Source organism: Mucilaginibacter endophyticus, assembly GCF_003351025.1.
Classification (GTDB): Bacteria; Bacteroidota; Bacteroidia; order Sphingobacteriales; family Sphingobacteriaceae; genus Mucilaginibacter; species Mucilaginibacter endophyticus.
Map to the genome: position 1 here is coordinate 55,275 of NZ_QPCG01000011.1, position 53,862 is coordinate 109,136.

The window sequence follows — 53,862 nt, forward strand, 5'->3', positions numbered from 1 at the left end:
AAGTGAGGATGCCACTGCGGTTCAGCCGCTGGTAGCCCTCCGGGAATTCTTCTTCCAGTAGTTCGCGCATCCAGCTGAAGCGGGAGGGGCGGAGGTCGCGGGTAAGTTCTTCGAGACAAAGCGCTTCGATCACATAGGCCGGTCGGTTATCCTGTTGCAGCTCTTCGATCAGTCCGCTGATGGAATTGACCTTGGTGCTTAGGTAATGGCTCAAACGGTGGTCTTCCTGCAAAGCGATGAGCAGGTCGGTATGGTGTTGCACCATATAGCTGTGCAGCTTGCCGATGAGTAATGTTTTCATTTTTCTGTTCTTGTGTTAATCCCCCTTGAGGGTTCGGGCTACAGGCCGAAGAATGATTTGATGATGGTGGCTACGACGACCAAAAAAATGCAGGAACCGAACCAGGCGGCGGCGACTTTGGAGGTGTCCTGGTCCCCGCTGTTCCATTTCTGGTAGACTTTGACGGCCCCGATAAGGCCGACAATGGCCCCGATACCGTACATCAGGCTGGTGCCGCTTTCAAAATAGCTCCTGACCTGGGTGTTGGCTTGCTGGATGCCTGCGTTACCGTCCTGAGCCTGGGTCGTTAAATAAGCCAGGGTGATGAATACCGCGCATACGGCGGCTTTGGGTAGGGTTTTGCCCCACGATTTTCTCTTGCACTTTTCCATTTCACTATCGTTTTGTTCTTATTGAATTCTGAGGCTTTTTTGCTTTTCGCTTTCGGCCTTTTGCTTTTTTCGGGGCATGGGTTTCCCATACCCGCTCCCGGTGTTCCCGGGAGGGGCGGGAAAAAGCCGCTACCGTAACCCATTTCTATCCGGTCCTGGCTCTACAGCACGGGGCCGGTGCAGCTTTTTGGGGTTGTCTCAATGTTTCCCCTTAATGGCCCCGCGGGTTGCGAGGCCGGGGAATGGCACGGCGTGCTAAGCGCTCCACCACAGATCCACTTCACTTTCACTCAGCAGCGCCGTGCCGGTATTTTCGCATTCCCTGACGACGAGGGCGTTGATCTTTTCGCGGTCTTTCGTCGCGGCGACATCAGGGTAATCGTTGAGTATTTTCTGGAGTTTGGGAATGAGCTCAGCGGGGGCGAAAGGTTCGTCGCTTGCCTCACCGATACATTGTCGTAATTGCCAGGCCAGATCTCCGGCAGTTCCGCTGAAAGCTGGCTGTTGTGCATAGGCCATAGTTTCCTTTACCATCGTTTCGAACGTTTCGCCAGATTGGATAACAGGTGCTTCCTGGTATTCCAATGCTGAAGGCAGTTCCAGCGTATTTTTACTTTTGCCGGTTACCCGGTTGATCACCTTCCTGATCTCTGAACGATAATGCTTCCAGGAGATAAAGGCATAGTAAATAACCATAGCAGCAATTGAGGTGCTGATGTATTGTTTCCAGGAGATATTGTTTAAAAGCTGTTCCATTTTCGTATTGCTTAAGTGATAATCCGGCGGTTATGTGCCGTTTGATGATACAAAGCAAGCGGATTTGGAGACGCGCATAAACTTCAACTTTGAGTTGAAGCTGTATTGAATTACTTGAAGCCAGTATGAAAAGGGGGGCGCTTTTTCTTCAGGTTGGGTTGTTTGCAGGAAAATATGAGCAGACTGGGTGTGTCTTGGAGCGGCATGTTTGGTTCTCATGGTGGGGCGTCTATAGCTCCCAAAGATGTTATTTTATCCGAAGGAATGCCTCCTGTAGAAAGCGAAGGTGATGCTATAGAGGTGAAAATAAAGGAAGGGTGGACATTAGAACAAAGAAATGCAGCGGTACCTAAAGTTGAAAAAATTAATTCTTTAGAACCCACAGTTACAACTGGTATTAAAAGACTTGGAAATAATAGAGGTAGCTTTGAAAAAGCTGGTGGTAGTGCTACTCTTCTGAAGATGTCGATCATATGTTAGATTTGCTGTTAAGGGGACTTGGCGACGTGTCAAATATGTGGGGGTTGGATAAGAGCTTTAACAGGTTATTTGGAAAGCAAATAAATAATCAAATAATAGGGGCCGGCACTAAAGTAAAAATAGTAATACGACAATGAAACTAGAAGATTTTGAAAACCAATACAAGTTATTGGGCATTGATAATTTATATTGCAACACGTATTCGAATATGGGACGGAAAGTTCTTGAAACGAACCCAAAAATCAAAGCCTTGTTGGAAAGGCACGAGGGCGCTACTTTCGAAAATGGATTGATCAGAATACATAACGCAGGGTCCTTTTATTTTTGGACAGGTCTGCCGTTTGAATTTTTTAAGCGATACAGAGGAAAGGCGTATGTTTTTGCATATGACTGGATGGGGCGACAGTATGCCGTTTTGGGCGAAAATATTATTTTGATGCTCGATCCAGCAACTGCTGAAGTCTTTGAGCTAAAAGTCTCTTTGGAAGAGTTTTTTAATGTTGATCTTTCCCAGGGAAAGGAAGATCTTTTAGAACAATCCAAATTTCTAGAATCATTAACTTATTATCTGGTGAGTTAAGCTACAAGGATTGCATCGGTTTCATAAAACCACTGTTTTTAGGCGGTAAAGATGAAGTTGCTAATCTAGAAATCACACAAATGGAAATTTATTGGGAACTATCTTATCAAATATATAATAAAACCAAGAATCTACCTCCCGGAACTTTGGTCAACTTTAAAATCAAATAAATTACTGATCAAATGCCCGCTTAACTGTTTTGCTTTAAAAACGGGAAAACAAAATTGCCCGAACTTATCCGGAAAAGCTCGCTAAGAAAGGAGGGAGAAGTAGCAATTATCAAATGTAATGACAGACCTTGGCATAACCGGCATTTGCGATTGTAATCCATCGAGATAATTGTTTAAAGCGCGGACATCTTCTTTCGTTCCTGTAAGTCTTCCTGCTTTATTATTCCAGCGGGACGGCTCACAGGTTCTCCCGGTAGTGGCTTCTGATCGTTTACCGTCAACAGTAAACCGGAGATAAACGGGTATTGGGCCTGATTGATAGTTCTTTGGCTTTTTCAAATAGAAAAGCAGATTGACGTTTGTTCTCATGGAAATGAGGATTAATAATGAAACAAAATTAATTTTCTCATCACTTGAGCGCAAGATGTTCATATTTTGAACCGCTTGCATATCAAACAGTTGCAAAAGAATTGGCGAGTCATTGAGCTACTTTGATTGACTCACCGCATTACTCACCAGAATTATGATTTCAGATGAATAATTTGGTGAGCCCCGAAAGCAAAAAACCCTTCAAATGATATCATTTGAAGGGTTTTGCTCAATTTTAATATTGATGTAGCGGAATTAATGTATATGGACCTGAACCTGAAAAGCACCTACTTCTCCGTAAAAAAAGCATTGCCCTATCTGAATGACGGCGCATCGATCATACTGATCGGTTCAACCGCCGCGCACCGCGCAGCGCCGGGCATGACCATTTACGCCGCCGCCAAAGCTGCCGTGATCTCGCTGGCGAAAGGCCTGTCACTGGATCTGCTGTCCAGGAGGATCAGGGTGAATACCTTATCGCCCGGCTCAATCGATACACCCGTGTTCGGCAAGATCGTACCCCAAGAACACGTGGCGAGTGTTAAACAGCTATGGGTTGACCTGATCCCCGTTGGCAGAATGAGCTCTCCTGCTGATATGGGCAAAGCGGCGGCTTTCCTGGCTTCAAAGGATTCGGCCTTTATTGTGGGCACAGAACTGATCGCCGACGGTGGTATGACCAATATCAGCCTGATGAAATGATCAATAACGGGAGCGTCATTTCTGCACCCTGCCAGCAACCTGATCTTTGAATGTGGCGGGATTTGAATAGCTTTGTTAAAAAGCCGTTTGAATGTCGCCAACGTTTATAAACTATCTTCAGGAAAAAGGTACGCTCACGCCGGAGGACCTGGAATTGATCGCCAATGCTTCGATAGCAAAACGCGCACGAAAGGGTCAATATCTGCTGGAGGAAGGCGAGGTTAGCGACTTTCTCGGATTCGTCGTCAAGGGGGCTTTCCGGTTATTCCGTATCGGGGATGATCGGCAGGAGCATGTGATGCGGTTCGCTATCGAGGACTGGTGGATATCGGATTTCACCAGCTTTATGTCCGGCCTGCCCTCCCATTGTTACATCGAAGCGCTGGAGGACAGTGAGATGATCCGCTTTTCCAAAAAGAGCTGGGAGGAACTGCTCGCTGCCTCGCCAAATTTTAAACGCATCATTGATGCACTGACGACACGGAATTTTGAAGCCCACCAAAACAGGATCTTCAGCAACATCAGCGATCCGGCGGAAGTGCGTTATGAAAAATTCGTGCAGCAATACCCGACGCTTTACAACCGCATCCCATTGTATATGATCGCCTCTTTCCTGGGTCTCACCCGCGAAACCCTGAGCCGTGTCAGGAGGCAAGCCGTTACCAAATAACTATCGCTTATCCAGGAAATCCGCCGGGTACAATACCTGCCCATGCGACCGGGCGATATTCTGGATTCGCTTGAGCGATTCTGCATACATCGGAGGCGGCGGCAAAAACTGGCCCGCCGCAACCGGCTCGCCAATCTCTTCAAAAAAATCTTCCAGGCCCGCCGGAGCAACGGTGCACAGGAGTTGAGCCATTTGATCGCTGATATTTTTAAAGTAATGCACCACGCCGCCCTTGGGTATCAGGACGAATGCGCCTTTTCTGGCGGTATAGGTTCCCGCTTCTGAATGTACTTCCACTTCGCCGTCCACCACGTAAAACGATTCAAAAAAGTCGGCATGGGAATGCGGACTGGGGCCATTTTGCGGCGGCACCCGCATCTCGATGGTCGAAAAGGCGCCGCCGGTTTGCTGCCCTGACACCAGTACGCGGTAATTACCGCCTATAACTGCTAATATTTTACCGCCAACAGGATCGACTATGGATGGCATTGATTTGATGTTTTCCATGATGTGATTTTACTTAGATTTTTTGATCAATAACAAAAGGCCAAACACCGCACAGATCAAGATAGCGATGATATGTGGCATGGCCTGCAAGATACTGTTATAAGGTTTGCTCAGCACCACCAGCATATCGTTTACCGGTATGATGGTTCCGGCCAGCAAGGTGACGCCCACGGTTTGCCTTTGTTTCAGCAATACAAAGCCGCAGAGCAGTATGCCCGAAAAAATATCGCGGATACCTTTGATGTAGTGAAATGAATAATCGCCGCCCGCATTGTAATGAATGCCGAAGCCGGCAGTAGCCGCTTCAGGGGCGAAAAAGAAACGGGTCCCTAAAAAGATCATGCCCAAACCCAGCAGGCATGCCATTGCATAAGAAATTTTTGTTGTCATGATTTTAAGTATTAAATGATGACACAAAATTCCCTAAATCAGGTTTGGCATTCATGCACCTGGGTTAACAAATCATTTTGAACTAAAAATTCTTTTGCGAATACGGCTGAGCGATTGCGGCTTTACGCCGACATAGGAAGCGATATGGTATTGCGAAACCCTTTGCAGCAGGTCAGGATGTTCGCTCAGCAACTTTTGATACCGGTTTTCCGGGCTATCGGTGTACAAAGAAGTCAGAGCTTTCAGCAATTGAACAAACACCTGTTCGATCACCATTCTGCCAAACCGTTCGCCGCCGCTAACGGACTGATAGAAAACCTGCAGGTCGGCGTGGGAGATCTGCCATAGCGCACAATCTTCCAGCGCCTGGATGATCTTGGTAGACGGCGTCTGCGGCAGGAAGCTTTCATAGTTGCAGACGAAGTTATGCTCCTGCCCGAACTCATAGGTCTTTTCCTCGCCGTCAGCATTTATATAATAGCGTACCAAGCCCTTTTCGATAAAGCCGGCGTATTTACATACCTGTCCGTCCGCAAGAAAAAATTCACTCTTTTTAAGGTCCCTTTTTTTGAACAATCTGCCGATCACATCCACCTCGTCCTCGCTGAGGCTGATCAAAGATCGTATGCTGCTGATCAAAGCTTCCGGTATCATTTCATCTTTTTGGTGAAGTTAAACTTTTTTGATCATATCCTTTTGGCTACAAGCTTCCGACTTTTGAACACATTGCCTTGCTGGAAAGGGTACAATTTTGCTTTCAACAAAAACAGCAAACATGGAACTACAACATAACACGATCCTGATCACCGGCGGAACCAGTGGCTTCGGCTTCGAGTTCGCCTCGCGGCTACTCGCGCTTGGCAATACTGTGATCATCACGGGTCGGAATATTCAGAAATTGCAGGAAACAAAACAACAATTGCCGGCTATCCATACCATCCAAAGTGATGTCAGCAAAGCCGAAGATATCATCAGTCTATTCGAACAGGTCAGCTCGGAATTTCCCAGGCTGAACATCCTCATCAACAACGCCGGCGAGATGCGGCCTATCATTGTTCATAAAGACCACGGGCTCGAAGACTTAACCCGCGAAATTAGCATTAACCTCATGGGGCCCATCCGTATGGTGCAGCAATTTCTGCCGCTGCTGAAAAAGCAACAAAATGCAGCCATCCTCAACGTCACCTCGGGTATCGCATTAATGGCTTTTCCATTGACGCCGATATACAGCGCCAGCAAATCGGGTCTGCGCGCCTTTACGCAGTCGCTGCGTGTCCAGCTCAAACATACCGGCATCAAGGTTTTTGAACTGGTTGCGCCCGGCTCGCCTACGCCGCTAAACGAAAAGTTTAAGGGCGTGGATGGTTTTAGCAATAATGGTTTTTTACCCGCCGAAAAGATCGTTGCCGAAGCCATAGCCGGCTTAAAAAGCAATAAGTATGAGATATATCCCGGCCCGTTGAAAGTACTGCGTTTCCTCATAAGGCTGTTTCCGGGTACTATACTTAGGTTTGCCAGCAGGATCGGCGCCAAAGCGATGGAGGGAACATCGAAATGAAGACCATAACGATCGTGCTGATGGCCATATCAGCCATCCTGAGCTTTAAACATGGCTGGGATGCTTTCCGTCCGGCGACATCCGAGCAGCTTAAAATGATGACGATGTTGGGGACCAGCCCAAATCTGATGCCTTACTTAGGTGCATTATCTATCAGCATTGGTCTATTGTTACTGTTTCCGCAGACTTTCTTCATCAGTAACGTATTGAATGCCTGTACGATTTTGCTGATCATGGCACTGGCTTTGAGGGCCGGTGATGTAAAAACTGCGCTCATCGAAATTCCTTTCTTAGCGTTGCCCTTATTATTGATCTGGATCAAATCCAATTTTCAATTAAATTTGTGGTCATGGTCATGAAGACACCTTACCGGATCAGGTCGATCACTGAAGTGCACCGCCTGATGGGGCTGCCCAAGCCGCAGCACCCGCTGATCGGGGTCATTGACCTTCAAGGGCTGAAAGATGAGCGGGATATCGAAGCGGTCACCTTTGACTTTTATGTCGTCTCGCTTAAACGGGGCTGCGATAAACTGCTGTACGGCCAGCAGAAATATGATTTCGACGAAGGCCTGATGGCCTTTATGGCTCCCGGGCAAGTCCTGCGTGGTGAACCTAACGGCGTACCCGAACAATTGGAAGGCTGGATGCTGTTTATTCATCCTGATTTCTTATGGAACACGACACTTGCCAAAAAGATTCGGCATTATGAATACTTTCATTATGCCGCTAACGAAGCCCTGTTTTTATCGGATAAAGAAGAGACGATTATCAACGGTATCGTAGACCTCATCAAAAACGAGTACCACGCCAATATAGATAAGTTCAGCCAGGACGTGATCATCGCTCAACTGGAACTGCTGTTTACCTATGCCCAGCGCTTTTACGAGCGGCAGTTCATTACCCGTAAGATCAGCGGCAGCCAATTGCTGAACCGGCTGGAAGACCTGCTGACCAATTATTTCGACAATGAAGCGCTGCTGGCTAAGGGCTTGCCATCAGTACAGTACATCGCTAGTCAGCTGAATATTTCCATTAAATACCTGGGGAGTTTACTCAAACAAGTCACCGGGCAGACCACGCAGCAGCACATCCACGCCAAACTGATTGAAAAGGCCAAGGTAAAACTATCGACCACCGAACTGTCGGTTAGCGAGATCGCCTACAGCCTCGGCTTTGAGCATTCCCAGTCCTTCAGTAAACTCTTCAAAAGGAAGACCCGGCAATCGCCGCTGGAGTTCAGGCAGGCATTCCATTAAGACCATTAATAAGCCATGTGCGCACGGTTAACTATGGAATTTGAGTTTGCCAACTGCTTTATCTACTTTCCTGTTTTCGCCATAAATGATGATCCCAACGAGATCGAGTTCATCATCACCGTTTTTGGCGATTTCCGCCAGGTTACCTTCTTCATTCTTGGTAGCGAATAATTCACGCGTATATACCCCGATCTTTAATTCCCTTTTGCTCGCCCGCGCAAAGGCGCGTTTGAGTTGGTCTTCACTATCGGCACCATACACCAGAATAGGATGTTTAATAAAAGGCAAATAAGGTTCCGGATGCACTGACCTATGGGGCGCCATGGGGCTCCGGTAGTGCAATGGCTATGGAGCTGGCCAAAAAAACGGTCACGTTCAGTTTCTCCCAGTTTTCAAGGGTGTTAAGAATTACGACGGTGATCTTGTTATCGTACATATCAGTTCTTTTCAATATTATCGGTCGCGGCGAACCAATGGCATCACTTGCTCACCGATGAGCCGGATGGAGTTCATGAGCTGTTCATGGGTCAGCCCCGCGTTGTCCATCTGGAAAGTAAAGCGGTCGACGCCGCCGAGTGCTTCGCCGTGGCGGAGCAGTTTTTCGGCTACCCGTTCCGGTCCGCCGACGACCAACACTCCCTGAGGACCGACCAGTTGATCGAACTGTGGCCGGGTGACCGGTGGCCAGCCGCGCTCACGGCCGAGCCGGGTCCATAGTTCCGAATAACCGGGATAATATTCACTGATGGCCTTGTCATCGGTTTCGGCTACATAGCCGGGCGAATGCAAACCCACTTTCAACTGTTCGGGTTTGTAGCCTGCCCGGGCGCCTGCTTCCCTGTACAAGTCGACCAGCGGACGGAACCGGCTGGTATGGCCGCCGATAATTGCCACCATCAGGGGCAAACCCAAAGTGCCGGCACGTGCAAAAGACTCGGGCGTGCCGCCTACGCCTAACCAAACGGGCATTTTCTCCTGTAACGGACGTGGGTAGACGGGCAGGTTCGGGATCGCCGGCCGGAAGCGGCCTGACCATTCCACAAACTCTTGATCACGGATCTTCAACAGCAGGTCCAGCTTCTCCCGGAACAAGGCATCGTAATCGTTCAGATCAAAACCAAACAAGGGATAAGCCTCTACCGACGAGCCGCGGCCGACCACCATTTCGGCCCGTCCTTTAGAGATCAGGTCCAGCGTGGCAAAGCTTTGGAATATACGAACGGGGTCTGCTGCGCTCAATACCGTGACCGCGCTGGTGAGGCGGATACGTGTCGTCCGTGCCGCTGCCGCAGCCAAAATGACGGCAGTTGCTGAATCCAAAAACTCTTTTCTGTGGTGCTCGCCAATCCCAAATACGTCGAGGCCCGAATGGTCTGCCTGTACGATCCGGTCCAGCAATTGTTCCATGGCCTCGACGCCAGTGAGCGAAGTGGAACCGTACATGGCCGAGGCAAAACTATCAATCCCGATTTCCATATCGCAATTTCAGGATATCAGGCGCTGCCGTTGCAATGCAAGCGTCATTTTTTTAATTACCGGTTTGCGATACCGCTTTGCTGCCATCTGCAGCAACATAAGCCAGTGCCGCATCGATATCTTCCAAAGCAAATAGTTGATCGGCTTTAAATTTAAAGAATGGCAGGTGGATCAGCCGGCTGATCTCATCCAGCGCTTCGGCTAACTGTTCAGGGTTTTGCACAGCCTCTGTTTGAAAATTGCTAAAGCCTTTAATTGTAATACCTTTGGTCAGCATGCTGTTGTGAAAAGCTGCTGGAGCCGGGCCGCCAAGGAAACCGTAAGCAAAGATCGTCGAGCCGGAAGGTGATACCGGGATCAACTGGCTCAGCAAATCACCGCCGACGCCATCGAATACTGCTGTCGTTTTAAGCGCTGTGGCTAAAGCGGCATTTTGCTCGCTCCGTTTATTCCGTATCGGGGATGATAAGCAGGAGCACGAGATGAGGTTCGCTATTGAAAATTGGTGGATATCTGATTTTACCAGCTTTATGTCGAGTCAGCCTTCCATTTATTATATCGAAGCATTGGAAGGCAGTGAGCTGATCCGCTTCTATAAGGAAAAATGGGATCAGTTACTTGCCGCCTCGCCGAATTTCAAACGCATCATCGAGGAGCTGACCGCGAAAGACTTCGAGGCACATCAGAACCGGATCTTCAGTAACATCAGTGAGCCGGCGGCAGTGCGTTATGAAAAGTTTGTTCGCCAGTACCCAACCTTGTACAACCGCATCCCCTTATACATGGCCGCATCTTTCCTCGGGCTAACGACGGAAACGTTAAGCCGTGTCGAGGCAGGTCGTTAAAAAGAGTACCGACCCTTCGCAGGCACCACCGGTGGATGATGCCTGATTGATCATCGCTAAGACAGATCGAACTCTTTTCACAAAATAAGCCCTACAAAAAAGAACAGGCAGCGTTATACATTGCGGCCTGTTCGTTTAAAGATTAATTCCGAAGGATGGTAACAGAGATATCTGTGATACTACTGAAAGCCCAACCCTCATTTTGCCTTATCAGAAACTTCAAAAGAATCTTCGAGCAGATGGTATCGGGTAAGCAGTCCGTTCTTTACAACGATATCGATACTGAACTCCGACTTCATCTGTTTGTTGTTCTTCTTCATGCGTGATTCAAGATAGCCCAGGATAACGACCCTGTCACCTTTGGCGAGTATATCCGTGAAGATCAGCTTTTCTGGTTTGATGTTTTCTCTGAGCAGGCGGAAACTCTCCTTAATCGCGGCTCGGCCGATTCGATGCCCGATCCAGGACACGTGCTTGGTATCACCCGGAATTAAATAATCGGCGTTAACATCAAACTTTGCCGCAAGTTCATCAGGCGTAGCGCCTTTTTTAAAGCTGTCAAAAAACTCGTTTACTACTTTTAACGCAGTGGAATCTCGCTCTTTAAATTGATGATTAAAGCCTTTCGCAATATTTAATTCACCTATGCCTGCAGGTTCATCCGTCGCGGGAGTACCTTTTACCTGAGTAGTGGAGGTAGCCATGGCCATGATGGCTAAACCTGAGATCAATACTAACTTTTTCATACAATCATTTTTTATGACGTCAAAAGTAAACAGGCACGCCGCCGGCCCGGGAGGACATTTGTTAAGTTATTGACGTGACAATTGTCAATTAATTCGACCGGTTTGCCTCGCCGTTATTAATTAATCTGGGTGAATGAACAGCAAACTCAGCCATGCGACATTTGCTTAACAAAATTTAAAGCAAATGAACACGCAAAAAATTAGTTTCTGGGGACCGCGTTCGGCCTCATACTGGCTTACCGCCCTGGCAGCATCAGGCATTATATTTTTAGGTATCAGGTTTATATTGGCACCAAACACCGGAGCTGAGGGGTTCGGCATTCCGCTGGCGCATACCAAGGAGGCGCTGGCCTATGGATGGATCAAGGGGATCCGGGATATATTCGCGGATATTGTAGTGCTTACATTTCTTATCTCCCGCCAGTACCGTGCTATGGCGTTCGCATTTGGCTCAGCGATCATCGTTCCGGTATCCGATTGTCTGACCGTGCAGGCCGTTAAGGGCACACAGGACCTGGCACATTTAATGATCCATGGCGGCACGGCTATTTACATGGCGATCACCACGATCTTTTTGTTCAAAGCGAGATCAAACAAATAATATCATGAATATCCAACTGATGAATATGATCAATGGCGTAGCGATAGTCGCTACAGCCGTTGTTTTTGGAACCGACATGTTCTTCGCCCTGCTTGGCAAAAAAGCCATCTCCAAAAGCAAAGATCAATCCATTGCCGACGTGATGGGGTACCTGCATGAAGTGGCCGATGCCCGGATGCCTGTTTTCGGGATAGTTGCCATTGCAAACGCTTTAGGGCAATTGGTATGGCATGGTTTGCATGCCGCAGAAGGTCAGTTAGCCGCGCTGGCATTAATAGCACTACTTGTACACCTCACGGTTTATTTCAGCGTTTCCAGGCCCGTAAATAATATGATGAAAGCTGCGGGAAAATATGGCGGGATCATACCTGATGTAAAGCAGTAGCAGCAACGCTGGGACAGCGTGATCTATCTTCGGGCGGTACTCTTGCTGGTGGCTGTTACAGCCCTGATCCTGATCAATTATGTTTAGAGCGGAACGATGGGTTGAAGTTTGATTTTGTTAACTTCGCCGTATGTCAAACCAAGAGATAACCGAAATACCCGAACTTAATCTGGCAGACCTCAGACTAAAAGGTTTTAAAGTTCACGCTATCCCTGCGTCGACAGAGGTTCCGGTCAGGGCCGGCCGCAGGGACTTTTATAAAATGGGGCTGGTTACTGGCGATATGACTGTTGATTATGGTGGTCAACTGGTGGATATTAAGGGGACCGCGCTTTTTTTTGTCAACCCGAATATACCGCATTCACTTGTTCGCCGAATTGACCGTACCAGTGGTTACGCCTGTATCTTTACCGAAACTTTCTTAAGCGGCCGGGAACTACAGGATTCTCCGCTTTTCCGGGCAGGCGGCAACCCGGTCGTACCCCTGAATGCCGAACAGGCCGGCTTTATGACCAGCCTTTTTAGAAAGATGCTGGCAGTTTACCATAGCGACTACATTCACAAGGCCGATCTGATCAGAAACGGCATAGCGCTCATCATCCATGAAGCCTTGCGGATCCAGCCGGCGCAGCATGCATTGCCCTTTAAAAACGGTGCAAGCCGTATTGCCCACCTATTCAGCGACCTTTTGGAAAGACAGTTCCCCATCGAACGCAGCAACGAACCACTTGCCTTGCGCAGTCCGCAGGATTATGCCGGCCAGCTTGCCGTACATGTCAACTACCTGAACCGAGCTGTCAGGGAAACGACGGGCAAACCGACTTCCGCGCATATCGCTGCAAGGATCATAGCAGAAGCGAAAGCGTTACTGCAACATAGTGACTGGAGCGTAGCCGAGATAGCTTATGCGCTTGGATTTGAATATCCTGCCTATTTTAACAACTACTTCAAGCGGCTCACCGGCAGTACGCCCAATAGCTTCCGCAAGGTTTGAAAATCATAATTATTGGTTTGATGCTGAGTGGCCGCATCCGCGCTTTTGGCCCAAATTTGCCCTGTAACATTAAATCATTCAATTATGAAAATTTTAGTAACCGGTGCTACAGGGAAAGTAGGCAGCCGCCTGGTGCCGCGCCTGTTAGCCAAAGGGTATGACGTATCGATATTAGTAAGGGACGTAATAAAGGCGACCGACCTCGTCGGGCTCGGCGCAAGCGCTGTCATCGGCGATCTGTATGAAGCGGCGACCTTGCCGCCGGCCGTAGCCGGTATGGATGCGGTGATCCACCTTGCCGCACTCTTCCGTACCTTTACAGATAACGAAGGCATTGTCAAAACCAATCGCGAGGGCAGCATTGCCTTGGCGCAGGCAGCGCATGGAGCAGGTGTTAAACGCTTTGTTTTTACCAGCACCTCCAATGTATATGGCTCAGGCTACCGCCGCCCCGCCAGGGAGGATGAACAGGTAGACATCAATGACCCCCGGGCCTACCCTGGTAGTAAGATCGCCGCTGAAAGGGAATTGATAGTCATGCAGCAAAATCTTGGGTTCGACGTCCGTATTTTGCGTTTAGGCTTTGTTTATGGTGACAAGGACCCGCACATTGCAGAAATTATCCCTTACATAAAAAAACTAAAGATGCATTCTGGTTCCCGCATGCATATGGTCCATCATCTTGATGTTGCCCAGGCCCTGATCTTGCTGCTTACCACAGATGGGCTGGATGGCGAGATATTTAATGTTGGCGACGACGCCCCGGTCACTTTGTATGAGCTGGCTGATTCTTTAGGCAAAGCGGCAGAAACCTTTGATGAAACAGAAGGGCCGCTTAATGACCCGTTCCAGGGTGTGCAGGACATTTCCAAATTGCGCAAAATGACCGGTTTCCGGCCATTGGTACCAAGCTATAATGTAGCCCGTGATCTTGACATCCTGTAACAATATGCGGTTTGCCGATTTTCGGGCTTAGAAACAATCGATGAAGATTCCCCAAAGAAAGCGCGTCCGGAAACTTACCTCCATGAAAATGACGTAAATCTGAAACAAGTGTTTCAGATTTACGTACCTTTGTATCGTCATGGCGAGAAATGTAGAGTTTAATGAAGCAACAGTTATTCAGAAAGCAATGGAAGTTTTTTGGAAGAAGGGCTACAATGCCACTTCGCTTCGAGACCTTACCGACGCCATGCAGATCAACAGTAGCAGCCTGTATAACACGATCGGTGACAAACAGGAATTATTTGTTCGTTGTGTGCAGCACTATACCGATATCAGAAAACAGGATTGGAATAAGCGCTTGTCAAGCAAAAGATCACCCTTATCGGTGTTGATCGACTACATTCATGAAGCGGTTAATGTTATTATTAACGGTGAAGATAGCTGCATGGCGGTGAAAAGCGCATTTGAGGTCGCCACGAATGACGAGCGCGTAAAGCAGATCCTGATCGCCGATGACCAGCGTTCCTACCAGTTTTTATATGACCTGATCAAAAAAGCTATGGATAAAGGCGAGATCAGCAATGAAGAAGATCCGGCTCTGCTGGCCGACTATTTTAACAGTACCTGGACAGGTTGGTATGAGTCCTACATCCTACACAAAGACCCTGTTAAGATCAAACGCATGGCCGAATATTTTATCAAACAATTAACTAAATAATTTTTTTTAATTAATTCTGAAACACTTGTTTTAGAATAAAAACAACACAAATATGGAATTAAAAGATCTGAAAGGGAAAAGAGCACTGGTTACCGGTGGTACGAAAGGTATTGGTAAAGCAATTGCAGATGAATTAGCGGCAGCCGGCGCAGAAGTGATCGTAAGCGCCAGGACAAAACCGGAAACGACGCTTCATCATTTTATCGCGGCTGACCTGACCGACGCTGATCAGGTTACAGCGCTTGCTCGGGAAATTATCAATACGTATGGTGGCATAGATATTTTGATCAATAACGTTGGTGGGCTGACTACTCCCGGTGGTGGTCATAGCGCGCTGTCTGATGCTCACTGGCAGCAGGAATTAAATCTCAACCTGATCTCCGCTACCCGGCTTGACAGGATATTGCTGCCGCAAATGATCGAACAAAAAAAAGGCGTGATCATCCATATTTCATCTGTCGCCGGTAAACAGGCGCTTTGGAATCTGAATATGGCATATGCGGTATCCAAAGCCGCACTGAACAGTTATAGCAAAGCTTTGGCAACTGAACTGGCCGATAAAGGCGTTCGTGTGCTGACCGTTGCACCGGGCGCTACGCGAACAGAACCGATGGTAAAATTTTTAAATGACTACGCAACCTCTGCCGGCATCACGCCGGAAGAGGGAATGAAACAGCTAATGGCGCAGACCGGTGGTATTCCGATGGGTCGCATGGCCGAGCCGGAAGAAGTGGCACAGCTCGTGCACTTTTTGGTATCTCCGTCTGCTGCCTATCTGACAGGGACGATCTACGCAATCGACGGTGGTTCTCTGCCGGTAGTGGCGTAACAAAATCTGGCAGCCACGCTTTGAGGCACTCATAATATTCATTAAGTGCATGATAAAGTCCGGTCGTTACGACCGGACTTTATTTTTTATCCAATCTTTTCCAGCACAATATTGCTGCAACTCCTAAAGACAGCGCTATGGCTGAGGCAGATATGCTGAAGCCCGACTTAATTTCAGATGCGCTTGCGCCATCTGGCGCCAATGTAAAGAAAAGTCCCCCGATCAAAGCAACAAAGACCGCAGCGCTTATTTGAAAAGTGGCGCTTACCAGACCCGCTGCCAAGCCTGAAAAGCGCAGATCGACCTGATCGACATTTAGGCGCACCAGTGCGGGGACGGCAATTCCTTGTCCGAGCCCTATAATAAAGAGCGGTATAAAAAGATAGGAAGTGATCCCATTCAGGGAAAGTCCAGCAGCGAAGAGCAGTCCGGTTACTTCCAGAATCATTCCAAAGGCTGCCGTTCGCGAACCCAATCGGCTAACGATAGCCGGGCTACACCAGGGGCCGAGGAAGAAACCGATTCCGAGTGGTAGAATGGCTAAACCTGTCGCCAGCGTGTCGTGACCTAGGGCACCCTGCTCATATACAGCAAAGATCAGGAAGAAAGATGCCAGGGCGTAAAAAAAGAAGGCTGCAGCCACATTCTTTCGTAATCCGCCTTTCATCAATAAGGATGGATAAATCAATGGCGAGGCACCTCTTAACTCCTTTTTCTTTTCGTAACGCCAGAATACTGTTAGCAAAGGTATACTTGTTATCAGCAGGATTATGCACCACCACGGCCAGTGCTTTTCGCGTCCCTCGATAAGCGGAAGCACAAAGGCCAATAGCCCGGCAGCGAGCAATATGGCACCCGGAATGTCCAACACTTCAGACTTTTCAGCACGATTTTCCCTCAATAAAAGGGAAGCGGCCGGTACAGCAAGCACGATTACCGGCAAATTGATGAGGAAAACACTTCGCCAGCCCAGGTCAAACAGGTTAGCCGATACCAGCACGCCACCCAACAATTGTCCGGCTACAGACGCGAGGCCGAAAGTTGCCCCATAAAAGCTAAGGGCCCGGTTCTTTTCCTGCGCAGGAAAAATAGCATGAATAGATGCCAGCGACTGCGGGCCCATGATAGCTGCCATCACACCTTGTAATAACCTACCCGCCACTAATACCGCCGGAGACGGTGCAAAACCGCATAAGGCAGATGCTATTCCGAAGCCGAACATGCCAAAAATGAACACCCGCTTCCTTCCGTATATATCCCCTAACCGGCCACCCAGTATCAGTGAGACGGCATATGCAGCAGCGTAGACGGACACGACCAATTGGGAATCGGCCGGGGAGGCATGGAGATTGGTACGAATAGCAGGTAATGCTACATTAACGATAAAAAAATCCAGCGGTGGTAAAAATGTACCGGTCAGCAATACCGCCAGCGCCATCCACCGGCGAGGGTCAACAATATTTCGTTCCATTGATTCCATTGAATTTACTTGTTCTTTATATCTATAACCAACCTATCGTTCCAAAATAGATCAAAAAAAATTATCAACGAATCACATTGATTATAAAATCCGTCAATTGATACAATCGTTTTTTATCGTTAAAAAGAAGATCAGCATTCCATAATGATGCAAAATTGGAAACTATGAAATAAGCCAGTAAAGTAGGATCCTTCTCTGCAGAAAGGTCGCCTTCCTGTTGCGCCTTAATAAATAAACTCTCAAAAAGCTTCAGAGAATTATTGGCTTGTTGTTTAAGCAGTCGGTTTACATCTTCGTCTATACGGGAAAGCTCAAAAGTTGAATTGATCGATAAACAGGTTTTCGTATCAATCAATATAGTTTTAACAACATCTTTGATGATAGCAATAGCCGATTCGATAGCGGACACTCCTTTACCGGCGGAATTTTGGTAGCTTAATTCTTTTTCCTGGATATAATCATTCAGGCATTTCAAAAAAAGATCGTGCTTATTGCCAAAGCTGTCGTAAATGCTGCTCCTGTTTATAGCTAACGCGTCTACCAAATCATTCATGGTGGTGGCCTGGTAACCCTTTTCCCAAAAAAGATCACGAGCCAGCCTTAGCTTATCCTGATAATCAAACTCTTTGTTTCTTGGCACAGTCAAATGTAAAAATAAAAAACCTATCGTTCCAAAACAATTTTTTCATTTATAGATTATAGTATGTCATAGCCAATTTTGGGATGATGGCTAAGAGAGCCACCATCTAAAACAGTTAAAACATTTGTCTTTAAAAAAATCTTGTTCAAAATGCAAAAGAACGGCTAATTTTAGCCGTTCTTTTGCATTTATCCTGTAACTTTTAATGCGTGGATCAGTCCATCAATTATTTCTAAACGATAGCTCAGCACGGTAGAGCTGCCTTCAAATTTCCCCGAAGTATTTGCCTTTAAAATGTTTTCCGTTCCTTTTTCTTCAAAGCCGACCGGCTGTATGGTAGCCTCGTATCGAGCGTTGGCGTCCGCGATCCAGAGTTCTATCTCTTTTCGCCCTTTGTGCGTTTTGCCTTCGTCATAAACCACGGCTGTTTCTGAAAAACAGTTTGCATAAGCAACGCTATCAAAGTTATTTTGTGTTTTTACTAAATCTGATACTACTTTTGGTAAGTTCATTATTTAATATTTTGTGTTTATTAAATTGTCGGTACCGTTCCGCCGTCAATAACGAAATTTGTTCCTGTTAAGTAATTGGCTCTTGGCGACACCAAAAAGCCAACCAGTTCGGCTACCTCTGCAGGTTCGGCAGGCCTGCCGTAAGGTATGCCGCCCAAGGCATCCATCACACTTTGCTGAGCTTCTTCTACGGTGCTGTTTGCATTTCTTGCAATCTCGCCCAACCAGGCTATTGATGCCGTTGTATTGATCCATCCCGGCGAAACAGTCAGCACGCGGACACCTTTTGGTGTAACTTCTTTCGATAAACTTTTACTGTAATTGATCAATGCTGCCTTTGAAGCTGCGTAGGGCAGGGTAGAGTCATATAACGGCAGTATACCCTGGATGGAAGCGATGTGGATAATAACCCCACTTTTCCGGTCAATCATTTGTGGTAAAAATCCCCTGTCGAGCCTGACAGTAGCCAGTAAATTGGCTTGCAGCGTTGATTCCCAGTCCTCATCATTCAATGCCGCAAAACCGCCGGCAGGTGTTGATGAACCACCCAGGTTGTTGACCAGGATATCCAGCCTGCCATTGGCCCCAAGCACTTCGTTAATTACTTTTTGTGCATCATCTGCCTTGCTCAGATCGGAAGGAATAAAATGCAGGCTGCCGTTATCTTTTTCGGGCGTATTTCTTGCTGTTATAATTACCGTTGCACCAGCTTGTAGCAGCCTTTCTGCAATAGCCTTTCCGGCGCCTTTGGTGCCTCCTGTTACCAGGGCAATTTTGCCTGATAGCTCATTTTGATAATCCATATAGATTTTGTTTTAAATTTCTTTTGTGCAAATCTCTGATGTACGTTAGCCCCTCACAAGTACGGAGTTACGATTCGGATAGGGATAAATTTTTCCCCTATTGCACAGATTTGGATATAGGTTTAGTTTTGCGTTATGTATGAAAGGAAAGTAATGCCGAACCTGAATTGTGGGCTCGACCTGATAGGTGAAGTTCTGTACGGCAAATGGAAAATACGCCTGCTTTGGTTTATCGATCAGGGGCATCAACGTCCGAGCGAACTGCAACGCAAAATTCCCGATGCATCACGCAGGGTTTTAAACATGCAGCTGAATGAATTGGAAAAACACGAACTGATTACCAGAAAAATTTATCCCGTTGTACCGCCGAAAGTAGAATATAGCCTTACGGATTTTGGTAAGACGGTAATCCCCGTGATTGCCGCCTTAGGCCAGTGGGGCGATGAGCACGAAGACCGTTTACGCGATGTGATCTTAAAACAAATTTCGATTTCGGATTTGGACGAAAATCTAATTCGTTAAGCTGTTGATCAAATTTTAATTTATTGGTCAAGCCCCGTTTTATATCCGCTTAATGTTTTAGGCCCAACCGTTTTTAATTAAAAGACCGCCTGAATTCGACAGGTGAGAGGCTGGTCTTGGTCTTGAATAGTTTGCTGAAGGACTGAGGATGTTCAAAGCCTAACTGGTAAGCGATCTCGCTGACAGTAAGATCAGTTAAAGACAGTTTTTCCTTTGCTTTTTCAATCAGCTTATCATGTATATGTTGCTGGGTACTTTGTCCGGTTAGTACCTTGAGCATCACGCTTAGGTAGTTGGTTGAAACATTCAGCCGGTCTGCCACATATTGAACAGTCGGCAATCCCTGGCTTAGCATCTCGCTGTCACTGAGAAATTCGGCAAGGATATTTTCCAGTCGTTCCAGCAACTGCTGGTTGGCGATCTTCCGGGTAAGGAACTGCCGGTGATAAAACCTGTCGGCGTAGGTAAGAAGTAGTTCCAGCTGCGCGAGGATTACCGAATGGCTAAACTGGTCGAGGTTAGCCTGCGACTCCAACTGCATTTGCTGCATCAGGTTAATGATGATGTCTTCCTCTTTTTCAGAAACGAAAAGCGCTTCATGAACGGTATAACCGAAATACGCGTAATGTTTAATAGCGGCGGCAGCCGGGGTATTCCATAAAAAATCCGGGTGCACCAACAGCATCCAACCGCTATGCCGGATGGTTTCTCCGTTTTGAGGTTCAATGCCGAATACCTGACCAGGCGCAATAAAAAACATGATACCCGCATCAAAGTCATACGTTTGTTGCCCGTATTTTAGCTTGGCATTGAAATCCCTTTTTAGCGAAATGGAATAAAAATCGAACACTAAACTGAACCGCTCCGCAGATGGCAGCTGTTTAATTTCGGCGTAATTGATGATGCTGATCAGCGGGTGATGCGGCTGCGGTAACCGCATCAATCGGTGGTATTCGCTGATAGACTTTATACGATGTAGTGTTGGCTGGCGCATATTAATGACCTCCCGAATCCCCTTTGTTGTAGGCAGCCGCAAATTCGGGCGCATAATCTTCCAGTTTTATTTCGCCCAGGGCTGCCGGTTTGTGAAGATAATAATCTTCCCAGAATCTACCATGGCGGGCTGCCGCATACATTTCCACCAAACCCCTTGCAATAGCTGGCTGCATGCCAATTGTTTCCAACCCTTGCTGCACCTGGTCGTCAGGCACTACCAGCCATTGCAGATCAGGGCTGCCAATAGCTTCGCCAAGAATGGCTGCCGTTTCTGCTCCGGTACGCTCATCACTCGCCACATAACGAATGGTTGTTCCGGGTGTACTGCTTTGCAATTCTTCGGCGATGGTCGCTGCAATATCTTTGGGCGATACCCAGATTATCTTCTCATCACCATAATTGACCGCGATGGCACCTGCATTCCGGATGGCCGGAATGTAAGCTAATAAGTTATAATAGAACGAGGTGGGGCGCATGATAGAAAAAGCGGCGGTTGCAGCATCGCGTATGATGGCCTCCACTTCGTGGTATACCTGAATGATGCCATTACCCTGGTCCAGATGCGCGCCGATACTGCTCAGCAGCACTACCCGCTTAACACCTGCATGGCTGATGGCCTGCGCATAGCTTCGGGCTACCTGGCGCGTGTAGCCCGGCAGGTCGAGATCCTGGTTAAAATAGTTGGTTGGCGGTATCATGCAATACACCGCGTCTGCGTCGCGGAAGGCAGCAGAAAGAAATTCGGGATCGGTGACCGACCCAATGGCTGCCTTTGCGCCCAAAGCCTCAATCGCGGGCTGTTGAGCCTCACGGCTGCTGATTACAGTCACCGCATGGCCCTTTTGGATCAATTTCTCTGTTAATGGTTTACTGATGTGCCCTAATGAGCCTGTTACAATGATCTTCATAGTTTTTGGTTTTGATGATACAAAGATGTACCGATTCAAGAATTTCCACTTAGCCTAATCTTGCATCATTGTAGCCGATTCGTGTCGCGGGGCATATTTTGTTCAGTTCAAAGATGATTTGAATTGAGCCGGGGATAACTGAGTTTTGATCTTGAACAAACGGCTGAACGATTGAGGATGTTCAAAACCTAATTGATAGGCTACTTCGCTTATGCTCAATGTAGTTGTCGCAAGCAATTCTTTCGATTTCTCGATGATACATTCATGGATGTGTTGTTGCGCGCTAAGTCCGGTAAGGGAGCGCAACATATCGCTCAGATAGTTAGGCGTATAATTTAATTGTTCGGCCAGGTGCTGCACTGTGGGTAAACCCTTGTTTGCAGATTCGTTGTTTTGAATATAACTGTTTAGTGCGGCCTCGAACTGCTGTAGCAAATCGCTCGTTGCTGCCTGCCTGGTCAGAAACTGGCGCTTGTAAAAACGTCTGGCGTAGGTTAACAAGAGCTCTATTTGGGCAATTACCAATTCCTGGCTGAAATCGTCTATGCGGCTGTTCAGCTCCTCTTCAATGATCTTAAAAATGGCTGTAACTGTTTTTCTTTCCTGTTCAGAAAGGTGAAGTGCTTCGTTTGATGAATATGAAAAAAAGCCATACTGCCTTACCTTGGCAGCAAGCGGATAACCCTGTAGAAAATCCTGGTGAAAGATCAGGGAATAGCCCTCATTTCCTTTGTACATGGATGTGCTGCCAACCACCTGGTTAGGCGCGGTGAACACCATGCTTCCTTCGTCAAAATCGTAATAGCCCTGGCCATACCTGAATTTACCACCCAGTTTTTCAATAAAGGATATTTTATATAACGAGGTAACATAGCTTACAGGTAAGCGGCTTAGATTGATCCGTTCATCGCGTGTATCAAAAAGGGTGATCAATGGATGCGTCGGTCCGGGCAGATCCAGCATACGGTGAACTTTTCTGATCGATTCTATTTTAGGGATCTTAGGCTTTTCCATTTTCATTATTAAAAGTAATAAATATGACCGGCACCTGTTTCAGCTGCCGGTCATTTGGACAATTAGTCTTCAGGATAAGTGCATTACCAGGGTAATTTGCCTTCGGGGCCGGTAAAGCCGCCTGTCGGCCCGTCCGTTTCCAGGGCAACGCGCACCGGCTTGCGTGAGCCTACCTCAAGGCTGTCGGTACCTTGAAAGTTATTGAGGGCTGTAGCGGTGTAGCCCGGACTGGTCGCGTTCACTTTGATGCCTTCTTTTTCCAACTCTAAGGCAAAGGCCAGCGTAACAGCGTTGAGGGCTGTTTTAGATGCTGCGTAGACGATACCGAAGTGTTCACGTGCCCAGCACTCCGGATCTGAGATCCAGGTCAACGAGCCCAGGCCGCTGGATACATTAACTATGCGTGCTGCCGATGATCTTCGTAAAAGCGGCAATGCTGCCTGGGTAACAGCGATCACACCAAATACATTGGTTTCCCAAACAGTGCGTACTTCATCCAGCGATACATTTACGGCACGGCCGGTAGCCATTAGTTCCTCCGGGTTCTTAGGAGCGTTTCCACCGTGAGAAATACCTGCATTGTTCACCAACAGGTCGAGACGGTCATATTCGCCGGTTATTTTTGCAATGGCTGCATGAATACTTTCCTGGTCTTTAACGTCCAACTGCACGGCTTTTGCATTATCTCCTATTGCGGCTGCTGCCTTTTCACCATTCTCTAATTTACGGGATCCCAGGTAAACTATGTAGCCATTAGCCGCAAGCGCTTTGGCTATCTCATTACCGACACCCTGATTAGCGCCGGTAACCAGCGCGATGAGTTGATTATTATTTTGATTTTCCATACGATCAATGATTTTATTATTACAAAGTTCATGATCGCGGTTTGTGCAGTTTTAACCAAATCAAGGATATTCATAACCTAATCATCGCCAATCCAAAATTTAGGCCTCCAATAATCTATGGGCTTCGCTTAATGATCTTATGTTCAGTAAGTTCGTATTTGTCTCCGGCGCATTCCGGGCAGAATTCAAAAAATAGGGCAGGAGCGCTTGAACTGAACTCTACATGCATCTCTCATAATTTCAGCCTCACCGCGATCGTCGGGTACGCTTGCAACCTGTCGCTGGCGTCCAGAACATGGTAATATAAATTGATTTTCGACCCGATGGCGACGGCTTTTCTGAGCTTATACCAAACCTGTGGTTCTGCAAAAAAGGAAATTTGTTTGCTGCGCAATCCCGAAGTAAGTTCATCGCCATGATTACGGTTTTGCGACCACAGGGAAAGGTCACCGGAAAACTCAGCCCTGTAATGAAACAGCCCCTGCCAGAAATAGAAAGAATAAGAAAGATCCCGGCTTGGTTTTTGATAAGCGGCATATTTCAGATCCAGCTCACTGCTTACAAAGGCGGACCCCAGCTTAAACGGGTAGTTGATGCCAATGGAATACTTATTAACAATATAGTAGCTGTACTGAGGTGGGGCAGTTACTCCCAATCCGCCTTCATATTGTACGTTGACATATAACTTAGGTTTCCACAAACGGAGCTGCTGGAAGACCTGCATGTAGACCTGGCTGATATTGGACTGGCTGCCTCCCAGATCCGCCTGTGTCTTGAGTAGAAAAGGGCCCAGGGTTTTAGGGATTTTACCCGTATCAGCATTTCTGAAATATTCAAAATAAAGCGTGGGGTAATCTTTAGCCGAATGTTTCGGGTCGATCGTGTGCCGGAGGTCGTAATGGAGCTGCAGGGATTGGGCACAGGCCTTAGCATTGATGAAGATGAAGGATAACACAAGAAATAGTTTCATAATGGACGGGTAAGAAAGTGCGGGATTGCACATCACAAAGCTGGGCCTTAAGGAAAAAATAGCGCGGTAATGGCGCGGTAATATGACGGAATTGTATATTTAACGGCAAAAATGGTTTCTAAAGGATGGAAGGAACAGATGATATTATTTTCCGGCAGCTCTATCGTGAGGCTTACAGCCTGTGCTTTAAGAAGTCCTTGCAAAAAACGGTGTCGGAAACGGAAAGCAAACTTTTCTATAACGAGATCCTGGAGCAAACCGGCCTGACCGTAGGCTGGCGCAGCCTTAAAAATTATTCATTTTATGTACTTGGTGAAAACAGTGACCGGCAGGAGAACCCGTCGGTAGCCACGCTGGATACGCTTGCGCGTTACGTATTGAAAGCGCCTTTTACCACTGAACTTGTCCGTAAGCAGAATGAAGCGCACCATCCGTACTGGTATTTATACCGAGCAAGGTCGTTGGAAAATACCATTCCTACCATAACGCAGAAAAAGCAGCCAAATGCAAAATGGATAGTAGCTATAGCCTTCATACTGCTCCTGACAGGAACGGCGATAACCCTCTGGCTTAATTGGCACGGGCCGGATACTTTTACAGAAAACTTTGAGAACGAGGATATGACAAGAAGTGGCTGGCAGCTTCAAAATATAAACCCAGATTACTGGAACAAGCGTAAAATAAATCCACATGCATTGACCCTATATACTTTGCCGGGTGACAACTGGCCGGATAGTGCCGCATCTCCAGCCATCCAAAATCTGTTGATCAGGCGCCTGCCGCAGGATTGTTTTCAACTCGAGCTTCAAATGGAGAATTTTATCCCGTCAGGAGAGTGGCAACAGGCCGGTGTGTTGTTGCTGGCAGACAGCAGCCTGAACAGTGCCTCCATACGCATGTCGCTGGCCTTTAACGATTTTTTTGGCGGCAATGACCTGCCTAAGGAGATCATCGTTCAAGCGATATCCTCACTGGGCAACGGCGCGAAACCGGAGGAGTTCATCCATTACAAAGTGCTGGCACCTGACAGCGCGGCGAAAAAACCAATCTTGTTCGGGAACCTGAAGCACACCGCCTTACGTATCGAAAAGAAAGGCAAAGCTTACCGTTTTCTTTACGCCGGCGGATTTACCGAAGAGGAAGCTTTTAAAGAGCTGGCTGTAAAGAACCACGACATCGTACCGCGCTATGTGGCCATATTTGCGCTGAAAGGTAGGGTCAACCATACGCAGATTGTACCGGTTAGCATTAAAAAGTTCATGCTGCAATCCATACCCTGCCAATGATATGCCCGAAACAGGGAAAGCGTTTTAGGCATTTTGTAACATGAAATTGTCTTACGTTTAATCCGGCCTTGCTTTATTAACTGTCTTCTGGAATCCATACCAATCTGTATTTAAAACAACCAACCCAAAAATATCGCTTACATCAAGGACGAATTCTTTCCAAAAAAGGTTTATCAGAACCACAAGGAGGCAAAGAAAAGTATCGCAGTGATCATAGGCCATTACAACGAGCGGCGCCCTCATGCAAGCTTGAATTTCCATACGCCGGACCAAGCAAATGGCATGTCTGGTGAAATTCAAAAGCGTTGGAAAGGATATTCGAGTGTCGAAGCCCGATCCACGGTTTGCGCGCTTGCTGCTTGAGCAATTTGGCGGCGCAAATGGCGAGCTCAAGGCTGCTATGCAGTACTTTACACAGGCATTTTCCTGTAAACAGCCTTACCCGGATAAGTATGATTTGCTGATGGATATCAGCATTGAAGAATTCAGCCACCTCGAGATTGTTGGGGCTACTATTCAAATGTTGCTGAGCGGTGTAAGCGGCGACCTCAAAGCTTCGGCAGATGAATCGGAAATTATGCAAACCATGAATGGTAAAGCAGCTAAGGAAAGCTTCATGCACGAGGCCATGTTCAATCCACAGTTTGCTGTGCTTAGTGGCGGGGGGCCAACCTTAACAGATAGCAACGGTAACCCATGGACAGCTGCCTATGTAACCGCAAATGGCGATTTGACTGTCGATCTCCGTTCAAATATCGCTGCCGAATCGCGCGCCAAAATTGTTTATGAATACCTGATGTCGTTTACGGATGATCCTTATGTAAAAGAAACACTTCGTTTTCTCATGACCCGCGAAGTGGCTCACTATCAGCAATTCGAAGCTGCGCTGAATAGTATACAGCCAAACTTCCCGCCGGGCGTGTTACAAAGTGATCCCAGATATAGTAACCTATACTTCAACATGTCTGACGGAGTCGAAATAAAAGGTGCCTGGAATGAAGGACAAAGCACACAGTTACGAGAAGAATGGCAATATGTGGCCGAACCGTTGGAGAAGGTGAAGAAAAGCAATGGCCTCACCGAATGTGAGCCTGAAGGTACCGAAAGAACAGAGAAAGAGGTATTGCAGGCCGATAAAGCCCTGGCGAAAGAACGGAGCGAGGAAATCAAACAAGCTACGCCGTTAAAAGCCATTCAATGGAGTACTTACGGTGAATAATTTGAGGTGATAGGTTGATTGTTGAGGCTGGTTTCCGTATGGGGCCGGCCTTTTATATCCGTTATTCATGCCAATTGTTCAACCAATTATGCGGCTTTAATACAATTCAACTTTAGAGTTTCCTCCTTACATAAACACATCATTTACAATGTTAACAAACAACGTACTTATGAACGATAATCTAACAGAAAACGGCAATCAGCCCTTAACAACACAAGGCGATACCGATAACAAGGCAGACCAATTAGGAGGAACAACCAACCTCCCGCCCGAACAGTTAAAAAAGGAAGGCGGTATATCAAGCAGTGACGAAGACAACCCTTACAATATCAGCGATCCCGACGATCTTCACGAAATACGGGTAGGGGATGATATCGGTGAGCCGGATCCCGAAGGTTTTCAACCTAATCAAGATAATGATGGCGCTGCAGAATCGCAGTCGGCTGGTTTACAGGATGCCCAGCAAATTATCGACGGCGCCCGCAACGAAGACCAGCTTGACAGACTGAAAGAAAATGCAGAACAAAGAGAAGATGAAGACGATGAAAATCTTTAAGGTTACATTTAGCACAACAAGGCAAGTCATTAATCAGTACTTGCCTTGTTGATTGTTTGCTCAATGTGTTTATATAAATTCCGCTTTCATCTCAATGCCACTACAGTTTATGCCAGTATGAACCATATGCGCTCAGGTTGATGTTTTGTCCATTGTAAATGAAGTGTTGTTTGCTAGGGCTAAAATTATGGACTATTAATGAGCGTTTCCATGGTCGTCATATAACAGCGCCAGCATTTCATCCGGAAACTTTAATAATTCAAATTTACCATAATCAATTTCCGAAATTGATGAAAATAGGAGCGCCTCGTCGGCTTGATCGACTGCGAATATTAAATCCGTATTTGCGGATAAGATTGCGGTCGTGGTCCAATTAGAAAAATGATCAAAGAAATTCCCAAGCAATCTTCTCAGCAACTTTTAAGAATGTCGGTTTGCAAACTGCGGTTAATTTAACGCGATTGTGGAAACTACTTAAAATGCGTCGTATTAATCACAATTCGAACGTTTTCGTCTAAAAGCGCCAATCCAAAATAACCGGATGCTGTTTATCCCTTATGATGTCACAAGCCTCATTGAAAAATAAAATGATCGCTGATTTTGCTTTCAGCTGCGCTGATAGTTGCCAATGTTTTATTTATTCAAAAACAAGTAGTTGAACAAATAATGGAAAAGAAGATTGCTGATTGCGCTAAAGTACTGGCTCAAAAAAAATTGAACATCGCTTTCGTTGAAAGTGCGACAGCGGGCTGGCTGTGTTCAGAATTTGCGTTGACCGAACAATCCGGGCAAATACTGAAAGGTGGCATCACCTGTTATGACGCTTCGCTGAAGGAAAGCTTACTGGGTGTACGGCATGAGTTGATCGCTGCGTTTACACCTGAATCGCAGGAAGTGACTGATGAGCTCGCGCGCTGCTTGGGCAATCTGATTCCCGCCGATATCTATGTGGCCGTAACCGGCCTGACCACTCCGGGAGGCAGTGAAACGCGACAAAAGCCGGTAGGGACAATGTTCGTCTCAGTCCTGTACAATCAGCAAATTTTCCGGCTACGAAAAGTTTTCACCGGTGATTGCGAAACGATCATCATAAAGACTATTGCCGCCACAGCTGAACTCATAATGAACACAGAATAATCAAATCATTTACTTCAAAATCATAAAAAAAATGCCTACAAAAAACACCAAAAGTACGGCCGCATCAGCTGCAAGCCGTACACCGGAAGCCGAAAGCGCTTTGAAAGAATTATTCATTGACGAATTAAAAGACATTTATTGGGCAGAAAAGCATCTTGCGTCGGCCTTACCCAAACTTCTTAAAGGCGCGACATCGGAAGATCTCAAGCAAACCCTTACAAATCATTTGGAAGAAACCAAAAACCACGTGGCCCGCTTGGAAAACGTCTTCGAATCATTAGGAGGAAAAGCCTCTGCCAAAAAGTGCCTGGCCATGGAGGGTTTGTTGAACGAAGCAACAGAACTGTTATCTGATACCGATAAGGGCACGGAGGTCCGTGACGTGGCGATCATCTCTGCAGCGCAGAAAGTAGAGCACTATGAAATTGCTTCATACGGAACTTTACGCACTCTTGCAGGTACTTTAGGGTTCAGCGAAGCACAAAGCCTGTTAGATGAAACGTTGGCCGAAGAGAAAAACGCCGATCAGTTATTGACCCAGGTTGCGGAAAACTATGTAAATGAGGCGGCAGCCTCAGAAAGCGAATAGTCATTTGGACGGGGCAGGAAGGCTGCCCCGTCTATTATATACGGGACTCGCTATATTAGGCGATAGGTTTCAATTCAAAAAATATTGCGGCCGCCGATCTTGCCGTATCCGAGATATCATATCATACCTGTTTCGTTATCGAAGCCTACTTTCAAGGTTTTTACGCTCGTTTGAAATACTCGCCCATATCAGAAATTCTCCACGTTACTACCTTGATTCTGTTTTTTGGAAATTTAAAAGCTGTTGTTAACTAAAGGAATGACTTTTTCGCCGATTAACTCGATGCTTTTCATGAGTTGCTTATGTGTTAATTCAGCATTATCCATTTGAAACGTGACCCTTGATAACCCGCCCAACGCTTCGCTATGCCTAAGTATTTTTTCGGCTGTTTGTTCGGGGTTGCCAACTATGATTGCACCTTCCGGGCCGGCTACCGAATTAAAAGATGCCCTGGTTATAGGTGCCCAGCCCCTTTCTTTCCCCAGTGCTGTGAAAACTTTTGCATAACCGGGAAAATAATCATCTGTCGCTTCCTGACTGGTTTTTGAAACGTAACCTAATGAATGCAGGGCTACTTTTAAATGCTCAGGCTTATAACCGGCCTGTTCGCCTGCCATCTTATACAGATCGATCAATGGACGGAATCGTTTCGTGTCGCCACCGATGATTGATACCATTAACGGAAGGCCAAGTTGCCCCGCCCGTATAAAAGACCCAGGTGTGCCCCCAACACCAAGCCATACGGGTAACTTATCCTGCAAGGGGCGCGGATATACGCTTTGATTTTCAAGCGCAGCCCTGAATTTCCCTGACCATGTTACCTTTTCATATCTGATTATCTGGAGTAACAGATCGAGTTTCTCTGCAAAAAGCGCATCGTAATCTTCCAGCCGGTAACCGAAAAGTGGAAATGCTTCGACCGAAGATCCCCGGCCTGCAACAATTTCAGCGCGCCCGTCCGAGAGCAGATCAAGCGTTGAAAAGGCCTGGAATACCCGTACCGGATCGGCTGCGCTCAATACGGTTACAGCGCTCATTAGCCTGATATTTTTGGTTTTTGCCGCTGCCGCCGCCAGGATCAGCGTATTGGCCGAATCCAGGTATTCCTTACGATGGTGTTCGCCTATGCCGAATACAGCGAGGTCGGCCTGATCGGCCAATACCATCCTTTCCAGCAGTTCACTCAAAACTTTAGCAGGAGATGATTGGTAAGATGCCACCGCCGCGAAGCTGTCAATTCCTATTTCCATAACTTACAGATTATTGTACATTGATTCTATTTCAAAACTTCAGGATCATTTGATGATGATCCTGAAGTTTTTGTCAAGGTAAAGCATGATTGGCGTGGTTACCGACACGTAAAGCGCGTTGAAATAATGGCTGTACTCATGGCGCGACATATGTGCCGTAAATGCGCCAATGGCAAACGGGAATAAAAGCAGCATGCCCAGGTTTCTGAATTCCGGTTTGTACAAACCAAAAAGAACAATAAGCCAGCCTCCCAGTTCGCCATAACCGATAAGGGTGGTCCATATATAATTAAAGCCAAGGAAGTTCATGCCGTCCATCATTGTTTTGGTATGAAAAACTTTTTCGAGTGAGGCGTAACCAAATACATAAATATAATAAGTGATTAAAAGCCAGTAAGCTACTTTTTTGAAGGTTTCCATGATATTAAATTTTAATGGTTGTTAAATTTATTTTGAATTAGAGTTTGTGTTGATATGATCTTAAGCGTTTAAACCGCCATCTACCGTAATGAATGATCCGGTAATGAAGCGGCTTTCTTCTCCGGCCAAAAACGCTACCGTGTTGGCAATATCTTCGGGGCTGCCGTATTCGCCAATTGCTATCCGGGCTTTTCTCAATTCGGCTCGTTCTGTACCGTCGGGGTTCATATCCGTGTTGGTAGGTCCCGGCTGCACGAGGTTCACGGTAATTTTGCGGGGACCAAGATCGCGTGCAAGCCCGCGGGTAAAACCCTGCAAGGCAGATTTACTCATGGTGTACAGGGTGGTTTGCGGACCAATCGCATTTTCGGCCATATTGCTCCCTATCGAAATAATACGGCCTCCCTGCGGCATATATTTAACTGCTTCCTGCGAGCCCATGAACACGGCTCTTACATGGATATCCATGGTCGATTCATAATCCTGGAGCGTATAATCTTCAAAGGGCTTTCCGATATAAATTCCGGCGTTGTTGACCAGAATATCTACACGGCCGTATTCCTGAGCTGCGTACGCGATAACTTTTTGCAAATCGGCCTTATTTGCACTATCGGCCACTAATGGGATCGCTAAACCGCCCTTATTTTTAATCTCAGCGGCCAGTTCCTGTGCCTTTGCCACCGAGTTGTGGTAAGTGAACACTACGGTGGCTCCTTCGGCGGCGAGCTTACGGGTGATGGCAGCACCAATTCCGCGGGTGCCGCCGGTAACTATTGCTATTTTATTTGCTAACTTTTTCATTTTTTTTGATTTGATGAACAAAATTAGGGTGTAAATAATAAATTTGCATGTACTGATAAAATTGTTAAGTACTAACAAAAAAGTAAGAAATGAGAAAATTCACATCTACGAACGCTTTTAATGAAAAGCTTATTAACGATAGTTGTGGCATGGGTAGGGCCTTAAACATTGTTGGAGGCCGTTGGAAACCCGCCATATTATACAAGCTTCATAATGGTACCATGCGTTATGGTGAGTTAAGAAAATCTATCGAGGGCATTTCCGAGCGAATGCTGGTAGCCCAATTGCGTGAACTGGAACAAGACCAGGTAATTGAGCGCATCGTATACCCGGAGGTGCCGCCGCGCGTGGAGTACCGAATGACCGAGTTAGGGAAAACTATGGGTCCCATGCTTGAAGCGATGTCTGAATGGGGAGATATCCACCGCGCAAACGTTGCCGATAAATATGGCAATCCGGGAGATGGAGAGAAGTAATAATTTGCCCGTGCAGGGTGAAGGCGCCTACCCGACAGCGTTAAGTTATGTGACATGTTAGCTATAGAGGTATAGTTGCGCTTGTAATTTAACCAAGCGTCAAACGGTGATAAAATGGTTAACTGTTTAAAGAAATGCAGCGGAAATAAATCAAAAACTTCCGGTTGTAATTTCGGTCATTTTGCTCCTGATGGTTTTTGCACGAACCGTATTGAAAAATTCGGGCGTAAAACCGAGGTAGCTTGCTATATGCTTCTGGGGAATCCTCCGGTCAAGTTCCGGGTACCTGTGCCTGAAATAGTTATACCTTTCGCAGCCACTCAGCGATAAAAGCTGGATCTGTTTTAAATGGATGGTAGCAAGCGAATTTTGATAGGAGATCCGGAAAAAACGCTCAAGCGCTGGGATCTCTTTCAACAACGATTCAAGCGCTATGTTGGAAATATGTACCAGTTCACAATCTTCGAGCGCTATGATGTTGCATAGTGCCGGGGTATTAAATGTTCGGCTGTATATATCAGAGATCCAGAACCCCTCAATCGCGAAATAAGTATTATGCTCCATTCCCTTTTTATCAAGATAGTACGTACGCAAGCAGCCCTTGTTTACAAAATATTCATGCCTGGCGTCTTCACCCGCCCGTACCAAAAATTCTCTACGTTTCAGTTTTTTGATGCTCAACAACGAGCATAGTTTTTGTTCTTCCTGTTCGGTAAGTTTGGTATGACGGCGGATGGTTGATAAAAAGCGGTTGAAATCCATAAGTTCAATAAGGTAGAAGTCTCAAATTTCATTACTTTATGGATAAAATAAAATTAAGTTACCTTAAGTTTTTTGTTCTTACGCTGGTGCGTTGTTCCCGGTTATAATCCCAAAAGTGATACCTGTAAATATCACATTTGGGACTAACTCACAGACAAAACTAAATAGCTCAGGCAACAGGATGGCCGCTTATAAACAGCAAATGCGAATCTGATCCCGCTTTAAATACAATCTCCGACTGATCATCTGCGCTTCCGAATGCTAAAGTATCATTCGTATTCATCAGGCTTTTCCCTGCGGATGTTTCTATCTCCATACCACCGGACAACAGGTAAACGGTGCCGTTCCAGTTAGATGGCAGCAAGTGTTTAAAGTTCTTTCCTGCTTCTATCTTAATATCCAGAAAAGTAATGTCTTCGGGTGTTTTTATTGGGTTTATCAATCCGTTTGTTGAACCCATAACAACTTTAACTTTTATGCCACCGGCTTCTGAAACCGGCATTTTCTCAACCGGGATCAGTATGCTTTTCGGCGGTAGGTTCCGGGTTTCGGCAGGGATCTCCAAAAACAGTTGTAAGCCATGGATTTTCGCATTGGGTTCTTCCGGAAACTCGTGATGGGTCACGCCGCTACCTGCCCAGGTCCAGAGCAGGCTGCCTGTGGATATGGTAAGGTCTTCACCCATAGAATCCTGGTTATGGTAAGGAGCCGAGTCATCAAAAAGATAGCTCACAGCCGACATGTGGCGGTGTTGGTGAGGACCGAAAACGTCGCTGCTTAAGCGAAAATGGTCAAAGCCCATAATGGGGCTGGATAAGCCGGCGTAATCATTCCTGTTTGCCCTGAATGCCGAAAATGACGCGTTACCGGTTTGGGCAAGTTTAACAATCCTTGATTGTTTTAACTCAGATGTCATAATCATATTATTTGTTTTTATTAGTGAACAAAGTGTCTATGCCCGCTTTCCCGCTGCCTGCCACCAGTAATGACACCAGCATACTCAGCATCAGTATATGGTATTCAAACCCTTCTCCTTTTAATAAACCGTACCAGTTCATGAAAAAGCCTATGTGTATGTGTACCATCAAAATCATCCCCATCACGAGGCAAATACAGGCGAAAGCGAATAACCTTGTAAACAAGCCTGCCAGGATGAAGACGCTGCCAAAAAATTCAAGAAAAATTACCAGGAAGCCGATTAGCGGCGGCAAACCCAGCGATGAAAAATAGTTCATAGATCCAGTGTAGCCAGATCCTTGGAACCAGCCGGTAAATAATTGCGCCCCATGCGGGAACATCACGATAAAAAACGCGATCCGTAAAACGAGCGGAACAGCTGAACCTACATCCGTAGCCGTAATTTTTTCGATTAAGGTTTTCATATATTTTAATATTATTATCAAACAAAACTATTGCGGTGATGGCTATCTGTTATTAAGAAATCTTAAGAAATAATGCGTATCTTTCATGACTAAAATAAATCATATATTGTTCTGGTAATCAATACGTTTTCCTCAAATAGAAGCAGTAGTAGCCTGGCTATCCCATACTTGATTGCTATCAAATTTTTCATATTCAGAAGTGTAGGTTTGCGCTTATGCCCGTATACCATATATCATGGCCTGCTGCCGGTACGGCTTTTAAAAAAGCTCCTCTTTTATAATAGGTGGCGATACCTGTTATACTAAGCCTGTTGCTGTGCTGGTAGGCCGTAACGAGGTCATACATCTGGCCTATGGATCGTTTGGAGTTAGAAGCCGGAATAAAGGAGATTCCACCGGGGTTATAGATGCCATCGCCCGTTGATTGCCGCCACAACCTGTAATAGCCCCCGGTGATATGGATTTTTGTAAAGGGCTGTATGCCGCTTTTAAGGTGGATCAGAAACAGGTTCGATGCGCCCGCGTTATCAATAAAACCGTAATAAATGGCTTTGGGATAAATGGGGTTGAATGTTTGCAGGTCAGGATCGGCAGCGTTTTTATCACCGCTCGACATGGCCGACTGTAGCGAAACGTCGGGTTTTATCCGCCCCGTAAATTGATGTGTTATGGTTTGGGTCACTTTCCAGGCCAGGATACTTCCGCTGCCAAATGTGCCCAACTGAAGATCGGCCTCGGTATAGGCCGACCAACCCTTTTTGGCAAATGTAAGCCCTGTTCCTATGGTATGCCGTTTATCAGTACCGGCACCCTGGGTAAATACGGCGTTTTGCCGGTTAGTGTGGATATAAAACACATCGGCCTTATTGAGCCAGCCCTGCTGAAAATTTTGTGTAAACCATGCGCCCACTATCTTTTGAGAAGCGTCTATCTGATCGTCAAAAAAACCGGGATTGGTTTTCATCAGCTCCATCGCGAAAACATCCAGCTTGCTGTCGCCTTTTACCATTATAAATTTGGCTCCGGCAAATGAACGGTGAACGTTAGCGTCGCGGATATCTAATAAACTTCCCACTCCGTAATGAAGCGCCTGTTCGCCAACCCGGAGTTTCAATATGGTGTTGTTTGGCGTTCTGGCGGTGTACTCGGCAAACAGTTGGGTAAAGGCCAGCTTATTTAGATCCTGGATGGGGCGCGGGCCGCCATTGCGGCCGCTTAGGGAGCTCGATTCTATTTCGCCGAAAAACCTGACATGCTTGTTGTACCGGAAATCCGTATGCAGCAAAACGCGGTGTAAAAAATAGCCGTTATCATCCTGCGGACCAATTCCCCACAAATAGTTGCTGAAACGGTCGTAACCTTCGCGCAGCGAGCCGCCTATGCTGATAAATCCTTTGTTATGGCGTATTGGCAGGTGCCCTATATGGGAAAAAAAATCCTGGGGCGGATCAGTGCTTTTATGAGCCGGCCAATATTCTTCGGCCGCGTCGGGCAGGTAGCCTGTTTTTACAGAATCCCTCGACTGGCAAAAAGCATCGTGACAAAACCAGGGGGCGAAAATAATTGAGGCCGCTAAATACTTGCTGAAGCCCCAGGGGAGTAGTTTCTTCTTCATGTACGATTGCTGTTGGTTTGCTCAGCAAAACTCCGTTTTAGCGCAAAGCCGGGAATTAAGATTTCTTAAGTTTTTAAAATCACGGGTAATGTGCTTGAAAAAATATTGCGCCTATTTGATTGGACGGGCGCTAAAAAGCTTTTTAACCCATGATTAAAACATAAGATATCTTAATTTTTTTGACTGCCCTAAACCTCAACTTTGTAGTGTTGAAAGTAATTAACAAGCAAAAACAAACACTAAAATTCATTCTGACATGAACACACAACCTTCAAAACTGACTGCAGACAATTCACTGGTTATCCTGATCGACCACCAGCCTGGCTTATTGATGAACTGCAAAAACATTGAGCCGTTAACTATTAAAAATAATGTTGTTGCTTTCGCAAACGCGTTAAAAGTGTTGAATGTACCAACCATCTTAACCAAACAAAGCCTCGGCGGTTTCGGGCCGATCACCAAAGACCTGGCCGACGCGCTACCCGATGTTGAACATGTAGACAGAACCATTATTGATGTATGGCAGGAACCTCGGATCCGTAAAATGATTGAAGATTCGGGCAAAACCCACATTGTGCTTGGCGGTATCACTTTAGAGGTTTGCGCCATGTTCCCTTCGCTTTCACTTCGCGAGGCCGGCTACCAGGTTTATACCGTAATGGATATTTCGGGTAGCCAGGGAGATGATATTGCAGACTGGGCAGAGTCAAGATTGGTACAGGCAGGTGCCATCCCTGTTAGTTTTACCGCCGTGTTAATGGAGATGCTGGCCGATAATTCGCGCCCGGAAGCAGCCGGTGTTTACGGAGCGCTTAGCGCAAGCTGGGGCCTGCCTGTTTTCCTGGCTGAATACAATAAATAAATGTTTCGCGCGATGCGATGCTAATTGCCGATACACGCTGCCATCTGCCTTTTATTTACCTATAAATTAAAAAGGCGTGTATCCTGAAACCGCTTCATAGTAATTCATGAAGCGGTTTCCTTCCTTCACTCCCTCATCATCTCATAAATTACTGCTATGGATCTAAAACGATATAATGATAGTCCGGTGCGGACAAGAATTTCATTTCACGTTATTATTGAGCGCCTAAAAAAAGTTGCTGAAGAGGGGGCTGGCTTCCGTTCGGAAAGGGCCCGGCAGGTGTTAACACGCGTTGCCCCGCATAATGTATTATATCACGGCACCACAGATCCTGATATACTCATTGAACACGAGGACCTTATAGCCGAGATATTAGCCGATATTTTTCCTGCCATGTTGAGTGATAACGAAATAAAAGGGATTACTGTCCCTTTTCAAAATATCCTGCTGAACCCAACCAACCGGCTGCAACGGATTTTGCAGGAGGCCGGGTCTGATTTCAACCTTGCCATAAGAGGGTATAACCATCACCAGTTTTATGTGAACACCTGTTGTCTTATTCTGAACACCCATTACGGTGCCAACTTCAATTTCAACAGGTCGCTGTTTTATGATATCCCCAACGCGCAGGGCATTATGAAGCATTATCGTATTTTATACAATACCGACTTTATGGAGCTTTCGCCCACTGATAAAGCTGTAGACATAACGTCACGTGATATCGAAATTTTAAGAGATAATTTCGACAACCTGGAACTTTGGAAAAAATATTTTCCTGAAGATAGCTGGAATTACAAAGGTTTTGCTATCGTGAACCTTTTTGACGCCACCCTGGAGAACGCGGTATCGGCGCTGAAAGGAACTTTGCTTGGCAGCGGCTATGGCACAGATCTCCAATGCCGGATGTTGCAGGTATTTCGTTCCGTTTACAGAATCCCTGACCTTGATATCGGTTTCGCATCGTTTGATAAAGCTGAAAATAAATTCAGTTTCAATACGTTCAGTCCCGGGTTTAAAAGTTATCTCTTAAAGGATGAAAAGGAAGAAGAATGTATCGTGTTGCTTAAACTTGTACAACAGCAAAAGTACGTAGCCATATCAAATATTGCCCAACTGCTTTACGAAGAGCCGGGCAATGGAATGTTACGCCGCCTGGCCGACCAGGGTATTCAGAGCATCATTTTATCGCCGGTGGTAAAAAACGGGCACCAGTTAGGCATCATTGAGCTTGTTTCATCAAAAACCGGCGAGCTTAACAGCATCAATGCCAATCAGCTTGAGATAATGATGCCTTATATAACTGATGCATTTGAACGCCAATATAACTTTATGCAAAGCCAGATCCAGGCACTTATTCAAAACGAATACACCACCATACATCCAAGCGTTTGCTGGAAGTTTCGAAAAGAAGCTTTAAGGGCTTTACTGGCAAGGGCGGCACAAAGCGAGTACACCTTGAAATCGGTCAGATTTAGCGCAGTTACGCCACTTTACGGGCAAATTGATGTAAAAGGCTCATCCGATAAGCGCAACAGCAGCGTGCAGCTTGATCTGCTCGTGCAACTTATCGCGGTGGTCAGGCTTTTACATCACCTGCCCGCTGATTTATTGATGATTTCGATCTTAAAATCAGCACCCTGCAAAAAATGGCCGATGACGCGCGCTTGACGTTAAGGGCTGATACGGAACAGGCCGCGCAAAATTACCTTGAATCACAGATCCACCCGGTATTAATTAAGCACAAGGCCATTAACCCGGCGGCAATAAATAATTATTTTGTTCAGGCAGAGCGAGGAGGCGATTACCACCTTAACCGACGCATGTATGATGATACATTGACACTTATCAACCAAAAAATGGCTTCGGTGCTGGATCAGGCTCAGCTTGCTGCACAAAGCGTGTACCCGCATTATTATGAGCGTTACAAAACGGATGGCGTTGAACATAACATGTATATAGGCCAGTCAATATCCCCGGCAAAAAAATATGATATTAATATGCTTTACAACCTGCGGCTTTGGCAGTTGCAGGTGATGTGCCAAATGGAACTGGAATACCGGGTTTTAAAAGATAACCTCCCTTACCAGCTGGATGTGGCATCGCTTATATTGGCTTACAACCACCCAATGTCAATCCGTTTCAGGCTTGACGAAAAACGTTTTGATGTGGACGGAAGTTATAACGCCCGTTTTGAAGTGATTAAAAAGCGTATTGATAAGGCACGGATCAAAAACTCGGCGGAGCGCCTAACAAAGCCAGGCAAAATGACCATTGTTTATACCAATAGTGATGAAGAAGCGGAATACCTGCGCTATATTAACTTTTTGCAGAGCCGAAAGCTGTTTGAAGATGACCTGGAGATACTGGAAATTGAAGAACTTCAAGGGGTATCCGGTTTGAAAGCGATACGTGCAGGAATTAATTATGAAAATGATCCTGCGCATTTTAAATTTACCAGTTTCGATGACCTGGTTTGTGAAGAGCAGGTAATTGTGGGTTGACATTGTTATTAGACAACCCAGTCAAAAAAATCGACATAGCAAAGGCGCCTGATAAGCGCCTTATTTTTTTGCCGGTATAGGTGAAGGTATCATTGGCTCATAAAACAGGAAACATTTCCCTTTTTTCACATTTTAAAATTCGATAAAATGTATCCTTTTCTGTTGCTGCGCATCACCTTTGCATGAACGGTATTAAAAAACTCGGGCGTTAAACCTAAAAAGGTGGCAATGTGCTTTTGCGGTATGCGGTTGGCAACCTTGGGATAACGCTCCCTGAAGTAAATATAACGTTCTTCGGCGGTCATGCTCAGCATTTGCAAGTTACGGAGGTGCTGGTTTACCAGCGATTGCTGGTACGACATACGGAAGAAACGCTCCAGCGCCGGAACTTCTTCCATGAATTTTTCAAGTGCAAGGTGGTTTACCTGGATCAGCTCTGAGTCTTCGAGCGCTACAATATTACAATAGGTCGGTGCCATCTGAGTGCGGCTGTACAGATCTGAAATCCACCAGTCTTCAATGGCGAAATACAAATTATGCTCGGTGCCCTTCTGGTCAACAAAATATTCGCGCAAACAACCTTTGTTTACAAAATATTCATCGGTGCATACATCGCCCTCTCTTAAAAGAAATTCTTTCTTTTTGATCTTTTTTATGCTGAGCAGTAAGCAGAATGCTTCTTCCTGTTCAGGGGGCATCAGAACAAAGCGCCTGATGTTCCGCAAGATATTTTCATATAACATATCCATTCAATTACAATTAACAACTTACAAAAGTTGCTGCTTTAAATGGGATAAAAAGTAAGATATCTTAAGTTTTTTTAAAGGACGATCCAGGAATTTTGTGATATCAAAACAAATACCCATGATAAATCTGACAAAAGGACGAACTGAATTTCAATCTATTGGCAACACCTATCCCATTGCTGGTAACATCAGGCGGGAAGACCTGTTTATTGCAAATACTCCTTGCTCCTGGTTCTGGCCAGATGGTGCCGATACGGATAACATTGCTATCTATATTCACGGGGGGGCGTTTATTTTTGGTTCCGTCGCTTCGCATGCACCGATGGTAAGCTATATCGCCCGCGAACTGAACCGTAGAGTACTGGTGATCGATTATCGACTTGCTCCGGAACATCCGTTCCCGGCAGGCCTTACGGATTGCATTGAAGTTATCAAAGTGGTTTGCTCGCAAAATCCTGATGTTGGCTTCGGTATCATCGGCGATAGTGCCGGGGGCAACCTAAGTTTGGCCGTTAACCTCGTATTACAGCAAACAAACTGCCCGACGCCGCGATATACCATCGTAATTTCGCCATGGGCCGACCTTGAGTGTAAAAACGAGAGCTACATCCGGAATAAACTTACAGACACCATTCTTGAAAAGGCTTATTTAATGGAGGCCGCCAGGCTTTACACCTCTGAGCCGGATCTGTCAATACCACTTTTATCGCCTGTGAATGCCGATTTTAATGGATTGTCTCCGGTATTGATATTGGTTGGCACCTATGAAATACTTGAAGATGACGCGTTGAATCTGCACCGCCGGCTTACAGCTCACGGCGTGCAGGCTGAGTTGCAAAGCTTTGAGCAGCAATTGCATGTATGGCCTTTTATGAATATCGATACCGATGCATCCCGCGATGCTTTAAAAGCAATGGCAAAATTTGCCCTAAAACACAGCTAAAACATTTATCTACTTAAAAACAAATACGTAACAATTATGGAAAACAATTCAGCAATAGTATATGACGTGATTATTGTAGGCGGGGGATCTGCCGGAGCGGTAATGGCCAGTCGTTTATCTGAAGATCCGTCAAGGAAGGTTTTACTGCTTGAGGGAGGCAAGGCTTATGCCCCTGATGCTTACCCGGAGGTTATAGCCAAAGCAGATCATGTAACCGGCGATAAAGACCACGACTGGGGCTATATGGGCGATACCGGCATTGCCGGTCGTAAAATACACGCTTTTCGCGGCAAAGTGCTGGGCGGCAGCTCGGGCGTGAACGCGGCGGTGGCCATGCGTGCCCGCAAGGCTGATTTTGATAAATGGGTGAAACTGGGTTTGAATAACTGGGATTTTGAAAAGGTTCTGGAAACCTATAAGCTGATGGAAACTACAATGGATGGCGAAGATGTCATTCGCGGCCGAAGCGGTTTGTTCCCCATCCGCCAGGTACCTACAGAAGAGTTGACGCCGGCCCTTAAAGCGTTTGTTCTTGCCTCCGAACAGCAGGGATTTAATAAGGTTGCTGACTTCAACGGATATAAACAGGATGGGGTGAGCCCTTACCCGCTCAATGTGTTGAACGGCATACGGCAAAACACCGGCATGACCTACCTTAATGCTGAGGTACGTAAGCGCGCTAACCTTACCATCATAGGAGAGCAAACAGCCGACCGCGCGCTGATCGAAAAAAACAGGGTTTATGGTATCATAACGGCCGATGGAACTGAATACCTCGGCAAAGAAGTTATACTGAGCGCGGGCGCTTACGGCAGCCCTGCTATATTGATGCGTTCGGGCATAGGGCCTAAAAATGATCTTGAGGCTTTGGGCATCAAGGTTGTAAAAAACGCGCCTGTTGGCCAAAAGCTTTACGAGCACCCTTTTTACTATAATATTTATGAACTAAAAAAAGAGGCGAACGCCATGAGCCCAGCTGCAGGTGCCATTTTATGGACACGAAGCAGCAATGCGCCCGATGACGAATTGGACATTCACGTATCGGCAACCCATCTTTTTGATCCGTCGCTTACGGAGACAGGGGGCGCTATTGTTTTGGCCTGTGCCGTTACGACTCCTAAATCAAAGGGCTTTGTAAAACTACAGAGTTCGGACCCGCTGGTTGCCCCTGTTATCGAATTTAATATGTTTAAGGAAGCAGATGACCTGCACCGGATGATCGAAGCCGTTAAGATGTCAAGAGGTATCGGGCTTAACGCCGCGTTTGTGCCGGTAAAACAGCGGGAAATGACACCCGGTGAGCTGGTTAACGACGATGTAGAACTCACTAAGGCTATTTTAGAGCAGATTGACGGTTACCAGCATCCTACATCAACCGTTCCCATGGGCTTGGAAAGCGACCCGGAAGCCGTAGTTGATGGCTGGGGCAAGGTTTTCGGTATTGAAGGGTTGCGCGTTGTTGATGCTTCGATAATGCCTTACATTGTTTCTGCGCCGCCAAACGTAACAACGGTAATGATGGCAGAACATATCAGCAAAAACGTGTACTAAGTAAAAGTTTCCAGGTGGTCCCGCTTCAATGGGATAAATAGTACAAATGTGTAGGTCGTTTTTATCAGTTGGTTGATTGAAACGGCCTGCATGTTCTGCATTGGTTTAATCTATCTCCTAAAAACAAGAATATGCTTCAAGATCATCTGCTCGTTATATTAGCTTTGCTTTTTGTAACATCAATGCTGGCTTTGCTTAGCGAACGTGCAAGAATTTCGTACCCGATACTGCTTGTATTAGCAGGTTTGGCTATAAGTTTTATTCCGGGTGTGCCGCCTGTTAAGCTAAACCCGGACATCGTTTTCATGATCTTTATGCCGCCGCTGCTTTATTCGGCGGCCTGGTACACATCATGGTCGGCGTTCTGGAAATTGCGGCAGCCAATAGGGCAGTTGGCCTTCGGGCTCGTGGTCTTCACCGCGACGGCGGTAGCGTTTTTCGCACACTGGCTTATCCCTGATTTTTCACTGGCTCTTGGTTTCCTGCTGGGCGGGATAATATCACCACCCGATGCAGTGGCTGCTTCATCCGTTTTTCAGAACCTTAAGGTAACTAAACAGGTAACCACAATTTTGGAAGGTGAAAGTCTTATCAATGATGCTTCCAGCTTAATCGTATTCAGGTTTGCATTGGCGGCTTTATTTACCGGTAAGTTTGTGATTTGGGATGCAGCGGGTAGTTTTTTTTCGGTGGTTTTCTTCGGCGTGCTTGTAGGGCTGGCTATTGCACATGTTGTTTACGCTATTCACCGGTTTTTGCCAACAACTCCTGGCATCGACACAGCTTTGACCCTCATTTCACCATACCTGATGTATTTAACCGCTGAGCATTTCGATTCTTCAGGGGTACTTGCGGTGGTAGCAGGCGGTTTGTTCCTCTCCTTCCGCTCGTCGGATATTTTTTCGTATAATTCCAGACTGCAGGGCGATACAGTTTGGAACGTGCTGGTATTTCTATTAAATGGAGTTGTGTTTATCATGATCGGGCTTCAGCTGCCAGATATTATTAAGGGAATTGGAGGTTATTCGATACATAAATGCATTTACTTCGCGGTAGCCATCAGCCTGCTTACTATTGTGATTCGCATTATCTGGGTATTTCCGGCGGCTTATTTTCCCTTGTTAAGCAAAAGATTTTTAAAATCAGACAAAACAGATTTGAGCTGGAAAAACGTATTCGTTGTTGGCTGGAGTGGCATGCGTGGCGTGATGTCGTTGGCTTCGGCCCTGGCGGTACCGCTTACCCTGGCCGATGGGAGCGCGTTTCCGCACCGTAGCCTGGTACTTTTTATCATTTTTGTAGTGATCCTGTTCACCCTTATTTTGCAGGGCCTGAGCTTACCTTATATTTTAAAAGCAATGAAACTGCCGGTTAATGATGATGATAAATTGCAGGAAAAACAGATCACTTTTCAGTTGGCAACCGTAGTGTTAAATTATATGAATAACAATTGCAGGAAAGAACTTATCGAAACCCCTTTATTTCGCCGGGTTAAGGAAAGATATGAGCAAATAGCCGAAACAGCCAGCAATGAACTCAAAGAAGGTGAGCCAGACGGAACAACCGCAAAAAAAAGATGTGATATGTTGCTGGATATCATCGATGTTCGGCGAAAGGAGTTGGAACGCATGCAGCGCAGACGGGAATTTACTGATGAGTTGATTCGTATTAAACAAAAGGAGTTAGATATCGAAGAAGCCGGAGTCATGGGTGGCTGATAGCCTGTTCGTTTAATAATGATAATTGAAATGTGACAGTCACTTTACCAGATTCTGTTTATAAAGTTTAGAGGCGAACTTTAAAACATTGTATTCTTTGCTACGGCACAATACTCGCCGGGTATTATCCCGCGAGGATTCTTTCTGGCTATCGCATATTAAGCGTCATTAAAAATCAAATCGGTCATAATAACGCTCAAAATCGAAGCGTCGTTTTGCGTAAAGGGTTCACTATTACCCAATTCATCATAGCGCAATTTTTTGTCATGTGTACATTTTTTGTTGGAAAGCAAATTTACTATGCATTGAATAAAAACTTAGGCTACAAAAAAGATGCGATTTTAATTATTGAAACGCCTTGGCAAAACCAATCCATGCAGGTGCAATATTTCTTCAAGGAAAAATTGAAACAAATATCCCTAATTGGTCAGGTAAGTATGGGCTTAGATGCCCCAGCTTCCGAAAACAACAACATCACGAAAGCTTCCTATAATGCCGGGGGGCATGAGACAAATGTTGACGTTTTAATCAAATCAGGAGATGAAAACTATACAAAAATTTATGATCTAAAAATATTGAGCGGCCGCAACCTTACCATTGCAGATACAATAGGTGGAGTTCTTATAAACACAAAATTAGCACACGAATTAGGAGTTAAAAATTATGTTAATGCAATAGGTAAAGAAATAAATGTCGAAGGGGGACGATGTAGTGTTATAGGAGTGATTGCCGACTTTTATCAATCGTCTTTGCATGATCCAATAAAACCGTTGATTATATCAACGAGGGGAGGCCAATATTCTAATCGTATATTTCATATCGCCTTAAAGTCTCAGTCAGGAAATAATGATTGGAATAAGGCTATTGTTGGAATTCAGGCCGCTTGGAAACAAGCTTATCCCGAATATGATTTTGAGTATCGGTTTTTCGATGACAGTATATCACACTTCTATGAAGGCGAACATAAAATAATTAAATTGTTAAACTGGGCCACCGGACTATCGATTTTTATTAGTTGTTTGGGGTTACTCGGCTTGACTATTTACACAACAAATCAGCGGAGAAAGGAAATTAGCATTAGGAAAGTAATGGGAGCTACAACCATCCAGTTAATGGTGATGCTCTCTAAGCAACAATTAATGCTCATATTAATCGCTTTTTTTATAGCTGTTCCTTTTGCGTGGATGGCAATGAATAAGTGGGTCCAGAGCTTTAATGATCGCACAGCAATTAGTTTGTGGATATTTGCCATTAGTGGTGGATGCGTTTTGATTATCGGATTAATAGTATCAGGTTATCAAACTTTACGCGCGGCCATGGTTACTCCGTCAATTAATTTAAGAGCTGAATAAGGTTTGTGATATTAGTTTCTCCAAATACATATAAATGTTCATTCACATATTTACAAGCGAAACTGTGTAGATCATAAAAAAAGTTGCCAATATATTGACAACTTGCCTAAAAAAAAGTGGTCCCTACTTTACATATCTCGGGCTTTTTTCTACTTGATTTATGCTTATTTACTAATTCATACTTATAGTCGATTTATCGGAAACGAAGGCATAAAAAAAGTTGCCAATAAAATTGACAACTTGCCTAAAATAGTGATCCCAGCAGGAATCGAACGCCAAGTGTGGTTCGAAAACGCCCACCAAGGGATCGTTAAAAGTGCGCTAATTCGCTTAAAACGCGCATTTGATCTAAAAAGTGGTTTGAATTCCGCCCAGGTAGGGAAGCAATAAGGCCTCACAGCAATGTGACGCTTTGTTGTTTATTTGATTCCCTAAAGGTAATCCGGTCATGCACGCTCGGTGTTTATCAATCGCAAAATGATCAAAAAGCTGCCGGGTTTTATTCGGGACGAGCCTCTTGTGGTTGCGGATGAAAAGGGCCAGATTCATTGCATCACCATTGCGGTGCGTGAAAGCGAAGCTGCATTGAAGTTAGCCAAAGTGAATGTGCAAGCCGAATACCGGCGGCAAGGTTTCAACTTAGCCGCTATGCTCGAACAGCTCGACAGCCGGATGGAACGCGGGCAGTTCCGCAACCTGGAGGATTAGAAAGGTGAAGCTAAATTGCGAAGCGATCGTTCGATGGGCGGCTCAATTTACGTCCAGGCGCATACTGGTAAAGTCAATTGTTAACTTTTGGAAATCGCAGAAGATATCCAGCCCCATATTGCCATAGAACAAATCGGGTTCCATACCCACCGGCGTTGTGCGCACGCTGATTTCCCTTATTGTGAACGCTTTGCTGTTGACTTTAAGGCTTATTTCCGGAAGTTTGAAAGCTTCGGCAGTATTGATCGTGCCGCCGACGCCCCCGGTGCGCAGTTTGTAAGGTTTGCCGGAGGCCCTGATCAATTTTTCGAAACGCTTATAGAACGGTTCATAAAGTACTGAGGTGCTGGCGCCGCTATCGAAACGGAAGGGCAAATGCTGGCCGTTCACGGTGTATTCAACGATCGGCATTGCGCCATCCAGCGCCATATTTGAATCTTGGTTAGTCAAGGGGTTCAGCGGTATCTCCAAGCGGCCATCTTGGTAAAAGCTCATTTGCCTGAGCTGCGCAATTAGGGGCTCACCGATGATGCCCTGCTGCCGGTAAGCTGCTTGCTTGAATTCCAGCATATCGTCTGGTAAAAGCAGGAATACCACGTGACGCATCAGGACCGGCCCGAGCCACAGGCTGTCGGCTACCGCCAGCGAAGATTGCATTGTTTGTCCTGTTGTTCCTGCGCCGAGATCAAGCTTCACCGGGTAAACCCGCATATGCAGCTTTTTGGCGCTGCTTTCCGTGATGACAGAGATGTTGGCCCCGGTATCAAATACGAGATCGCAGGTATCGGTACCCCTTCGGACCGGTACCTGCAACAGCCCGATCTTATCTTTTTGCCAGTGCAGGATGGCAGTTTGGTGCCGGATGATTTGTTGTTGCGGCACCTCGGCGATAGCGCCCCATAATGCGATGCTGTTTTCAAGATCAGCGCGTTCGGCGCGATCCGTTTTACAATACGTGATGATAGAACGGTAAGTGTCTGCCGCTTTTTGATAACGGTAGTTTTTGATGGCATTATCCGCTTCGAGGTTAAGCAGCGCTTTGCGCAGGCTATCCTTCAAGGTATTCTTAAAGTTCTTGCGTAACAAAGCAATAACTTGATCGGACGCTTTCGGGCGGTTAAACGCGTTATGAAGCACCGCCTGGTAGAATAGCCGGTCAGCGGGCTGGAGGCTTTTGTTATTAGCCGCAAGTTCGCTTCGCAGCTGGAAATAATCCTTCCGGCGGTAAAGTTTAGCCAGCGACGACTGACCGAACGAAGCCAGGCAGGTATGGCATAACAACAAAAAAAGAAGTCGGCGCAGGCAGCTTTGCATGGGTCTAAGTTACGGAAATCGATGGCCTTATAAAAAGTTGTGGCACAGCACACCATCTCTTTGTCAAAAATTCCGGTGCAGCGAACCAGAGTGGAACTTCTGCGTTGGATTCGGTAACTTCAGTTATGTATTACACCGAATACCAGCCTGCGGCAGCCCTGGAAGGGGAAATTGATGTGTACTGGGTGCTTGACGCATCGGTCGCGTACCGACCGTCCGGCCGGAGGATCTATGCCGATGGTTGTTCGGATATCATCTGCAATGCCGGACAGGGCAATGCCCGTTTTTACCCGCTAGAAGGGAAAAGTAATGAGATCGTTTTAGAACCAGGTGACCTCTACCTGGGCGGCACCATGACCGCTTATGGCGTATTGATTACTGATCCGGAGTGCCTTTTAACCGGTATTCGCTTCCGGCCGGGAGGATTCTATGCACATTTTCCGCAAAGCATGGAGCCTGCGGTTGACGCTACCCTTAAATTTGAGGATCAAGGCCTCTGCAGCCTGATGCGCACTGCTGAAGACCTATGTCCGAAACTGGACCATTGGTTAACGGGACGTCAGATCAGGAAATCAGCCGGCAACACAAAATATGATTTCGAGCAGTTACGACAGCGCATGATCGATTCTGTTGGCAGGGTCGCTGTCGAAGCGCTCGCGGATGAAATGTGTGTGAGTCAGAAAACCCTGGAACGTATCTTCAAGCGCAATGTGGGCATACCACCCAAGGGCTTTCTCCGCATCATCCGTTTTCGGGCGCTACTAAAGCTTATACGCGAATCGCCGGCTAAAGACTTCAGCAACCTTCTTCAAATGGCCGCAGACCTGGGTTATCATGATCATGCACACCTGACCCATGAGTTCAGGAAATATGCCGGCCTTACGCCCTCCGAGTTAGCTGACTTTTGTAAAACCGGTATCGACGGCGGTCAGTTCTTCTAAAACTGTCGAATTTTTACAAGGCCGCATCATGGGATGAACGGTAATTTTGGTCAGTAATTTCAAGACGATATGACGAAAATTATCCTTACCTGGCCGATTGCAGGTACGCTGGACTTTGCCGGCGCAAGCTTAATGTTTATTTTACAAACCCATAAGAACCCGGGGTTGTTATTAAAAGCCATCACAGCTGCAGCTATTGGCCCCCGCGCATTTGATGATGGTAAAACTATGGCCATGACCGGTTTATTGCTGCACTATGTCATCGCCCTGGTATGGACAATAGATTATTTTGCTGTTTTTACCCGACTCTTTACTTGTACAGCGGTGTTTATAAATGCTGTGGTTTACGGAATTTTTATCTGGGTGATCATGATCCTGATGGTCCTACCGCTTTCCAAGGCAGAACCTCGACCGTTTTCGCCGGTTATGGCGCTCATCAATATGGCGATTTTGATCCGGGCCATCGGTTTACCCTGCGGCGTCGGCGCCACATTTTAAGTGATCGACTGATATACTGAATATCAAAAAAGCGGCCGCTTGCATAAAAAGAGTTTAATGGTCAGGAATCAATGTCTAAGACAAACGGTTTGAGTTGTTAATTAGCAGATTAAGCGCTGCTAATAATCGATGAGATCGAGGATCTCATTGCGAAATACTATAGTATTATTAAAAGCATTATAACCTCTGTTCGGAAAATCCGGAGTCATTGATCACTCTGTCACGGAAGTGCAAATAGCTAATTTCTTAACACTTGGCTATAGTAATTTATTGATTATTATTAGCGATTTTCTTAATTGCTTACACAACTTGGTGCTCCAAAGCGCACGGAATAGCCTGGTCAAGCCTTACTGAATGTGCAGTTGGGTGGCCGGATTTGGTCGGGTGGCCGGAATTAGAGCCAGCTTCCAAAAAAATAGCCACGCCCTATTCAAAGCGTGGCTTAATGTTAGTTATTTAATACCCCTATTAAAATAACTTAAAGTAAAAATACATTATTTCGAGAATTGTTTCATTTGTAATTATAAAAATACAAAAGCCCATCTGGGACGGGCTAAGGTAGACATAGAGCCTATAGGGGTATTAAATATGCTTATGTTGGTTGTACAAATTTAAGTTATTATAAATTTATTGAGCGAATAAAACGAATGAACTAATTGTAAAAAAAGCTGCGGCTTTTTTAATTAATTACTAATAATAGTAGAAATTTCGAGGCCATTGATCCACCTATTCCGAAAATGCAGTCAATCGATTCCGTAACACTCATGATCAAGCTTATTTATTCACTTATAGAAATGACTTCGAAAACCCGAATACATAAATCGGTGCTCTAAATCCCTCAAAACAGCATGGTCAAGCCTTCCGGAATCTCCAATTATTCAGGCTTAACGACGATTTAGCCGGCTTAAGCCAAACGAAGCGCGACTTAATCAAGGTAAATAACGCTTACCTTACCAGCTTTGATCATCTCACGCAATTTCATTAGCCTGTCGTGGAACGGGACTGACACTTTTGAATCGGGCGGATAACTGCTCAACACATTTAAATGTCCTCGAACAAATAACTGCGGATCTGCAATAGTCTCTCCAGGCCCTAAATGGATAGGGCCTTCTAACTTCATTTTTGAAAAGTAGATTTTTAATTCGTCCGTATTCATGACTTACTTACCTTCGTCTGGTTTAATAATCTTGGTAACCTCATTGATGATATTACTGGTTTCGGGCGCATCTTTACTGCTGATATAGCCGGTTTGGCCAGCGTCAAAAATTGATTTTGATACATCGCGCATTAATAAGCTACGAGTTTCCTTGTCTTCAGTTCCCATAGTTTGTATAAAGAGTTTATATGAAGATAGTGTGTTACCTCGATGTTTGTTCAAAGTATATAGATGCATTTTAAATTACACTGTTTAACAATAAAGGTTATCAAAAAATGAAGAAAACTAATTGCTAATAGCCTTCTCACGTAGCTTAATGTAATTATAGTCGGAACTGTAGAATCAGATAATAGTAGTATCTTATCTTCTTCAACAAGAAAAACTACAAAAAGAATAATAACAGACGCTATACCGACTAACCAACGCATACTATCCTTTTTTATCACATTGGCGTCATCGATGAAAATTTTTGCATACTGTTCACTGACTTCTTCCCCAGCTTTTTTCTGTAATTGTTCAAGTAACTCATTCCCTTTAGATAATTGTAATTCCATATCCAGTTTAAGCAGAGGCAACCCATATCAGATCTTTTGTAAAACTCAGCCGTGACATTGTTAACTAGGGCGGTGCATGTTTGATTTCCATTCTGAAATGGCAAAAAGTCGTGTGGTATCTATGCAAGTGGTTTGCCAAAAAAGACTTTTGACTTTTTCTTTGAGCTAAGGTTTAATTATGAAATAGAAAAAGCCCACTCGAAAGCGGGCTTTAAGCTTAACTATTGCTTCGGCTAATATGACATTTACGGCATCTTATACGGTGTACTTGCGGTCTGAGTTACTGAAATTCTGAGGCAAATTGAGCATCAAATGAGCCTATTGAGTTATCAATGTTATCTTCCGTTGGAATGATACAACTATTGGCCTCCCTGAATTGACTAAATGATACCACAAAACACAACCCTATTAACATTTCCGTTACTAAACTTCTTGGTATTTACATTCTCGTTTATGTCGTAATCAGCATCAAGGATTTTGATGCCAGGTATTCCCTCATCAGATTATTGATATCGTCCGGGGAAATGGTATTCAAATTTTTGGTAAATAGATATTCCCAATTAATTCCTGGGGATGCTTCTTCGTTTAAAAATAAGCGTTGATACTCTTTTACAAAACTCGCTGATGATGTTTTGTCTTGTTCGTTTACGCTATTTTGTAAATTACGGATGTGATTTTTCTTTACACGGTCGAATTCACCCGATATGATCGCTGATGGTAGACCTGGAAATTCCTAAGATTCGTGAAACTTCTTCGTAACTTTTCCCTCAATCTTGCATAAAGTATAAACCTATTTTCATTGTGGAGGTAACTTTTCGATGCTTTCAAGCACAAATATTTCACTTTGTTTATAAGCTAATGCTTCTTCAACATGAGTATAGATCTCAGTTCCTATGAAACTTAAGTAGTCTTTTAATTTTTTTTCTACATTTTCTTTGCGAAGTGCAGAATAGACCATATGTTTTGAAATTTTGAAAAGATAGGATGTAAACGATTGTTCTAAGCCGATTTGTTCTCTCTTCTCCCAAGTTTTTATAAATACTTCTTGCAAGATTTCATTGGCGTCCTCTTCCGATTTTACAACCTTTAATATATTATACAACCGCTTCCGGCTGCTGTCACGGCTTGGCGATATATGTGATCCTGAGCATCACCGCAACAAAACACGCCTTCCACATTTGTCCATCATTATTGCAGAAGATCTCCCTATCGTGCGTGAGTTGTTGTGTAAGTTGCTTGGTATGGAAAAAAGTTTGGAGATCGTTAGTGTTGTAGCGGATGCGGAATCAGCCCTGCAACTTTTCGCCGGCGCCCTGCAGGCGGACCTGCTATTGACCGACCTGCAGATGGACGGTATGAACGGTATCGAATTAGCAGCCAGGTTACGCAGAGATTTTCCGTCTTTACTCATTGTTATGCTTACCTTTTTTCCGATCGAGATCGCTGCTCCCAAAGCATTAGCCACCGGTGCGGACGCGTGTTTGTCGAAGGACGGCGATCTCGACGAACTATTGGCCGTAATCCGACGGCTCAGTCCACCCGGCGCTGTATGCTGATCGTGATGCGGGTAAGTACGATATATCTTCGCATCTTAAAGTAGTGACAAACCATTCACGAGAAGGGTTATAAATATCAATGGCTGATACTCCCGGCTCTTGAATTTGTTTATAAGTAACCTGATTTGTGGTGCTGTCTTTGGGTAGTTGATGGATAGGTATTAAATCCTGACCAAAAAGAGTAAACGGCAATAGAAATAAGATGATGAATAAGGTTCTTTTCATATTTAATAAGGGTTAACTTACTCAAGTTTACCCTATTCATATAGAAATTAATGTTCTTCAGTACTTTTTTCTACGACTCAACCGCCTTATTTGAAAAATTACGACTGCAAAAAGGACAGTTACTGTCGTATAAAATTCGAAATTTTGAAAGGGTGTACCGACAGACAGAGAATCTGCTGCTTTTTGAATTTTAGTTACCATTTGCCATAGGTTAGGTATCAATAATATACCAAAGATACATTACATTTACAACTATAAGGAGTAAAAAAATAATTATACTAATACGACGGACCTATATAGCATGTCAAATAGTAATATTGGCCTATGATAGGTAGCTTTTTTATAAATATATAATATGGAATTTAACGAGGAAGACAGAGAAATTTTAAGTTTAGCACTGGTGTTTCTTACGCTGACTGCTATATGTTTTGCTTTTGCTTTAAGTTCCCATTCCAACTCCCGTTGAGATACCACAGGGCGGAGATCTGGTTGTTGTTCTCTATCCGGCATCCTGAACTTTGATATCAACTATGTTATTTTCGAGGTGACTAATGAAATAAGATGCAGAAACGCTTACGACATTTGATTCGAGAATCCCTTGTTGCGCCGGATTTGCAATAATAAAACTGCCATTTTTAATTCTGATTTCTCCAATAATTCCTCCGGCACTTTCGAGAGTAAAAAACTTGGCATAATAAATAACCCCTGTACTTTTATTAGTGAATGAAAATACTCCCATACTATAAGTTCTCCTTTGAAAGGTTATATCAAATATTTCATTATTGAACTGATGATTCAATAAATCATTAATAAAACTTTTTTTCGTGAGGTAGAATTTAATAATCATTATCCGGGATGGTTTTATTTATTTATTCAAAAATAAAAAAGCCTCCCAAAACACTTGCTGCTTGAGAGGCTAACCTAAACTTAATTTTTAGAATGTTTAATCTAAGTTTCAAACTTACGCTTATAAATCCGAACTATTGCAGTTAAACCCACAACCACAGCAATGAATAATTCGAATGAAACGTTTTAAATCATTTACTGTTACATTAGGGATTGGATAACACACTCGTTCTTTATAAAATGCCCTGTTCGTCATTAGCAGGGTATTCTTTATTTATGGGGTTTTAGAAATACTAAACTCTCTTAATTGGTTTTCTGACCAAATAGTAAAATCAATATTATATTTCAATTCTCTAATCCTGTTAATACATTCAACAATCATCGGTTGTACAATTGTAACCCTCCCTTAGTTCGGACTGGTATTTTATAGACTAATTTAATTAAAAATATAATTGTTGTTGATTGAACTGTGGGGATTGGATATTTCGGACGGTTTGACCAGGCTATTCCGTGGGCTTTGGAGCACCAGGTTGTGTTACCAATTAAGAAAATCCCAA

At 45.3% G+C, this 53,862-nt stretch carries 69 protein-coding genes (1 of these 69 cut by a window edge); 34 read left to right on the forward strand and 35 right to left on the reverse strand.

Going from position 1 to position 53,862, the window contains the following annotated elements; genetic code table 11:
- The 3 genes from DUL71_RS29345 to DUL71_RS29355 form a co-directional block, all read right to left on the reverse strand.
- Window positions 1–301: the 5' portion of a hypothetical protein gene (locus tag DUL71_RS29345; protein WP_114941380.1), read on the reverse strand. It extends 146 nt beyond the left edge of the window; the window shows 301 of its 447 coding nt (coding positions 1–301); its start codon is at window positions 299–301; the stop codon falls past the left edge of the window.
- Window positions 302–339: 38 nt separating this feature from the next.
- Window positions 340–672, reverse strand: a complete 333-nt coding sequence (locus DUL71_RS29350; RefSeq protein WP_114941381.1) for a DUF4134 domain-containing protein — start codon at window positions 670–672, stop codon at window positions 340–342.
- A gap of 255 nt (window positions 673–927) precedes the next feature.
- A complete protein-coding gene (locus DUL71_RS29355; protein WP_114941382.1) occupies window positions 928–1,428 on the reverse strand; it encodes a hypothetical protein in 501 nt (166 codons plus the stop codon).
- Between the two features lie 174 nt (window positions 1,429–1,602).
- Between DUL71_RS29355 and DUL71_RS29360 the strand changes: the two genes are divergently transcribed.
- From DUL71_RS29360 to DUL71_RS32830, 3 genes are all read left to right on the forward strand, one after another.
- Window positions 1,603–1,908: a hypothetical protein gene (locus tag DUL71_RS29360; RefSeq protein WP_114941383.1), complete on the forward strand. Its 306-nt coding sequence runs from the start codon at window positions 1,603–1,605 to the stop codon at window positions 1,906–1,908.
- A gap of 133 nt (window positions 1,909–2,041) precedes the next feature.
- Window positions 2,042–2,488: a hypothetical protein gene (locus tag DUL71_RS29365; RefSeq protein ID WP_114941384.1), complete on the forward strand. Its 447-nt coding sequence runs from the start codon at window positions 2,042–2,044 to the stop codon at window positions 2,486–2,488.
- Window positions 2,489–2,520: 32 nt separating this feature from the next.
- Window positions 2,521–2,658: a hypothetical protein gene (locus DUL71_RS32830; protein ID WP_425270988.1), complete on the forward strand. Its 138-nt coding sequence runs from the start codon at window positions 2,521–2,523 to the stop codon at window positions 2,656–2,658.
- Window positions 2,659–2,739: 81 nt separating this feature from the next.
- Here the strand turns inward: DUL71_RS32830 and DUL71_RS29375 are convergent, their stop codons facing one another.
- The gene (locus DUL71_RS29375; RefSeq protein WP_114941486.1) at window positions 2,740–3,027 is read right to left on the reverse strand and encodes an Arm DNA-binding domain-containing protein; all 288 of its coding nucleotides are present in this window, start codon (window positions 3,025–3,027) and stop codon (window positions 2,740–2,742) included.
- A 225-nt stretch (window positions 3,028–3,252) separates the two neighbouring features.
- On the opposite strand from DUL71_RS29375, the gene DUL71_RS29380 reads away from it, so the two are divergent.
- Complete coding sequence (locus tag DUL71_RS29380; protein ID WP_244228869.1) at window positions 3,253–3,729, forward strand: SDR family oxidoreductase; 477 nt, start codon at window positions 3,253–3,255, stop codon at window positions 3,727–3,729.
- A 91-nt stretch (window positions 3,730–3,820) separates the two neighbouring features.
- Window positions 3,821–4,399, forward strand: a complete 579-nt coding sequence (locus DUL71_RS29385) for a Crp/Fnr family transcriptional regulator (RefSeq protein ID WP_114941387.1) — start codon at window positions 3,821–3,823, stop codon at window positions 4,397–4,399.
- Here DUL71_RS29385 and DUL71_RS29390 read toward each other — a convergent pair whose 3' ends face one another.
- From DUL71_RS29390 to DUL71_RS29400, 3 genes are all read right to left on the reverse strand, one after another.
- Window positions 4,400–4,888, reverse strand: a complete 489-nt coding sequence (locus tag DUL71_RS29390) for a cupin domain-containing protein (RefSeq protein ID WP_244228870.1) — start codon at window positions 4,886–4,888, stop codon at window positions 4,400–4,402.
- A 27-nt stretch (window positions 4,889–4,915) separates the two neighbouring features.
- A complete protein-coding gene (locus DUL71_RS29395; RefSeq protein ID WP_114941389.1) occupies window positions 4,916–5,296 on the reverse strand; it encodes a DUF4267 domain-containing protein in 381 nt (126 codons plus the stop codon).
- A 72-nt stretch (window positions 5,297–5,368) separates the two neighbouring features.
- Window positions 5,369–5,950, reverse strand: a complete 582-nt coding sequence (locus tag DUL71_RS29400) for a Crp/Fnr family transcriptional regulator (protein ID WP_114941390.1) — start codon at window positions 5,948–5,950, stop codon at window positions 5,369–5,371.
- A 121-nt stretch (window positions 5,951–6,071) separates the two neighbouring features.
- On the opposite strand from DUL71_RS29400, the gene DUL71_RS29405 reads away from it, so the two are divergent.
- The 3 genes from DUL71_RS29405 to DUL71_RS29415 are packed head-to-tail and all read left to right on the forward strand — an operon-like array spanning window position 6,072 to window position 8,112.
- Entirely contained in the window at window positions 6,072–6,854 is a 783-nt protein-coding gene (locus tag DUL71_RS29405; RefSeq protein WP_114941391.1) for an SDR family oxidoreductase, read from the forward strand.
- Window positions 6,851–7,213: a hypothetical protein gene (locus tag DUL71_RS29410; RefSeq protein WP_114941392.1), complete on the forward strand. Its 363-nt coding sequence runs from the start codon at window positions 6,851–6,853 to the stop codon at window positions 7,211–7,213. The genes DUL71_RS29405 and DUL71_RS29410 overlap by 4 nt, the downstream gene beginning before the upstream one ends.
- Window positions 7,210–8,112: a helix-turn-helix domain-containing protein gene (locus DUL71_RS29415; RefSeq protein WP_244228871.1), complete on the forward strand. Its 903-nt coding sequence runs from the start codon at window positions 7,210–7,212 to the stop codon at window positions 8,110–8,112. The genes DUL71_RS29410 and DUL71_RS29415 overlap by 4 nt, the downstream gene beginning before the upstream one ends.
- Before the next feature lie 27 nt (window positions 8,113–8,139).
- Here the strand turns inward: DUL71_RS29415 and DUL71_RS29420 are convergent, their stop codons facing one another.
- From DUL71_RS29420 to DUL71_RS29430, 4 genes are read right to left on the reverse strand one after another with little or no spacing between them, the layout of a single operon-like run.
- Window positions 8,140–8,436: a DUF2000 family protein gene (locus DUL71_RS29420; protein WP_114941394.1), complete on the reverse strand. Its 297-nt coding sequence runs from the start codon at window positions 8,434–8,436 to the stop codon at window positions 8,140–8,142.
- Window positions 8,423–8,548 carry a DUF2000 family protein gene (locus DUL71_RS32835; protein ID WP_425270989.1) on the reverse strand — a complete coding sequence of 42 codons (126 nt, stop codon included), beginning with the start codon at window positions 8,546–8,548 and terminating at the stop codon, window positions 8,423–8,425. The genes DUL71_RS29420 and DUL71_RS32835 overlap by 14 nt, the downstream gene beginning before the upstream one ends.
- 17 nt (window positions 8,549–8,565) lie before the next feature.
- Entirely contained in the window at window positions 8,566–9,588 is a 1,023-nt protein-coding gene (locus tag DUL71_RS29425) for an LLM class flavin-dependent oxidoreductase (RefSeq protein ID WP_114941395.1), read from the reverse strand.
- A 52-nt stretch (window positions 9,589–9,640) separates the two neighbouring features.
- On the reverse strand, window positions 9,641–9,949 hold the full coding sequence (locus tag DUL71_RS29430) for an MDR/zinc-dependent alcohol dehydrogenase-like family protein (protein WP_114941396.1): 309 nt from the start codon (window positions 9,947–9,949) through the stop codon (window positions 9,641–9,643).
- A 55-nt stretch (window positions 9,950–10,004) separates the two neighbouring features.
- Here DUL71_RS29430 and DUL71_RS29435 point away from each other — a divergent pair, with 55 nt between their 5' ends.
- Window positions 10,005–10,433, forward strand: coding sequence for a Crp/Fnr family transcriptional regulator (locus DUL71_RS29435; protein WP_114941397.1), 429 nt, complete (start codon window positions 10,005–10,007; stop codon window positions 10,431–10,433).
- Window positions 10,434–10,630: 197 nt separating this feature from the next.
- Here DUL71_RS29435 and DUL71_RS29440 read toward each other — a convergent pair whose 3' ends face one another.
- Window positions 10,631–11,179 carry a nuclear transport factor 2 family protein gene (locus DUL71_RS29440; protein WP_114941398.1) on the reverse strand — a complete coding sequence of 183 codons (549 nt, stop codon included), beginning with the start codon at window positions 11,177–11,179 and terminating at the stop codon, window positions 10,631–10,633.
- A 184-nt stretch (window positions 11,180–11,363) separates the two neighbouring features.
- On the opposite strand from DUL71_RS29440, the gene DUL71_RS29445 reads away from it, so the two are divergent.
- The 6 genes from DUL71_RS29445 to DUL71_RS29470 all read left to right on the forward strand — a co-directional run bounded on the left by DUL71_RS29445 (window position 11,364) and on the right by DUL71_RS29470 (window position 15,651).
- A complete protein-coding gene (locus tag DUL71_RS29445) occupies window positions 11,364–11,780 on the forward strand; it encodes a DUF4267 domain-containing protein (RefSeq protein WP_114941399.1) in 417 nt (138 codons plus the stop codon).
- 4 nt (window positions 11,781–11,784) lie between these two features.
- Window positions 11,785–12,165, forward strand: a complete 381-nt coding sequence (locus DUL71_RS29450; protein ID WP_114941400.1) for a hypothetical protein — start codon at window positions 11,785–11,787, stop codon at window positions 12,163–12,165.
- 130 nt (window positions 12,166–12,295) lie between these two features.
- Window positions 12,296–13,159: a helix-turn-helix domain-containing protein gene (locus tag DUL71_RS29455; protein ID WP_167443320.1), complete on the forward strand. Its 864-nt coding sequence runs from the start codon at window positions 12,296–12,298 to the stop codon at window positions 13,157–13,159.
- A 27-nt stretch (window positions 13,160–13,186) separates the two neighbouring features.
- Window positions 13,187–14,104, forward strand: coding sequence for an NAD-dependent epimerase/dehydratase family protein (locus tag DUL71_RS29460; protein ID WP_244228872.1), 918 nt, complete (start codon window positions 13,187–13,189; stop codon window positions 14,102–14,104).
- A gap of 139 nt (window positions 14,105–14,243) precedes the next feature.
- A complete protein-coding gene (locus tag DUL71_RS29465) occupies window positions 14,244–14,822 on the forward strand; it encodes a TetR/AcrR family transcriptional regulator (protein ID WP_114941402.1) in 579 nt (192 codons plus the stop codon).
- Window positions 14,823–14,874: 52 nt separating this feature from the next.
- The gene (locus DUL71_RS29470; RefSeq protein WP_114941403.1) at window positions 14,875–15,651 is read left to right on the forward strand and encodes an SDR family oxidoreductase; all 777 of its coding nucleotides are present in this window, start codon (window positions 14,875–14,877) and stop codon (window positions 15,649–15,651) included.
- Window positions 15,652–15,730: 79 nt separating this feature from the next.
- Here DUL71_RS29470 and DUL71_RS29475 read toward each other — a convergent pair whose 3' ends face one another.
- The 4 genes from DUL71_RS29475 to DUL71_RS29490 all read right to left on the reverse strand — a co-directional run bounded on the left by DUL71_RS29475 (window position 15,731) and on the right by DUL71_RS29490 (window position 19,086).
- Window positions 15,731–17,122, reverse strand: a complete 1,392-nt coding sequence (locus tag DUL71_RS29475; protein ID WP_114941488.1) for an MFS transporter — start codon at window positions 17,120–17,122, stop codon at window positions 15,731–15,733.
- A gap of 73 nt (window positions 17,123–17,195) precedes the next feature.
- The gene (locus DUL71_RS29480) at window positions 17,196–17,771 is read right to left on the reverse strand and encodes a TetR/AcrR family transcriptional regulator (protein ID WP_161964540.1); all 576 of its coding nucleotides are present in this window, start codon (window positions 17,769–17,771) and stop codon (window positions 17,196–17,198) included.
- Between the two features lie 188 nt (window positions 17,772–17,959).
- Complete coding sequence (locus tag DUL71_RS29485; protein ID WP_114941405.1) at window positions 17,960–18,283, reverse strand: nuclear transport factor 2 family protein; 324 nt, start codon at window positions 18,281–18,283, stop codon at window positions 17,960–17,962.
- Between the two features lie 20 nt (window positions 18,284–18,303).
- The gene (locus DUL71_RS29490; protein WP_114941406.1) at window positions 18,304–19,086 is read right to left on the reverse strand and encodes an SDR family oxidoreductase; all 783 of its coding nucleotides are present in this window, start codon (window positions 19,084–19,086) and stop codon (window positions 18,304–18,306) included.
- A 135-nt stretch (window positions 19,087–19,221) separates the two neighbouring features.
- On the opposite strand from DUL71_RS29490, the gene DUL71_RS29495 reads away from it, so the two are divergent.
- The gene (locus tag DUL71_RS29495) at window positions 19,222–19,608 is read left to right on the forward strand and encodes a winged helix-turn-helix transcriptional regulator (RefSeq protein WP_114941407.1); all 387 of its coding nucleotides are present in this window, start codon (window positions 19,222–19,224) and stop codon (window positions 19,606–19,608) included.
- A gap of 73 nt (window positions 19,609–19,681) precedes the next feature.
- On the opposite strand, the gene DUL71_RS29500 is transcribed toward DUL71_RS29495, so the two are convergent.
- From DUL71_RS29500 to DUL71_RS29520, 5 genes are all read right to left on the reverse strand, one after another.
- Window positions 19,682–20,548, reverse strand: coding sequence for a helix-turn-helix domain-containing protein (locus DUL71_RS29500; RefSeq protein WP_244228873.1), 867 nt, complete (start codon window positions 20,546–20,548; stop codon window positions 19,682–19,684).
- Window positions 20,549–20,603: 55 nt separating this feature from the next.
- Window positions 20,604–21,512, reverse strand: coding sequence for an NAD(P)H-binding protein (locus DUL71_RS29505; RefSeq protein ID WP_114941409.1), 909 nt, complete (start codon window positions 21,510–21,512; stop codon window positions 20,604–20,606).
- A gap of 102 nt (window positions 21,513–21,614) precedes the next feature.
- Window positions 21,615–22,526, reverse strand: coding sequence for a helix-turn-helix domain-containing protein (locus DUL71_RS29510; protein ID WP_341867755.1), 912 nt, complete (start codon window positions 22,524–22,526; stop codon window positions 21,615–21,617).
- An 83-nt stretch (window positions 22,527–22,609) separates the two neighbouring features.
- On the reverse strand, window positions 22,610–23,371 hold the full coding sequence (locus tag DUL71_RS29515) for an SDR family NAD(P)-dependent oxidoreductase (protein WP_114941411.1): 762 nt from the start codon (window positions 23,369–23,371) through the stop codon (window positions 22,610–22,612).
- 232 nt (window positions 23,372–23,603) lie between these two features.
- A complete protein-coding gene (locus tag DUL71_RS29520) occupies window positions 23,604–24,341 on the reverse strand; it encodes a DUF5020 family protein (protein WP_161964541.1) in 738 nt (245 codons plus the stop codon).
- Between the two features lie 125 nt (window positions 24,342–24,466).
- Between DUL71_RS29520 and DUL71_RS29525 the strand changes: the two genes are divergently transcribed.
- The 6 genes from DUL71_RS29525 to DUL71_RS29555 all read left to right on the forward strand — a co-directional run bounded on the left by DUL71_RS29525 (window position 24,467) and on the right by DUL71_RS29555 (window position 29,128).
- Window positions 24,467–25,627: a hypothetical protein gene (locus DUL71_RS29525; protein ID WP_114941413.1), complete on the forward strand. Its 1,161-nt coding sequence runs from the start codon at window positions 24,467–24,469 to the stop codon at window positions 25,625–25,627.
- Window positions 25,628–25,768: 141 nt separating this feature from the next.
- Window positions 25,769–25,990 (forward strand): integrase core domain-containing protein, encoded by a 222-nt coding sequence (locus tag DUL71_RS32840; RefSeq protein WP_425270990.1) that lies wholly within the window; start codon window positions 25,769–25,771, stop codon window positions 25,988–25,990.
- Window positions 25,917–26,846, forward strand: coding sequence for a manganese catalase family protein (locus DUL71_RS29535; protein ID WP_244228874.1), 930 nt, complete (start codon window positions 25,917–25,919; stop codon window positions 26,844–26,846). The genes DUL71_RS32840 and DUL71_RS29535 overlap by 74 nt, the downstream gene beginning before the upstream one ends.
- Window positions 26,847–27,015: 169 nt before the next feature.
- Window positions 27,016–27,402 carry a hypothetical protein gene (locus DUL71_RS29540; RefSeq protein WP_154402512.1) on the forward strand — a complete coding sequence of 129 codons (387 nt, stop codon included), beginning with the start codon at window positions 27,016–27,018 and terminating at the stop codon, window positions 27,400–27,402.
- A 666-nt stretch (window positions 27,403–28,068) separates the two neighbouring features.
- The gene (locus DUL71_RS29550) at window positions 28,069–28,539 is read left to right on the forward strand and encodes a CinA family protein (RefSeq protein WP_114941418.1); all 471 of its coding nucleotides are present in this window, start codon (window positions 28,069–28,071) and stop codon (window positions 28,537–28,539) included.
- Window positions 28,540–28,570: 31 nt separating this feature from the next.
- Window positions 28,571–29,128 carry a YciE/YciF ferroxidase family protein gene (locus tag DUL71_RS29555; protein WP_114941419.1) on the forward strand — a complete coding sequence of 186 codons (558 nt, stop codon included), beginning with the start codon at window positions 28,571–28,573 and terminating at the stop codon, window positions 29,126–29,128.
- A 233-nt stretch (window positions 29,129–29,361) separates the two neighbouring features.
- Here the strand turns inward: DUL71_RS29555 and DUL71_RS29560 are convergent, their stop codons facing one another.
- The 3 genes from DUL71_RS29560 to DUL71_RS29570 are packed head-to-tail and all read right to left on the reverse strand — an operon-like array spanning window position 29,362 to window position 31,599.
- Window positions 29,362–30,378 (reverse strand): LLM class flavin-dependent oxidoreductase, encoded by a 1,017-nt coding sequence (locus tag DUL71_RS29560; RefSeq protein ID WP_114941420.1) that lies wholly within the window; start codon window positions 30,376–30,378, stop codon window positions 29,362–29,364.
- Between the two features lie 45 nt (window positions 30,379–30,423).
- Window positions 30,424–30,798, reverse strand: a complete 375-nt coding sequence (locus DUL71_RS29565; RefSeq protein ID WP_114941421.1) for a DoxX family protein — start codon at window positions 30,796–30,798, stop codon at window positions 30,424–30,426.
- A gap of 60 nt (window positions 30,799–30,858) precedes the next feature.
- Window positions 30,859–31,599, reverse strand: a complete 741-nt coding sequence (locus DUL71_RS29570; protein ID WP_114941422.1) for an SDR family NAD(P)-dependent oxidoreductase — start codon at window positions 31,597–31,599, stop codon at window positions 30,859–30,861.
- Between the two features lie 89 nt (window positions 31,600–31,688).
- On the opposite strand from DUL71_RS29570, the gene DUL71_RS29575 reads away from it, so the two are divergent.
- Window positions 31,689–32,075, forward strand: coding sequence for a winged helix-turn-helix transcriptional regulator (locus tag DUL71_RS29575; protein WP_114941423.1), 387 nt, complete (start codon window positions 31,689–31,691; stop codon window positions 32,073–32,075).
- A 150-nt stretch (window positions 32,076–32,225) separates the two neighbouring features.
- Here the strand turns inward: DUL71_RS29575 and DUL71_RS29580 are convergent, their stop codons facing one another.
- From DUL71_RS29580 to DUL71_RS29595, 4 genes are all read right to left on the reverse strand, one after another.
- Window positions 32,226–32,837 (reverse strand): Crp/Fnr family transcriptional regulator, encoded by a 612-nt coding sequence (locus DUL71_RS29580; RefSeq protein WP_114941424.1) that lies wholly within the window; start codon window positions 32,835–32,837, stop codon window positions 32,226–32,228.
- A gap of 169 nt (window positions 32,838–33,006) precedes the next feature.
- Entirely contained in the window at window positions 33,007–33,753 is a 747-nt protein-coding gene (locus tag DUL71_RS29585) for a pirin family protein (protein WP_161964542.1), read from the reverse strand.
- Between the two features lie 7 nt (window positions 33,754–33,760).
- A complete protein-coding gene (locus DUL71_RS29590) occupies window positions 33,761–34,219 on the reverse strand; it encodes a DoxX family protein (RefSeq protein ID WP_114941426.1) in 459 nt (152 codons plus the stop codon).
- A gap of 193 nt (window positions 34,220–34,412) precedes the next feature.
- The gene (locus DUL71_RS29595; protein ID WP_114941427.1) at window positions 34,413–35,834 is read right to left on the reverse strand and encodes an alginate export family protein; all 1,422 of its coding nucleotides are present in this window, start codon (window positions 35,832–35,834) and stop codon (window positions 34,413–34,415) included.
- Between the two features lie 256 nt (window positions 35,835–36,090).
- Here DUL71_RS29595 and DUL71_RS29600 point away from each other — a divergent pair, with 256 nt between their 5' ends.
- The 3 genes from DUL71_RS29600 to DUL71_RS29610 all read left to right on the forward strand — a co-directional run bounded on the left by DUL71_RS29600 (window position 36,091) and on the right by DUL71_RS29610 (window position 39,197).
- Window positions 36,091–36,696 (forward strand): isochorismatase family protein, encoded by a 606-nt coding sequence (locus DUL71_RS29600; RefSeq protein WP_114941428.1) that lies wholly within the window; start codon window positions 36,091–36,093, stop codon window positions 36,694–36,696.
- A 156-nt stretch (window positions 36,697–36,852) separates the two neighbouring features.
- Window positions 36,853–38,364: a GAF domain-containing protein gene (locus DUL71_RS29605; RefSeq protein ID WP_114941429.1), complete on the forward strand. Its 1,512-nt coding sequence runs from the start codon at window positions 36,853–36,855 to the stop codon at window positions 38,362–38,364.
- Entirely contained in the window at window positions 38,343–39,197 is an 855-nt protein-coding gene (locus tag DUL71_RS29610; RefSeq protein WP_114941430.1) for a hypothetical protein, read from the forward strand. The genes DUL71_RS29605 and DUL71_RS29610 overlap by 22 nt, the downstream gene beginning before the upstream one ends.
- Before the next feature lie 125 nt (window positions 39,198–39,322).
- Here the strand turns inward: DUL71_RS29610 and DUL71_RS29615 are convergent, their stop codons facing one another.
- Complete coding sequence (locus DUL71_RS29615) at window positions 39,323–39,946, reverse strand: Crp/Fnr family transcriptional regulator (RefSeq protein ID WP_208645689.1); 624 nt, start codon at window positions 39,944–39,946, stop codon at window positions 39,323–39,325.
- 115 nt (window positions 39,947–40,061) lie between these two features.
- Between DUL71_RS29615 and DUL71_RS29620 the strand changes: the two genes are divergently transcribed.
- From DUL71_RS29620 to DUL71_RS29645, 5 genes are all read left to right on the forward strand, one after another.
- Window positions 40,062–40,886, forward strand: a complete 825-nt coding sequence (locus DUL71_RS29620) for an alpha/beta hydrolase (RefSeq protein ID WP_114941431.1) — start codon at window positions 40,062–40,064, stop codon at window positions 40,884–40,886.
- A gap of 36 nt (window positions 40,887–40,922) precedes the next feature.
- On the forward strand, window positions 40,923–42,437 hold the full coding sequence (locus DUL71_RS29625) for a GMC family oxidoreductase (protein WP_114941432.1): 1,515 nt from the start codon (window positions 40,923–40,925) through the stop codon (window positions 42,435–42,437).
- Window positions 42,438–42,568: 131 nt separating this feature from the next.
- Window positions 42,569–44,155 (forward strand): Na+/H+ antiporter, encoded by a 1,587-nt coding sequence (locus tag DUL71_RS29630; protein WP_114941433.1) that lies wholly within the window; start codon window positions 42,569–42,571, stop codon window positions 44,153–44,155.
- A gap of 215 nt (window positions 44,156–44,370) precedes the next feature.
- Entirely contained in the window at window positions 44,371–45,507 is a 1,137-nt protein-coding gene (locus tag DUL71_RS29635; protein ID WP_279629803.1) for an ABC transporter permease, read from the forward strand.
- A gap of 477 nt (window positions 45,508–45,984) precedes the next feature.
- Entirely contained in the window at window positions 45,985–46,215 is a 231-nt protein-coding gene (locus DUL71_RS29645) for a hypothetical protein (protein ID WP_154402513.1), read from the forward strand.
- Between the two features lie 42 nt (window positions 46,216–46,257).
- Here the strand turns inward: DUL71_RS29645 and DUL71_RS29650 are convergent, their stop codons facing one another.
- Complete coding sequence (locus tag DUL71_RS29650; protein WP_114941437.1) at window positions 46,258–47,529, reverse strand: retropepsin-like aspartic protease; 1,272 nt, start codon at window positions 47,527–47,529, stop codon at window positions 46,258–46,260.
- A gap of 125 nt (window positions 47,530–47,654) precedes the next feature.
- Between DUL71_RS29650 and DUL71_RS29655 the strand changes: the two genes are divergently transcribed.
- Both DUL71_RS29655 and DUL71_RS29660 read left to right on the forward strand, forming a co-directional pair.
- Window positions 47,655–48,470 (forward strand): helix-turn-helix domain-containing protein, encoded by an 816-nt coding sequence (locus DUL71_RS29655; RefSeq protein ID WP_114941438.1) that lies wholly within the window; start codon window positions 47,655–47,657, stop codon window positions 48,468–48,470.
- A 69-nt stretch (window positions 48,471–48,539) separates the two neighbouring features.
- A complete protein-coding gene (locus tag DUL71_RS29660) occupies window positions 48,540–48,968 on the forward strand; it encodes a DUF1440 domain-containing protein (RefSeq protein WP_114941439.1) in 429 nt (142 codons plus the stop codon).
- A 925-nt stretch (window positions 48,969–49,893) separates the two neighbouring features.
- On the opposite strand, the gene DUL71_RS29665 is transcribed toward DUL71_RS29660, so the two are convergent.
- The 4 genes from DUL71_RS29665 to DUL71_RS29675 form a co-directional block, all read right to left on the reverse strand.
- On the reverse strand, window positions 49,894–50,124 hold the full coding sequence (locus DUL71_RS29665) for a DUF6965 family protein (RefSeq protein ID WP_114941440.1): 231 nt from the start codon (window positions 50,122–50,124) through the stop codon (window positions 49,894–49,896).
- A 3-nt stretch (window positions 50,125–50,127) separates the two neighbouring features.
- Window positions 50,128–50,292, reverse strand: coding sequence for a hypothetical protein (locus DUL71_RS32110; RefSeq protein WP_154402514.1), 165 nt, complete (start codon window positions 50,290–50,292; stop codon window positions 50,128–50,130).
- 50 nt (window positions 50,293–50,342) lie between these two features.
- Window positions 50,343–50,678: a hypothetical protein gene (locus DUL71_RS29670; RefSeq protein WP_154402515.1), complete on the reverse strand. Its 336-nt coding sequence runs from the start codon at window positions 50,676–50,678 to the stop codon at window positions 50,343–50,345.
- A 796-nt stretch (window positions 50,679–51,474) separates the two neighbouring features.
- Window positions 51,475–51,729 carry an RNA polymerase sigma factor gene (locus DUL71_RS29675; protein WP_244228875.1) on the reverse strand — a complete coding sequence of 85 codons (255 nt, stop codon included), beginning with the start codon at window positions 51,727–51,729 and terminating at the stop codon, window positions 51,475–51,477.
- A gap of 133 nt (window positions 51,730–51,862) precedes the next feature.
- Here DUL71_RS29675 and DUL71_RS32115 point away from each other — a divergent pair, with 133 nt between their 5' ends.
- The gene (locus tag DUL71_RS32115) at window positions 51,863–52,234 is read left to right on the forward strand and encodes a response regulator (protein ID WP_244228879.1); all 372 of its coding nucleotides are present in this window, start codon (window positions 51,863–51,865) and stop codon (window positions 52,232–52,234) included.
- Between the two features lie 724 nt (window positions 52,235–52,958).
- On the opposite strand, the gene DUL71_RS29685 is transcribed toward DUL71_RS32115, so the two are convergent.
- Window positions 52,959–53,306, reverse strand: coding sequence for a hypothetical protein (locus DUL71_RS29685; RefSeq protein WP_114941443.1), 348 nt, complete (start codon window positions 53,304–53,306; stop codon window positions 52,959–52,961).
- Window positions 53,307–53,862 lie beyond the last annotated feature (556 nt).

Bases quoted from the DNA above. Each gene is read 5' to 3' on its own strand.
- DUL71_RS29610 (WP_114941430.1), top strand. From the start codon at position 38,343: ATGGCCGATGACGCGCGCTTGACGTTAAGGGCTGATACGGAACAGGCC.
- DUL71_RS29575 (WP_114941423.1), top strand. From the start codon at position 31,689: ATGAGAAAATTCACATCTACGAACGCTTTTAATGAAAAGCTTATTAAC.
- DUL71_RS29590 (WP_114941426.1), bottom strand. From the start codon at position 34,219: ATGAAAACCTTAATCGAAAAAATTACGGCTACGGATGTAGGTTCAGCT.
- DUL71_RS29620 (WP_114941431.1), top strand. From the start codon at position 40,062: ATGATAAATCTGACAAAAGGACGAACTGAATTTCAATCTATTGGCAAC.
- DUL71_RS29455 (WP_167443320.1), top strand. From the start codon at position 12,296: ATGTCAAACCAAGAGATAACCGAAATACCCGAACTTAATCTGGCAGAC.
- DUL71_RS32835 (WP_425270989.1), bottom strand. From the start codon at position 8,548: ATGTACGATAACAAGATCACCGTCGTAATTCTTAACACCCTTGAAAAC.
- DUL71_RS29360 (WP_114941383.1), top strand. From the start codon at position 1,603: ATGAGCAGACTGGGTGTGTCTTGGAGCGGCATGTTTGGTTCTCATGGT.
- DUL71_RS29665 (WP_114941440.1), bottom strand. From the start codon at position 50,124: ATGAATACGGACGAATTAAAAATCTACTTTTCAAAAATGAAGTTAGAA.
- DUL71_RS29405 (WP_114941391.1), top strand. From the start codon at position 6,072: ATGGAACTACAACATAACACGATCCTGATCACCGGCGGAACCAGTGGC.
- DUL71_RS29495 (WP_114941407.1), top strand. From the start codon at position 19,222: ATGTATGAAAGGAAAGTAATGCCGAACCTGAATTGTGGGCTCGACCTG.
- DUL71_RS29565 (WP_114941421.1), bottom strand. From the start codon at position 30,798: ATGGAAACCTTCAAAAAAGTAGCTTACTGGCTTTTAATCACTTATTAT.
- DUL71_RS29500 (WP_244228873.1), bottom strand. From the start codon at position 20,548: ATGCGGTTACCGCAGCCGCATCACCCGCTGATCAGCATCATCAATTAC.
- DUL71_RS29375 (WP_114941486.1), bottom strand. From the start codon at position 3,027: ATGAGAACAAACGTCAATCTGCTTTTCTATTTGAAAAAGCCAAAGAAC.
- DUL71_RS29420 (WP_114941394.1), bottom strand. From the start codon at position 8,436: ATGGCGCCCCATAGGTCAGTGCATCCGGAACCTTATTTGCCTTTTATT.
- DUL71_RS29670 (WP_154402515.1), bottom strand. From the start codon at position 50,678: ATGGAATTACAATTATCTAAAGGGAATGAGTTACTTGAACAATTACAG.
- DUL71_RS29685 (WP_114941443.1), bottom strand. From the start codon at position 53,306: ATGATTATTAAATTCTACCTCACGAAAAAAAGTTTTATTAATGATTTA.
- DUL71_RS29350 (WP_114941381.1), bottom strand. From the start codon at position 672: ATGGAAAAGTGCAAGAGAAAATCGTGGGGCAAAACCCTACCCAAAGCC.
- DUL71_RS29655 (WP_114941438.1), top strand. From the start codon at position 47,655: ATGTATTACACCGAATACCAGCCTGCGGCAGCCCTGGAAGGGGAAATT.
- DUL71_RS29440 (WP_114941398.1), bottom strand. From the start codon at position 11,179: ATGAAAAAGTTAGTATTGATCTCAGGTTTAGCCATCATGGCCATGGCT.
- DUL71_RS29580 (WP_114941424.1), bottom strand. From the start codon at position 32,837: ATGGATTTCAACCGCTTTTTATCAACCATCCGCCGTCATACCAAACTT.
- DUL71_RS29600 (WP_114941428.1), top strand. From the start codon at position 36,091: ATGAACACACAACCTTCAAAACTGACTGCAGACAATTCACTGGTTATC.
- DUL71_RS29515 (WP_114941411.1), bottom strand. From the start codon at position 23,371: ATGGAAAATCAAAATAATAATCAACTCATCGCGCTGGTTACCGGCGCT.
- DUL71_RS29425 (WP_114941395.1), bottom strand. From the start codon at position 9,588: ATGGAAATCGGGATTGATAGTTTTGCCTCGGCCATGTACGGTTCCACT.
- DUL71_RS29555 (WP_114941419.1), top strand. From the start codon at position 28,571: ATGCCTACAAAAAACACCAAAAGTACGGCCGCATCAGCTGCAAGCCGT.
- DUL71_RS29560 (WP_114941420.1), bottom strand. From the start codon at position 30,378: ATGGAAATAGGAATTGACAGCTTCGCGGCGGTGGCATCTTACCAATCA.
- DUL71_RS29505 (WP_114941409.1), bottom strand. From the start codon at position 21,512: ATGAAGATCATTGTAACAGGCTCATTAGGGCACATCAGTAAACCATTA.
- DUL71_RS29355 (WP_114941382.1), bottom strand. From the start codon at position 1,428: ATGGAACAGCTTTTAAACAATATCTCCTGGAAACAATACATCAGCACC.
- DUL71_RS29660 (WP_114941439.1), top strand. From the start codon at position 48,540: ATGACGAAAATTATCCTTACCTGGCCGATTGCAGGTACGCTGGACTTT.
- DUL71_RS29410 (WP_114941392.1), top strand. From the start codon at position 6,851: ATGAAGACCATAACGATCGTGCTGATGGCCATATCAGCCATCCTGAGC.
- DUL71_RS29650 (WP_114941437.1), bottom strand. From the start codon at position 47,529: ATGCAAAGCTGCCTGCGCCGACTTCTTTTTTTGTTGTTATGCCATACC.
- DUL71_RS29465 (WP_114941402.1), top strand. From the start codon at position 14,244: ATGGCGAGAAATGTAGAGTTTAATGAAGCAACAGTTATTCAGAAAGCA.
- DUL71_RS29490 (WP_114941406.1), bottom strand. From the start codon at position 19,086: ATGGATTATCAAAATGAGCTATCAGGCAAAATTGCCCTGGTAACAGGA.
- DUL71_RS29385 (WP_114941387.1), top strand. From the start codon at position 3,821: ATGTCGCCAACGTTTATAAACTATCTTCAGGAAAAAGGTACGCTCACG.
- DUL71_RS29585 (WP_161964542.1), bottom strand. From the start codon at position 33,753: ATGACATCTGAGTTAAAACAATCAAGGATTGTTAAACTTGCCCAAACC.
- DUL71_RS29485 (WP_114941405.1), bottom strand. From the start codon at position 18,283: ATGAACTTACCAAAAGTAGTATCAGATTTAGTAAAAACACAAAATAAC.
- DUL71_RS29475 (WP_114941488.1), bottom strand. From the start codon at position 17,122: ATGGAACGAAATATTGTTGACCCTCGCCGGTGGATGGCGCTGGCGGTA.
- DUL71_RS29365 (WP_114941384.1), top strand. From the start codon at position 2,042: ATGAAACTAGAAGATTTTGAAAACCAATACAAGTTATTGGGCATTGAT.
- DUL71_RS29645 (WP_154402513.1), top strand. From the start codon at position 45,985: ATGATCAAAAAGCTGCCGGGTTTTATTCGGGACGAGCCTCTTGTGGTT.
- DUL71_RS29415 (WP_244228871.1), top strand. From the start codon at position 7,210: ATGAAGACACCTTACCGGATCAGGTCGATCACTGAAGTGCACCGCCTG.
- DUL71_RS29605 (WP_114941429.1), top strand. From the start codon at position 36,853: ATGGATCTAAAACGATATAATGATAGTCCGGTGCGGACAAGAATTTCA.
- DUL71_RS29445 (WP_114941399.1), top strand. From the start codon at position 11,364: ATGAACACGCAAAAAATTAGTTTCTGGGGACCGCGTTCGGCCTCATAC.
- DUL71_RS29625 (WP_114941432.1), top strand. From the start codon at position 40,923: ATGGAAAACAATTCAGCAATAGTATATGACGTGATTATTGTAGGCGGG.
- DUL71_RS29470 (WP_114941403.1), top strand. From the start codon at position 14,875: ATGGAATTAAAAGATCTGAAAGGGAAAAGAGCACTGGTTACCGGTGGT.
- DUL71_RS29570 (WP_114941422.1), bottom strand. From the start codon at position 31,599: ATGAAAAAGTTAGCAAATAAAATAGCAATAGTTACCGGCGGCACCCGC.
- DUL71_RS29595 (WP_114941427.1), bottom strand. From the start codon at position 35,834: ATGAAGAAGAAACTACTCCCCTGGGGCTTCAGCAAGTATTTAGCGGCC.
- DUL71_RS29520 (WP_161964541.1), bottom strand. From the start codon at position 24,341: ATGAAACTATTTCTTGTGTTATCCTTCATCTTCATCAATGCTAAGGCC.
- DUL71_RS29510 (WP_341867755.1), bottom strand. From the start codon at position 22,526: ATGGAAAAGCCTAAGATCCCTAAAATAGAATCGATCAGAAAAGTTCAC.
- DUL71_RS29400 (WP_114941390.1), bottom strand. From the start codon at position 5,950: ATGATACCGGAAGCTTTGATCAGCAGCATACGATCTTTGATCAGCCTC.
- DUL71_RS29525 (WP_114941413.1), top strand. From the start codon at position 24,467: ATGGAAGGAACAGATGATATTATTTTCCGGCAGCTCTATCGTGAGGCT.
- DUL71_RS29550 (WP_114941418.1), top strand. From the start codon at position 28,069: ATGGAAAAGAAGATTGCTGATTGCGCTAAAGTACTGGCTCAAAAAAAA.
- DUL71_RS29615 (WP_208645689.1), bottom strand. From the start codon at position 39,946: ATGGATATGTTATATGAAAATATCTTGCGGAACATCAGGCGCTTTGTT.
- DUL71_RS29630 (WP_114941433.1), top strand. From the start codon at position 42,569: ATGCTTCAAGATCATCTGCTCGTTATATTAGCTTTGCTTTTTGTAACA.
- DUL71_RS29540 (WP_154402512.1), top strand. From the start codon at position 27,016: ATGAACGATAATCTAACAGAAAACGGCAATCAGCCCTTAACAACACAA.
- DUL71_RS29390 (WP_244228870.1), bottom strand. From the start codon at position 4,888: ATGCCATCCATAGTCGATCCTGTTGGCGGTAAAATATTAGCAGTTATA.
- DUL71_RS32110 (WP_154402514.1), bottom strand. From the start codon at position 50,292: ATGGGAACTGAAGACAAGGAAACTCGTAGCTTATTAATGCGCGATGTA.
- DUL71_RS29395 (WP_114941389.1), bottom strand. From the start codon at position 5,296: ATGACAACAAAAATTTCTTATGCAATGGCATGCCTGCTGGGTTTGGGC.
- DUL71_RS29450 (WP_114941400.1), top strand. From the start codon at position 11,785: ATGAATATCCAACTGATGAATATGATCAATGGCGTAGCGATAGTCGCT.